The organism is Streptomyces sp. Y7 (assembly GCF_043195415.1).
In the GTDB taxonomy this organism is placed as follows: domain Bacteria; phylum Actinomycetota; class Actinomycetes; order Streptomycetales; family Streptomycetaceae; genus Streptomyces.
In genome coordinates this window covers 113,025-166,021 of the sequence record NZ_JBIDDQ010000020.1, presented here as the reverse complement: position 1 = coordinate 166,021, position 52,997 = coordinate 113,025, and the positions used below count along the sequence as shown (strand labels likewise).

Genomic DNA, 52,997 nt, shown 5'->3' with positions numbered 1-52,997 from the left:
GACTTCATTCCGCTCTTGAGGAGTCAAGGTCCTTCGCGGCCGCCCGTTGGATCATCAGCGGCCCCGGCCAGGCGGCCGCGAAGGACCTTGACTCCTCAAGAGCGGAATGAAGTCCGCGCCGAACGCCCCTGGAAAGCCCCCAGTTCGGACGCGTACGGCGGTTCGGCACCCGCACGGGAGCAGGTGATCGCGGCAGCCCGCGCCGCGAACCGCAGCAGCCGTGTCCAGCCGTCGGCATCGAGTCCCACGAGCGCGTCGGCGGACAGAGCGTCCTGGGCGGCCAGGCCGTGCAGCAGAGCCGCGTTGACAGTGTCGCCCGCACCGATCGTGTCCACGACGTCGACCTCCTCGCCGGGTACGGAGTGCACGGAGCCGTCCCGTATGTAGGCGATCAGCCCGTCACCGCCCCGGGTGATCACCACGGCCGCAGGCCCTGCCTCCAGCCACTCACGCGGCGTGCCACCCAGCCACTCCGCGTCCTCCTCGGAGAGCTTCAGCAGCGACACCGACGGCAGCCAGCTCTTGAACCGGGCCCGGTAGCCATCCGGGTCGGGGATCAGTCCGGCCCGGATGTTCGGGTCGAGCGCGGTGAACACCCCTTGGGCTGCCGCAGTCCGCATCAGCTCCTCATAGGCGCTCGCCCCGGGCTCCAGGACGAGCGAGCAGGTGCCGAACGAGACCGCGCGAGCCTGCGCGGGCAGTTCCGAAGGCGCCGTGAAGAGCCGGTCGGCGGTGCCCTCGACGTAGAAGGAGTAGGCCGCCGACCCCTTCTCGTCGATGGTGGCGACCGCGAGCGTCGTCGGCTCGATCCCGCGCTGCACGGCCGACACGTCCACCCCGGCCTCCCGCAGCCCGTCGAGCAGGGCCTCACCGAACGCGTCGGAGGAGGTCCGGGAACAGAAAGCCGTGGGGGAGCCGAGCCGGCCGAGAGCCACGGCGGTGTTGTACGGGCCACCGCCGAGCGCCGGCTTCAGGCTCGCCAGGGCGCCCGTGCCCTGCGGTACCAGGTCGATCAGGGCCTCACCGGCGACGACGATCACGAGGCGGTTCCTTTCACGGACGTCACGGACGTCAGGGACTGTTCGGGGCAGCCGCACGAGGTGCGGTGGACGAAGGTGCAGGCAAGACGCACGGTCCGGGCAGGCCGGTCCGGCGAGGAGAGACGGTCCAGCAGCGCGCTCACCGCCTGGGCGCCGAGGTCCCTGCTGGGCTGGGCGATCGCGGTCAGCCTGGGTGAGAACAGATCGGCCCAGGCGAAGTCGTCGAAGCAGCACAGCGCGATGTCATCGGGCACGGACAGGCCGTGGTCGCGCAGGCCGCGCAGGGCACCCATGGTCATCGCGTTGTTGGCGGTGACGAGCGCGGTGGGCGGTTCGGTGAGTGCCAGCAGCGCGCTGGTGGCCTGTTCGGCGGCGGCCGACTCGGAGTCCCCGTGCACGACGAGCCCTTCGTCGTACGCGAGCCCGGCGGCTGTCAGGCCGTCCCGGTAGCCGGTGAGCCGCTCGCTGGTGGTGCTGAGCCCCGGGAGTCCGGCGACCAGGCCGATCCGTCGGTGACCGAGCCCCGCGAGGTGGGTGACCAGGCGGGCCATCGGCTCGGCGCTCTCGGCGCAGACCTGGTCGAACCCGGTCCAGGCGTCCGCCGAGGTGTCGACCACGCGGTCGAGGAGAACGGTCGGCACTTTGTGGCGCCCCAGGTAGGCGAGGAGCTCCCTGGGATCGGCGGAGGGCGCGACGATCATGCCGTCCACGCGGCGCTCGTGCAGCAGTTGCACGACCTTGCGTTCATGCTCCGGATCGTCGTGGGGGTCGGCGATGAGCAGGCCGTAGCCGTGCTCCAGGGCCGCGGCCTCGACGCCTTGGAGGATCTCCGTGAAGTACGGGTTGCTGATCGCCGACACCGCGAGCCCGATCGAACGGGTCCGCGAGGTCACCAGGGAGCGGGCGAGGGTGTTCGGCGTGTAGCCGAGCTCCTCCATGGCGTCCAGCACCGCCTGGCGGGTGTGGGGCAGCACGGGCCGGGTCTCGTTCAGCACATGGGAGACGGTCGCCACGGACACACCGGCGCGCCGCGCGACGTCGGTCATGGTCGCCATAGAGGATCCCGGCCTCTCTCGGTCCCTTCCCGGCAGCGCCCCGTCCCTGGGCCGCCGCGGGTCTTTCTGGCCGGGAAGGTATCCCATCCGGTGCCAGACGTAAACGCTTGCGCAATCGCTTACGTCACACGCCGCACGAGTCGAAGGAGCCTTCGGGGCGGAGAGCGCACAGGTGCTCCAAGGCGCCCTGGGATCAAAAACCGACGTCAGAGGCCGACGGGCGGCGAGCGATCAGGTCGTACACCGGCCATGGACCGGCCGTTGACCGGTCGGCGGCCGCCCCGGCCGGGTGCCAGCCGTCGACCAACCGTGGGCAGGCCGTCGACCACCCGTCTACCACCCGCGGGCAGGCCGTCGACCACCCGTCGACCAGCCGTGGGCAGGCCGTGGACCAGCCGTGGGCAGGCCCTCGACCACCCGCGGGCAGGTCGTAGTCACGCCGTAGTCGGGCCTCGGTCAGGCCGTGGCAAGGCCGGCGGGGGCGCTCACTCGGGCGCTCACTCCCACTCCCACCCGATGCCCACGATCCCGGTCCGCACCCGTGGCTCGACGAGGTGGACGGAGCGGTGCAATCCGCTGATGGCCAGCCCCTGTCGGCCACTGCGGGGTGCCGCCGCGGAATGCTGGGCGAACCGGTGACAGCGGGCCGGGAGGGCGTTCTCGGCGAAGCGGACCTGAAGGGCGTACTGGCCGCCCGCGAGAGGGAAGCCGCGGGCGTACTCGCGGGACGCGTCGGCCGTACCGTCCTCGATGCCGTAGCGGAACAGATAGGTGTCCCCGGCCCGCAGGCGCGTGCCGAAGAGCAGTTCGGCGACGAGGACACCGGTGTCGTGGTGCCAACGGACCCGGCCCGTACGGCAGTTCTCCAGCGCGCGCACGGACATGCGCTCCGGCACGCACCCAGGATCGCCGTGGTGGACGGCCACGAAGCGGTCCACGCCGTCCTTGTGGGCCCGCACGATGTGGTGCGACTCGCGTCCCGCCAGTTCGCGGCGCGCCCCGATCCTGACCTGCTCGTGGTGGGCAAGGGTGTGCAGGCCGCCGTCGACCGGACAGTCCAGCTCGGCCAGCAGCCGCTCCAGCATCCCCGAGGCCTCCACCAGGGAGCGGTAGGAGCGAGCGGCGGGCTGCTGGAGCGCGGCGTGGTCGTCGGCCTCGGACAACAGCCTGATCAGGGACTCCTCCGGTAGCTGGAGGATCTCCTCCAGCGCCCTCACCGCACGCAGGGACTCGGGTCGCTGGGGCCGCCTGGCTCCCTGCTGCCAGTAGCTCAGGCTGGTCACGCCGACCTTCACGCCGCGCCGGGACAGATGGTGCTGCACGCGCTGGAGAGGCAGTCCCCGGGCGGCTATCGCTGCGCGCAGGGCGGCGTGGAAGGGACCGCCTCGCAGGGCCGTGTCCAGTTCCGCGGAGGCGACGGCGGCGATGTCCGCGTGCTGAGTGGCGTGCGGCATGCAGGGGCCTTTCTGTGGTTGTTTCACAACGGCTGGTCAGACCGTTCGCGCGGCAGATCGGGGTCACCCCGTCGGGGCGCCGGGGGATGTTCACATCCGTACGCCGCCGTTCAGTTCCCCGAGTTCCCCCGCATTGAAGCGTGTTGACCAAGTCCCGACAACACCTGATGCCCAACAGCAGCCCACTCCTGGCCGAGTCGCTATACGTCCACATCAAGTCGTCGTGTCCGTGCCGGTGCTGCCGAGCAGGTCCCTGACGCCGTACGGCGGCTGCGGCCGACTCCGGCCGGGAAGCCGCGTCGGACTGCCGCGACGGCTCTCGCCGGATTGTGGAGATCGGCCTATGGCTCCGGTCACAGCCCGATGCCCGCAGGTCACCCGGGACACCGCGGACGACCACCTCCGTGCACGTCACCGGAGCACCCCGGACGACCACCTCTGTGCAGGTCACCGGAGCACCCCGGACGACCACCTGCGTGCAGGTCATCCGGAGGGCCCGGGACGACCGCCTCCTGCCACGCCGGGCGCATGGGCCGGCTCCTGCAGGACCGCGACGGCCCCCGCCCTGTGCTGGCCGTTCTCACGTTCCCGGAGCCCCGCCGGAGGTGGCGGAGGTTATCCACAGCCTCGCCGGAGTGTCACCGGGCGCCAGTAGGGTGTGAGACATGGCCGACCCCTCCAGCTACCGCCCCAAGCCGGGACAGATCCCCGACTCTCCCGGGGTGTACAGGTTCCGTGACGAGCACCGCCGGGTGATCTACGTCGGAAAGGCGAAGAGCCTGCGCCAGCGCCTGGCGAACTACTTCCAGGACCTGGCGGGCCTGCACCCGCGCACCCGCACGATGGTGACCACGGCCGCGTCCGTGGAGTGGACGGTGGTGTCCACGGAGGTCGAGGCCCTCCAGCTGGAGTACTCCTGGATCAAGGAGTACGACCCCCGGTTCAACGTCAAATACCGCGACGACAAGAGCTACCCCTATCTCGCGGTGACGATGAACGAGGAGTTCCCCCGCGTGCAGGTGATGCGCGGTCACAAGAAGAAGGGCGTCAGGTATTTCGGGCCGTACGCGCACGCGTGGGCGATCCGGGACACCGTCGACCTCCTGCTGCGCGTCTTCCCGGTCCGCACCTGCTCGGCCGGCGTGTTCAAGAACGCCTCCCGCACCGGCCGCCCCTGCCTCCTCGGCTACATCGGCAAGTGCTCCGCTCCCTGCGTGGGACGCGTCTCGGCCGAGGACCACCGTGAACTCGCGGACGAGTTCTGCGACTTCATGACCGGCCGCACCGGCACCTATCTGCGTCGTCTGGAGACGCAGATGATGGAGGCGGCCGAGGAGATGGAGTACGAGCGGGCCGCCCGCCTGCGCGACGACATCGAGGCCCTGAAGAAGGCCATGGAGAAGAACGCGGTCGTGCTCGCCGACGCGACCGACGCCGACCTCATCGCCGTCGCCGAGGACGAGCTGGAGGCGGCCGTGCAGATCTTCCACGTCCGCGGCGGACGCGTGCGCGGCCAGCGCGGCTGGGTCACCGACAAGGTCGAGGAGATCACCACCGGCGCCCTCGTCGAACACGCGCTGCAGCAGCTCTACGGCGAGGAGACCGGGGACGCGGTGCCCAAGGAGGTCCTCGTCCCGGCCCTGCCCGACCCGCTGGAGCCCGTGCAGGAGTGGCTGTCGGGGCGCCGCGGCTCGAATGTCTCGCTGCGCATCCCCCAGCGCGGCGACAAGCGCGCGCTCATGGAGACGGTGGAGCGCAACGCCCAGCAGGCTCTCGTCCTGCACAAGACCAAGCGCGCCTCCGATCTGACCACCCGCTCCCGGGCGCTGGAGGAGATCGCCGACGCCCTGGACCTGGACAGCGCCCCGCTGCGGATCGAGTGCTACGACATCTCCCACCTCCAGGGCGACGACGTGGTGGCCTCCATGGTCGTCTTCGAGGACGGCCTGGCGCGCAAGAGCGAGTACCGCCGCTTCCAGATCAAGGGCTTCGAGGGCCAGGACGACGTCCGCTCCATGCACGAGGTGATCACCCGCCGCTTCAAGCGCTACCTCGCGGAGAAGGAGCGCACGGGGGAGTGGGCCGACGGTGAGAACACCCTCGCCGGTACGTCGTCCGACTCCCTGGGCGACCCGTCCTCGACACCGGCCGACGACACGCCCACCGAGACTCTCGGCGACCCGCCCTCCACGCCGGTCGGCGACCCGTCGGCCACGCCGGTCGGCGACACCTCCCCCGTCTCCCTCGCCGGCTCGCCCTCCACGTCGCCCGGCGACCCGTCGGCCGCCCCGCTCACCGCCACCGACCCGCTCACCGCGGCGTCCTCCGACCCCCTCACCAACGGCCTCAAGGACGACGACGGCCGTCCGAAGCGCTTCGCCTACCCGCCCCAGCTCGTCGTCGTGGACGGCGGCCAGCCGCAGGTCGCGGCCGCTCAGCGGGCCCTGGACGAGCTGGGGATCGACGACATCGCCGTATGCGGTCTCGCCAAGCGCCTGGAGGAGGTCTGGCTGCCCGGCGACGACGACCCGGTCGTCCTGCCCCGCAGCAGCGAGGGCCTGTATCTGCTCCAGCGCGTCCGTGACGAGGCCCACCGCTTCGCGATCACCTACCAGCGCACCAAGCGCGCCAAGCGCTTCCGGTCGAGCCCGCTGGACGACGTCCCCGGCCTCGGTGAGACCCGCAAGCAGGCGCTGATCAAGCACTTCGGTTCGGTGAAGAAGCTGCGAGCTGCGACCATCGATCAGATCTGCGAGGTCCCGGGCATAGGCCGCAAGACGGCCGAGACGATCGCCGCGGCATTCGCCCAGGCGGCCCCGGCCGCGCCCGCCGTGAACACGGCGACTGGAGAGATCATGGAAGACGAGGGATCCGAGACGACGGCGGAGACCTCGGGGGAGCCCGTGTCCGCGGGCGCCCCGGACGAACGACGGGGGCAGGAGAGATGAGCGAGCACCACACACAGCCCACAGGCGAGCGAGATCAGCAGGCCCAGGAAACGCACAAGAAGACCGGCGAGGATCTCACCCAGCAGGACGCACCCCAGAACGACGGAGCACAGGTGAGTACGGGTAGCGACGCAGCCGGGGCCCCCGAGGCGGCCATCCCCGAGCTGGTGATCATCTCCGGCATGTCCGGGGCCGGCCGCTCGACGGCGGCGAAGTGTCTGGAGGACCTCGGCTGGTTCGTCGTCGACAATCTCCCGCCCGCGCTGATCCCCACCATGGTGGAGCTCGGTGCCCGTTCCCAGGGCAACGTGGCGCGGATCGCGGTGGTCGTCGACGTCCGCGGCCGACGCTTCTTCGACAACCTCCGTGACTCCCTCTCCGACCTCGACACCCGGGGGGTGACCCGCCGGATCGTCTTCCTGGAGTCCTCCGACGACGCCCTGGTGCGCCGCTTCGAGTCGGTGCGCCGCCCGCACCCCCTCCAGGGCGACGGCCGCATCGTCGACGGCATCGCCGCCGAGCGTGAGCTGCTGCGCGAGCTGCGCGGCGACGCCGACCTGGTGATCGACACCTCCAGCCTGAACGTGCACGAGCTGCGGGCCAAGATGGACGCCCAGTTCGCCGGCGAGGAGGAGCCCGAGCTGCGGGCCACGGTCATGTCCTTCGGCTTCAAGTACGGCCTCCCGGTCGACGCCGACCTGGTCGTGGACATGCGCTTCCTGCCCAACCCGCACTGGGTCCCGGAGCTGCGACCGTACACCGGCCTCAACGAGGAGGTGTCGGCGTACGTCTTCAACCAGCCCGGCGCGAAGGAGTTCATCGACCGCTACTCCGAGCTGCTCCAGCTCATCGCGGCCGGATACCGTCGCGAGGGCAAGAGGTACGTGACCATCGCGGTCGGCTGTACCGGTGGCAAGCACCGCTCGGTCGCCACCTCCGAAAAGCTCGCCGCCCGCCTCGCCTCCCAGGGCGTGGAGACGGTGGTCGTACACCGGGACATGGGACGGGAATGACGGGACGTACTCCGCGGCTGAGCAGGTTGCGCCGGGCGATGCCCGAGTCACGCGCAAGCCGGCCCGCCGAGGCCCGGGGCGGCCGACCGCGCCGCCGGGGCACCCAGCCCAAGGTCGTCGCGCTGGGCGGCGGCATGGGGCTGTCGGCCTCGCTCGCCGCGCTGCGCCGGATCACCGGCGACCTCACCGCCGTCGTCACGGTGGCCGACGACGGCGGCTCCAGCGGGCGGCTGCGCGACGAACTGGGCGTGCTGCCGCCCGGCGACCTGCGCAAGGCGCTGGCCGCGCTGTGCGGCGACGACGACTGGGGCCAGACCTGGGCCCGCGTCATCCAGCACCGCTTCCACTCCCAGGGCGACCTGCACGACCACGCGGTCGGCAATCTGCTGATCGTCGCCCTGTGGGAGCAGCTCGGCGACCACGTTCAGGCCCTCGACCTGGTCGGCAAGCTGCTCGGCGCGCACGGGCGGGTGCTTCCCATGTCCGCCGTGCCCCTGGAGCTCCAGGCCCTGGTCAAGGGCCACGACCCGGACCGGCCCGAGGACGTCGACACCGTCCGGGGACAGGCCACCGTCGCCCTCACCCCCGGTGAGGTGCAGTCGGTGCACGTCGTGCCGCACGACCCGCCGGCCGTCCCGGAGGCCGTCGCCGCCGTCCGCGACGCGGACTGGGTGGTGCTCGGCCCCGGGTCCTGGTTCTCCTCGGTCATCCCGCATCTGCTCGTGCCGGAACTCCTGGACGCGCTCACCGAGACGAAGGCGCGCCGGGTACTCTCCCTGAACCTCGCCCCGCAGCCCGGAGAAACCGAGGGCTTCTCCCCGCAGCGTCATTTGGAGGTTTTGGGACGACACGCCCCTAAACTCGCCCTGGACGTGGTGCTGGCCGACGAGGCCGCCGTGCCCGACCGCGATGTGCTCACCGAGGCCGCCAAGCGGCTCGGTGCGGCGGTCGAGCTGGCCCCGGTGGCCCGGACGGACGGGACGCCCCGGCACGACCCGGAGCTCCTCGCCGCCGCGTACGACCGTATTTTTCGGATGCATGGAAGGATCGGCCCATGGCGATGACGGCAGCGGTGAAGGATGAGATCTCCCGACTCCCCGTCACCCGGACCTGCTGCAGGAAGGCGGAGGTCTCCGCCATTCTGCGGTTCGCCGGCGGCCTCCACCTGGTCAGCGGGCGCATCGTGATCGAGGCGGAGCTGGACACCGCCATGGCGGCCCGCCGCCTCAAGCGGGACATCCTGGAGATCTTCGGCCACAGTTCCGAGCTGATCGTGATGGCTCCGGGCGGGCTGCGCCGCGGCTCGCGTTACGTCGTACGGGTGGTTGCGGGCGGTGACCAGCTGGCCCGGCAGACCGGCCTGGTCGACGGGCGGGGCCGCCCGATCCGCGGCCTGCCCCCGCAGGTCGTGTCCGGGGCCACCTGTGACGCCGAGGCCGCCTGGCGCGGCGCCTTCCTCGCGCACGGCTCGCTCACCGAGCCGGGCCGCTCCTCCTCCCTCGAGGTGACCTGCCCGGGCCCCGAGGCCGCGCTCGCCCTGGTCGGCGCAGCCCGCCGCCTGTCGATCGCCGCGAAGGCCCGTGAGGTGCGCGGAGTGGACCGGGTCGTCGTCCGCGACGGTGACGCCATCGGCGCCCTGCTCACCCGTCTGGGCGCACACGAGTCGGTGCTCGCCTGGGAGGAGCGCCGGATGCGCCGCGAGGTCCGCGCCACGGCGAACCGCCTCGCCAACTTCGACGACGCCAACCTGCGCCGTTCCGCCCGCGCGGCCGTCGCCGCCGGTGCCCGTGTCCAGCGCGCCCTGGAGATCCTCGGCGAGGAGGTCCCCGAGCACCTCGCCGCCGCCGGACGTCTGCGCATGGAGCACAAGCAGGCGTCCCTGGAGGAGCTGGGCGCGCTCGCCGACCCGCCGCTGACCAAGGACGCCGTCGCCGGCCGTATCCGCAGGCTGCTGGCCATGGCCGACAAGCGGGCCCAGGACCTCGGCATCCCGGGCACCGAGGCCAACCTCAGCGAGGAGCTGGCGGACAACCTCGTCGGGTGACGTGACTGATCGTCAACATCTGGGTGCCGGCGTCCACTTGGGGCGTCGGCACCAGTATTTGTCGGTCTTTGCGGCACTCTTGACTGGAACATGAAGTGGCATGAGCCTGGCAGTCATTCGTCACTGTGGCGAAACACTGCTAGGGGGGTACATGAGACCCAGAGCGAGATCGATCCTCGCTGTCGGCGCGCTCCTCATAGGTGGAGCGAGTATCGCACCCATCGCCCAGGCACAACCGGGTGGTTCACAAGATTCCGACCCGAGTGAAGTCAAGGTCTTCCGGGCCGAGGTCACCAAGAAGCAGGTACCCCTGCTGCTGGCGGCCGGCCAGGACGGCCACGAACTCAGTGAGCAGGCGCCCGAGAAGGGCACGGCCACCGTCGAGGTCTACCTCACCGACGACCAGGCCGAGAAGCTCCAGAAGCAGGGCGTCGAGCTCACCGAGCACGACCTCTCCGCCAAGGCGGAGGCCCGCACCGAGAAGGCCGCGGAGGGCGTGTTCCGCCCGTACAGCGGGGCCGGGGGGCTCAAGGAGGAGATAGTCAGGACCGGGCAGCAGAACCCGGGCCTGACCAAGGTCGTGTCCATCGGAAAGACGGTGGGCGGCCAGGACATCCTCGCGCTCAAGCTCAGCAAGAACGCCAAGAAGACGAAGGACGGCGCCAAGCCCGCCGTCCTCTACATGTCCAACCAGCACGCGCGTGAGTGGATCACGCCGGAGATGACCCGGCGCCTGATGCACTACTACCTGGACAACTACAAGACGGACAAGCGCGTCAAGAAGATCGTCGACTCGACCGAGCTGTGGTTCGTCCTCTCGGCCAACCCCGACGGGTACGACTACACCCACAAGGACGCCGCCAACCGTCTGTGGCGCAAGAACCTGCGGGACATCAACGCCGACGGCGTGATCAGCACCGGTGACGGCGTCGACCTCAACCGCAACTTCTCCTACAAGTGGGGCTACGACGACGAGGGTTCGTCCCCGAACCCCACCAGCGAGACCTACCGCGGCGCGAGTGCCGGCTCGGAGCCCGAGACCAAGGCGCTGGACGCCTTCCAGAAGCGCATCGGCTTCACCTACGGCATCAACTACCACTCCGCCGCCGAACTCCTCCTCTACGGCGTCGGCTGGCAGGTGGCCACCAACACCCCCGACGACGTGCTGTACAAGGCGCTCGCCGGCACCCCGGACAACTCCGCGATCCCCGGCTACCGGCCGCAGGTCTCCTCGGAGCTGTACACGACCAACGGCGAAGCCGACGGTCACGCCTCGAACGTCAACGGCCTGGCGATGTACACGCCCGAGATGTCGACCTGCCAGACCGCGTCGAACATCGACCCGAACGACCAGTGGAACGCGGCCGACTGCCAGTCGGTGTTCAACTTCCCGGACGACGAGAAGCTGATCCAGGACGAGTTCGCCAAGAACGTGCCGTTCGCGCTGTCCGTCGCGGAGAGCGCCGAGCGTCCCGACCAGCCCGTCTCCTCGCTCGGCCTGAAGGCCGCCGACTTCACCCCGGCGCCGTTCACCACGTCGTACTCCCGCGGCGCCGACCAGGAGGTCTCCGTCGTCGTACGCAAGTCCGTGCGCGACAAGGAGCTCAAGTACCGCGTCAACGGCGGCCGTACGCACGACATGGCGCTGCGGCCCTGGAAGGGCGGCGAGACGTACGGCGGTGAGGACAACCTCTACTTCGACGAGTACCGCGCCAAGGTCGCCGACGGCGATCGGGGCGACAAGGTCGAGGTGTGGTTCACCGGCGAGACCAGGAGCGGGAAGAAGGTCTCCAGCGAGCACTTCACGTACACCGTGGCCGAGCGGCCGCGCGCGGACGTGCTCGTGGTCGCCGAGGAAGGCGCGGGCGCCCCGCACGCGCAGAAGTACGTCGACGCGCTCAAGGCCAACGGCCACCGGGCGCTCGTCTGGGACGTCGCCGCGCAGGGCGCGCCCGACGCGCTCGCCGTGCTGGGCCACTTCGACACCGTCGTCCACTACACGGGCGCGAACGTCCCGGGCAACGCCACCCAGCTCCAGCTGCGCGCCTACCTCAACGAGGGCGGCAAGCTGATGGAGGCGGGCGAGCAGGCCGGCGGCAACGTCGACCTCGGCGACGGCACCCTGTCGAACGACTTCAGCCAGTACTACCTGGGCGCCTACACCCGTACGTCGCTGCCCGGCGCCACCGGCTTCACCGGCTCCGGCAGGCTCGGCGGCTTCACCGGCGCGCTCGGTGACGCCACCGGCAACCCGCTGGACAAGGCCGGGAGTTACAGCGTCACCTCGGACCAGCTGGCGGCCGACAAGTACCCGCAGTTCGCCAGCGCGGGCGCGGGCCAGTTCGCCGGGACGGTCAACCCCTACGGCCCCTACGCGGGTTCGTGGATGGTGGCCGCCGTGCACACCGACGACGCCTACAAGCGGCTCACCAGGACCGTCGACCTCACCGGTGTGACCGCGGCGCAGCAGCCGACCCTGCGCACCCAGTTGCTGTGGGACGTCGAGCCCGGCTACGACAACGTCCTGATCGAGGCCCACGGCACCGGGGCCGAGGACTGGACGACACTCCCGGAGAAGAACGGCGCCACCTCCAACACCGTGCCTGCGGAGTGCGAGGCCGGCTTCTACATGGCCGAACACCCCTGGCTCAAGCACTACCTGACGCAGTCGGCCGCGGGCTGCACCGCGTCCGGCAGCAGCGGCCAGTGGAACGCCCTCACCGGCGCCTCCGCGGGCTGGAAGCAGGTCGAGTTCGACCTGAGCGCGTACGCCGGCAAGTCGGTGGAGATCTCGATCAGCTACGTCTCCGACCCGGGCTTCGGCGGGCGCGGCGTCCTCGCCGACCAGGCCGCACTCGTGGTCGGCGGCACGGCCACCGAGACCGAGGGCTTCGAGACCTCGCTCGGCGCCTGGAGCGTGACCGGACCGCCCGCGGGCAGCCCGGCCGTGCTCAAGGACTGGGCGCGCACCGGAGCGCTGTTCCAGACGTACGGCGCGATCACCACCGACGACACGGTGCTCCTCGGCTTCGGCCTGGAACACCTCTCCGCGGCGGCCGATCGTGCGGCGCTCATCGGAAAGGCCCTTTCCTCACTTGAGAAATGACACGCCGAGGTCAACCGTGCACGACCCACGGTGACCGAAACGAGTGATCCGGGCTTCCCGGCGGGGCGGTCCGTACCCCTACTGGCGGGTACGGGCCGCCGTGCCGTCTATGAGGCATCTGGATGTCACCACGGAGGCCGCAGAGAGGTAGGGTCGTAGGCGGTCGGGGACATCCCAAATAGAGCTCGCCGGCACCGCATGGCCGGCGTACCAACGAGGAGATCGGTTCGTGACGATCCGCGTAGGCATCAACGGCTTCGGTCGTATCGGTCGCAACTACTTCCGCGCGCTGCTGGAGCAGGGTGCAGACATCGAGATCGTGGCTGTCAACGACCTGGGTGACACCGCGACCACCGCCCACCTGCTGAAGTACGACACCATCCTGGGCCGTCTCAAGGCCGAGGTGTCGAACACCGCCGACACGATCACCGTCGACGGCAGGACCATCAAGGTCCTCTCCGAGCGCAACCCCGCCGACATCCCGTGGGGCGAGCTGGGCGTCGACATCGTCATCGAGTCGACCGGCATCTTCACCAAGAAGGAAGACGCCGCCAAGCACATCGCCGGTGGCGCGAAGAAGGTCCTCATCTCGGCTCCGGCCAAGGACGAGGACATCACCATCGTCATGGGTGTCAACCAGGACAAGTACGACCCGGCGAACCACCACGTCATCTCCAACGCCTCCTGCACCACCAACTGTGTGGCGCCGATGGCGAAGGTCCTCGACGAGAACTTCGGCATCGTCAAGGGTCTGATGACCACGGTGCACGCGTACACGAACGACCAGCGCATCCTGGACTTCCCGCACAAGGACCTGCGCCGCGCCCGTGCCGCCGCCGAGAACATCATCCCGACCACCACGGGTGCCGCGAAGGCCACCGCGCTGGTCCTGCCGCAGCTCAAGGGCAAGCTGGACGGCATCGCCATGCGCGTCCCGGTCCCGACCGGCTCGGCCACCGACCTCGTCGTGGAGCTGTCGCGCGAGGTCACCAAGGACGAGGTCAACGCCGCCTTCAAGAAGGCCTCCGAGGGCGAGCTGCAGGGCTACCTGACCTACACCGAGGACGAGATCGTCTCCTCGGACATCGTCAGCGACCCGTCGTCCTGCACCTTCGACTCCTCCCTGACCATGGTCCAGGAGGGCACGTCGGTGAAGATCCTCGGCTGGTACGACAACGAGTGGGGCTACTCCAACCGCCTCGTCGACCTGACGGTCTTCGTCGGCAACCAGCTCTGATCGGCAGAGCAGGCACCTTGATGTGAGGGCAGGGCCCGTGCGGCGCAGGGACGCGCCGCCCGGGCCCTGACTCACGTGCAGACCAGGCCTTTTAGGATCACTGGCGATCCGAGCATACGAACCCTCCTCGGGAGTCCCCTTCCATGAAGACGATCGACGAACTCCTCGCTGAGTCAGTCGCGGGCCGGCGGGTCTTCGTCCGCGCCGACCTGAACGTGCCGCTGGACGGCACCACCATCACCGACGACGGCCGCATCCGCGCCGTGCTGCCCACCGTCAAGGCCCTGGCCGAGGCGGGCGCGCGCGTGGTCGTCGCCTCGCACCTGGGCCGCCCCAAGGGCGCCCCGGACCCCGCGTTCTCCCTCGCGCCCGCCGCCGCCCGCCTCGGTGAACTCCTCGGCGCCGACGTGGCGTTCGCGACCGACACGGTCGGCGAGTCCGCCCGGGCCGTCGTCGCGGGCCTGACCGACGGCCAGGTCGCCGTCGTGGAGAACCTGCGCTTCAACGCCGGCGAGACCAGCAAGGACGACGCCGAGCGCGCCGCCTTCGCCGAGCAGCTCGCCGCCCTCGCCGACGTCTACGTCGGTGACGGCTTCGGCGCGGTGCACCGCAAGCACGCCTCCGTGTACGACCTCCCGGCCAAGCTGCCGCACTACGCCGGCTACCTCATCGCGAACGAGGTCGCCGTCCTCAAGAAGCTCACCGAGGACGTCAAGCGGCCCTACGTCGTCGCGCTCGGCGGCGCCAAGGTGTCCGACAAGCTCGCCGTCATCGACCAGCTGCTCGCCAAGGCGGACCGGCTGCTCATCGGCGGCGGCATGGCGTACACCTTCCTCAAGGCCAAGGGCTACGAGGTCGGCATCTCCCTCCTCCAGGAGGACCAGGTCCCGGTCGTCACCGAGTACATGGAGCGCGCCGAGAAGAGCGGCGTCGAAATCGTCCTGCCGGTCGACGTCCTGGTCTCCACCGAGTTCCCGGACCTGAAGACCAAGGCGCCGGCCAACCCCACGACCGTCGCCGCGGACGCCATCCCGGCCGACCAGGAGGGCCTGGACATCGGTCCGGAGACCCGCAAGCTGTACGCCTCGAAGCTCGCCGACGCCGCCACCGTCTTCTGGAACGGCCCCATGGGCGTCTTCGAGCACCCCGACTACGCCGAGGGCACCAAGGCGGTCGCCCAGGCCCTCGTCGACTCCAAGGGATTCACCGTGGTCGGCGGCGGCGACTCCGCCGCGGCCGTCCGCACCCTGGGCTTCGACGAGAACGCATTCGGCCACATCTCGACCGGTGGCGGCGCCTCCCTCGAATACCTCGAGGGCAAGACGCTCCCCGGCCTCGCCGCACTGGAGGACTGACCTCAATGAGCACGCGCACGCCGCTGATGGCGGGCAACTGGAAGATGAACCTCAACCACCTCGAGGCCATCGCGCACGTCCAGAAGCTCGCCTTCGCCCTGGCCGACAAGGACTACGACGCGGTCGAGGTCGCCGTCCTGCCGCCCTTCACCGACCTGCGCTCCGTGCAGACCCTGGTCGACGGCGACAAGCTGAAGATCAAGTACGGCGCCCAGGACATCTCGGCGCACGACTCCGGTGCCTACACCGGCGAGATCTCCGGCCCGATGCTGGCCAAGCTGAAGTGCACGTACGTGGCGATCGGCCACTCCGAGCGCCGTCAGTACCACGCGGAGACCGACGAGATCGTCAACGCCAAGGTCAAGGCCGCCTACAAGCACGGCCTGACCCCGATCCTGTGCGTCGGTGAGGAGCTGGAGGTCCGCGAGGCGGGCAACCACGTCTCCCACACCCTCGCCCAGGTCGAGGGCGGTCTGAAGGACCTCCCGGCCGAGCAGGCCGAGTCCGTCGTGATCGCCTACGAGCCCGTGTGGGCCATCGGCACCGGCAAGGTCTGCGGCGCCGACGACGCGCAGGAGGTCTGCGCCGCCATCCGCGCCAAGATCGCCGAGCTGTACACGCAGGAGCTGGCCGACCAGGTCCGCATCCAGTACGGCGGCTCCGTGAAGTCGGGCAATGTCGCCGAGATCATGGCAAAGGCCGACATCGACGGCGCCCTGGTCGGCGGTGCCTCGCTGGACGCCGACGAGTTCGTCAAGATCGTGCGCTTCCGCGACCAGTGAGCCGGGCGCCCGCGGGCGCACCGCAAGCAGTGAGTATGCGCTAGCGGCGATCCGTCGTACCCTTGCGGGGGCATGGTAGCCAGCTACCGTGCCCCCGTCGTCCATCCGAGTCCGAGAGAGTTGGTCCAGCCGTGGTTTTGGGGTTCTCGATCGCCCTGATCGTCTTCAGCGGGTTGCTGATGCTGCTGGTGCTGATGCACAAGGGGAAGGGCGGCGGCCTCTCCGACATGTTCGGCGGCGGCATGCAGTCTTCCGTCGGCGGCTCCTCCGTCGCCGAGCGCAACCTCGACCGGATCACTGTTGTGGTCGGTTTGCTGTGGTTCGCGTGCATTGTCGTGCTCGGCATTCTGATGAAGGTCAACAACTGACCGGCACGCACATTCCGTACGTAAGGCCCCATGTTCGGTACGCGCAGCTCAGCGCGGCCTATCATGGGGCTTGCGTCTTTGTGTGAGGGCTCTGTAACTCCAATCACTGGACGCGCGTTGGGCCTTACGTAGACTGAGGCGCTCGCAGCGAAGCGAAACGCCGACTCGCTTTGCGGCACCATCACGCAGGGAGTTACGACCGTGGCAAGTGGCAACGCGATCCGAGGAAGCCGGGTCGGGGCGGGGCCGATGGGCGAGGCCGAGCGGGGCGAGTCCGCGCCCCGGCTGCGCATCTCCTTCTGGTGCTCCAACGGGCATGAAACGCAGCCCAGCTTCGCCAGCGACGCGCAGGTTCCCGAAACCTGGGACTGCCCGCGCTGCGGCTTTCCCGCCGGACAGGACCGGGACAACCCGCCGGACCCGCCGCGCACCGAGCCCTACAAGACGCATCTCGCGTATGTACGGGAGCGGCGCAGCGACGCGGACGGCGAGGCGATCCTCGCCGAGGCGCTCGCCAAACTGCGGGGCGAGATCTAGGAATTGAGGACCGGCCGGGTACCCATGGGTGCTCGGCCGGACCGCTCCGAGTGCTGCCCGGATCCCGCTCCGGGCCGATTGTCAGTGGTGCCCTCTACGGTTTGTGTATCGATCTTTCGCATCGACGGACCGCAGGGGGAGCAGTGGCGTTGGCTGAAGCGGTGGGCGGGCGCACGCCGGCGTGGCGCGGTGGGTTCGGACGGCTGTGGAGCGCCGCCGTGCTCTCCAGCTTCGGAGACTCCCTGCGTACGGCCGCCCTGCCGCTCCTCGCCGTGACGCTGACGGACCGGCCGCTGCTGATCGCCGCGGTCACCGCCTGTGGCTATCTGCCCTGGATCATCCTCGGGCTGCTCGGCGGCGCCGTCGCCGACCGGGTGGACCAGCGGCGCGCGATGTGGACGGTGGACGCGTTACGCGGACTCCTCGTCGCCGCGTTCGCCGTGGCCGTGGCGCTCGGGCACGCCTCGATCGGTCTCCTCATCGCGCTGGCTTTCACCCTGACCGCGCTGCAGACCCTCTTCGACAACGCCTCCACGGCCCTGCTCCCCGCCCTGGTGGACCGTGACGCGCTCGGCAGCGCGAACGCCCGGCTGATGACCGGGCAGCGCATCGCGGGCGGACTCATGGGCGGGCCGCTCGTGCCGCTGCTGCTGACGGCCGGGGCCGCCGTCCCGTTCGCCGCCGACGCCGCCACCTTCCTGGTCGCGGCCGCGCTGGTGGCCTCACTGCGGATCGAGGCGCCCGGGCGGGCGCCGGCCCCGGAGGGCAGCACCCTGCGCCGGGAGATCGCGCAGGGACTGCGGACCCTGTGGCGTGACCGGGCGCTGCGCGGGCTGTGCGCCGCCACCGCCCTGTGCAACATCGGCATGGGCGCCCAGCTCGCCACCCTGGTCGTCCTGGTGACCGGATGGCTCGACGCCGGCGCCGGGGGCTACGCGGCGGCGGGCGCGGCGTTCACGGTCGGCGGTCTGGCCGGGGGAGTGGCGAACGGCTGGATCGTGAAGCGGCTGGGCCGGGTGCGGGCCGTGCTGACCGCGGGCGTCGTGCAGACCGGGGCCCTGGTGGTCATGGGCACCGTGCGCAGCCTGGCCGTGCTGGTGGTGGCGCTGGCCGTCTTCGGGATCATGGGCATGGTGTGGAACGTCAACACGACGACGCTCATGCAGCAGCGCAGCCCTTTCGAGCTGCTCGGCCGAGTGGCCTCGGCCTTCCGGACCCTGGCCTTCGCCGGGGTGCCGCTCGGCGCCCTGCTGGGCGGTGCCGTCGCCACCGCGTGGGGCCTGAACACCCCGCCCCTGCTCACGGCGGTCTTCTTCGTACTGGCCCTCGTCGCGCTGATACCCGCGGGCAAGCAGGACGTACCTGTTGTTGCGCCGGACGACGACGCCAGGACAGCTCACGTCCGGCGCTGATCAATTAGGTTGGGACCGCTCGGACAGGCACGAAAGAAGGCTGAAGTCGGACATGAACGCAGACGGCCGTACCAGGCTCAACCAGACGCCCGAGTGGACCGCGCTGGCCAGGCACCGCGAGGAGCTCGGCGAAGTGCGGCTGCGGGAGCTGTTCGCCGCCGACCCCGAGCGCGGCTCGGGCCTCACGCTCCAGGTCGGCGACCTGCACATCGACTACTCCAAGCACCTGGTCACCGACGAGACGCTGCGGCTGCTGCGCGAGTTGGCCGCCGCGACGGACGTGTTCGGGCTGCGGGACGCCATGTTCCGTGGCGAGAAGATCAACACCACCGAGGACCGCGCCGTGCTGCACACCGCGCTGCGCGCCCCGCGGGACGCGGTGATCGAGGTCGACGGGGAGAACGTCGTCCCGGGCGTGCACGCGGTCCTCGACAAGATGGCCGGCTTCGCCGACCGGGTCCGCTCCGGCGCCTGGACCGGCCACACCGGCAAGCGGATCAAGAACGTCGTCAACGTCGGCATCGGCGGCTCCGACCTCGGCCCGGCGATGGCCTACGAGGTGCTGCGCAGCTTCACCGACCGCGACCTCACCGTCCGCTTCGTCTCGAACGTCGACGGCGCCGACCTGCACGAGGCCACCCGCGACCTGGACGCGGCGGAGACGCTGTTCATCATCGCCTCCAAGACGTTCACCACGATCGAGACGATCACCAACGCCACGTCCGCGCGCGACTGGCTCCTCGCCGAGCTGAAGGCCGGACCGGAAGCCGTCGCCAAGCACTTTGTCGCCTTGTCGACGAACGCCGAGAAGGTCGGCGACTTCGGTATCGACACGGCCAACATGTTCGAGTTCTGGGACTGGGTCGGCGGGCGCTACTCCTACGACTCGGCGATCGGCCTGTCCCTGATGATCGCCATCGGGCCGGACCGCTTCCGCCAGATGCTCGACGGTTTCCGGACCGTCGACGAGCACTTCCGCACCGCCCCCGCCGAGGAGAACGTGCCGCTGCTGCTCGGTCTGCTGGGCATCTGGTACGGCAACTTCCACGACGCCCAGTCGCACGCGGTGCTGCCGTACAGCCACTACCTGTCCAAGTTCACGGCGTATCTCCAGCAGTTGGACATGGAGTCCAACGGCAAGTACGTCGGCCGGGACGGGCGGGAGGTCGACTGGCAGACAGGTCCGGTGGTGTGGGGCACGCCGGGCACCAACGGGCAGCACGCGTACTACCAGCTGATCCATCAGGGCACCAAGTTGATCCCGGCGGACTTCATCGGCTTCGCCGAGCCGGTCGCCGAGATGAGCGACGGGCTCAAGGCGCAGCACGACCTGCTGATGGCGAACTTCTTCGCGCAGACGCAGGCGCTGGCGTTCGGCAAGACGCCGGAGGAGGTGCGCGCGGAGGGGGTGCCGGAGGAGCTGGTGACCCACAAGACGTTCAAGGGCGATCACCCGACGACCACGATCCTCGCGCGAGAGCTGACGCCGTCCGTGCTGGGTCAGTTGATCGCGCTGTACGAGCACAAGGTGTTCGTGCAGGGCGCGGTGTGGAACATCGACTCCTTCGACCAGTGGGGCGTGGAGCTCGGCAAGGTCCTCGCCAAGCGGGTCGAGCCCGCGTTGACGGAGGGTGCCGAGGTTCCGGGTCTGGACGCGTCGACGAAGGCGCTCGTCGCCAAGTACCGGGAGCTGCGCGGCCGGAAGTGACACGGTTACGGAAAGCGGGCGGCGCGTGGCTGTCCGCTTCCCGTAGACTCCCTCGTCGATCATGACAACGATCACTCGGGGGAGTGCAAGTTGACGTACCCACACGGGAGTTGGACCGGCGGCACGCTGACCGCCCGGTCGTTCCTGAAGCCTCATCATGTGGCGCGGGCGGTGTTCCATCCGGCCTGGATCCCTCAGTCGCTGGACCCGTCGGTGGATGCCCTCAAGAAGGTGCGGGTCATCGCCGGCGCGGTCGCGGGGTTCGGTGTCTACACCTTCGTGGAGGGCGGGTTCGCCTTCGACGAGATGCTGGACAACGCGGCGACCGCCTGTCTGGTGCTGCTGTTCATCACGCCGCTCACCGTGGGCGTGATGCTCTACCTCTGGCAGCGCTCCGGCGCCGGCACGGTGGCGCAGCTGAAGGAGCCGCTGATGCGGTCGCTGAAGCTGCTTCTGCTCTTCATCGGTTCGGCGCTCGGCACGGTGCTGATCTTCCAGTTGGGCGGCGCCCTCGGGATCCTCGGGACCATGCTGGTCAGCGTGGTGGGGCTCTGGATGGCGTTCTTCGTGATCGCCGGCGCCTACCGGATCTCGGGGAACTTCTTCGGCACCGCGGTCGTGCACCGCTGTCTGCCGCCGCTGCTGGCCACGGTGACGACATGGCTGATGGCCATCCCGGATCTGGTCACGGGTGATCTGCACGGCCTCAGCCTCGCCATGGGCGTCTTCTTCATCCTGGGCGCCCCCGTGACGGTCACGGCCATCGCCATGCTGGAGATGGGCCGGCTCAGGACCCGCTACGGCATCCGGCTCGCGGACCACCCGGCTGTCCTGTCGCCGATGCCGACACCCACGCCCGGTCCGACGCCGACCCCGCCGCCGCCGTCGTACGCCCCGAACGGTTTCGTGCCGCCGCAGGGCCCCCCGTACACGCCCTCCGGCAACGGCCAGGGCCATCCTCACGGGACGTCCCCGCAGGGCAACCCGTACGCACCGGGCCCGCAGAACCCGTACGCGCCGGGCCGGCAGAATCCGTACGCTCATCAGCCGCCGTACAACCCGCCGGCGCCGCCCCCGTACCACCCCCGGTAGTGCGGCGGACGCCGGTCAGGCGACCGCGCTCAGGGTGTCCGCGAGGCGGCGGCGGGCCGCGCGGTGGGCGGGGAGCGCGGCAAGGGCGGCCGCGCCCGTGACCGCCGCCGTGCCGAGCAGGAGCAGCAGTGCGGGGGAGGGGCCCTGGGCGATCCCGGCGCCGATGCCGCTCGACCGGCCCTGGGTGTCGATCAGCCAGTGCGCGAGGGGGGTGCCCAGGGCCGTGCCGATGACGACCGCGGCCAGCGCGGTGCAGGCGGTGGACATGACAGTGATCGCGGTGATCTGCCGTGGCGAGAGGCCGATCGCCTTCAGGGCCAGCAGGTCGCGCTCGCCCTCGCGGACGGTGCCGCCGATCGCGGTCAGCAGCTCGATGAGCCCGATGAGCGCGAGGACGGCGATCAGGCCCACGACGACGCCGCGCAGCGGCGAGAGCCCGTCGGCGGGGTTCGGCACGGCGTGCACGTCCAGGCGCCCCTGCCCGGCATCGGCCAGCCGGCCGGCGACCTCGGCCGGGTCCGCGCCGGGGCGCAGCCGCAGTTCGTAGAGGGTGGGGCCGAGGCCGGGGTCGTTCTCGCGCAGGGTGTCGAGGGAGGTGGAGATGACGCGGCCGGCGTTCTCCGGTTCGATGCTGCGGCCCACGATGTGCAGGATCTGCGGCTGGTCGCCCACGGTCATCCGCACCCAGTCGCCGACCCGCGCGTTCAGCAGATCCAGCAGTCCCTGACCGGCGACCGCCTCGTCGCGGCCCTGGGCGGCGCGGCCCTCGGCCAGCGCGTAGGGGTAGGGGTCCGCGTGGGTGCCGAGGCCCCGCAGGGCGATCGTGGCCGTCTGACCGGGGACCAGGGCGGCCACCTCGACGCCCGGGTAGGCGGCGGCGACCTGCGGATCGTGTTCCAGCAGGGTGCGGGCGTCACCGTCGGCCAGGCCGGCGTCGGCGTGGACGGTCAGCGCGGTCGGCAGGCCGATCTGCTCGGGCCGGCTGTCGAAGCGGTCGATGGTCGTCCACGCGCTCATCGCCACCACGATCAGCAGCAGCGGCAGCGCCAGCCGCGCGACCGTGGCCAGCGACCGCGGGCGCCGCGCGAACGCCCGGTGCCAGCCCAGTACCAGCGCGGGCGGCAGCCGCAGTCCGAGCGCCTGCCGGGCCGCGCCCGAGAGCCGCCCGCCCAGCGGAGCCGCACGCCGTGGCACCGGCACCGGCGGCACCCGCCCCGCCCGCCACGCCGCGAGGCCCGTGGTCGCGCCGATGAACAGCACCGCGCCCACCGGCACCGCGAACAGCGCCACCGTATGCCCGGGCAGCCCCTGCCACACCCCGACCGCGTCCCCGAGCCGCCCCGGTATACGGCTGCCCAGGGCCTGGATGACGGTCGCGGCGGCCAGGGCGCCCAGCAGCGCGAAGGCGAGGTGCTGGAGCAGGAAGACGCGGACCACCTGGGCCGGGGTGAAACCGATCGCCTTCAGCACCGATATGTCCCGCAGATGGCCCCGGATCCGGGTGCCGATCGCCCCGTGCACGGCGAGCCCGGCGGCGACCAGCGCGCCCAGCCCGAACAGCCCCAGCACCTGCCCGAGCAGCCGGTTGTCGCCCTGCGCCTCGGCGCGGGCCTGCTTCCAGGTGGAGACCTCGCTGACCGCGCCGGCGCCCAGCACCGTCACGGCGCGCTGGACGGCGTAGTCCGTGTCGTCGGGGTCGGTCAGGCGCAGCCCGATCACCTGGCCACCCGGGTTGCGCACGGCCGGCGGCGGTGCCCAGACGAGGCCCGCCTGCTCGCCCGCCCGGTAGCGCGGCTCGGCGCTGTCGGCGATGCCGAGGACGGTCAGCGTCCGGCCGGTGCCGGGCAGGGTGAGGGTGTCACCGGGGGCGGCCAGCAGGGCGCGGGCCAGCCGGCTCTCCAGGACCACGCCGTCGGGGTTCGCCGGGTCCAGCCAGTGGCCGGAGGCCAGCAGCGGCCGGCCGACGGCGGGACGCTCGGGTGTGCCGCGCAGCTCCACGGAGGCCCGGGCGCCGCGGGAGGCGAGCGTGGTGGACGCGGTGGGGTACGGGCCCGCGACGGATTCGACGCCGTCGAGGCCGGACAGCTTCGCGGAGTCGGCCGCGGCACCGGTGTGCAGCCAGACGTGGGCGCCGCGCGCCTGGGTGAAGACGCGCTGCCAGGGGTTGGTGGCGTAGCCGAAGAGGGCTGTGGCCAGCAGCAGCGAGACGACGATCCCGGCCGTCGCGAGGACGAGGAACAGCGCCTCGCCGCGGTGCGTGCGCAGATCGGAGTGCGCCCAGCGCAGGGTGGCTCGCACGGGCCTCAGTCCCTCGGCCCGGAATCAGGGAAGTGCTCGTACGCCCGCATCTCAGTCCCTGAGCTCCAGCTCCAGCACACCGGAGGTGCCGGCGCGGCGCGGCGGCGGGCCGCCGTCCAGCTCGGCGTCGTCGGCTATGCGGCCGTCGAAGAAGCTGATCACCCGGTCCGCGGCGCTGGCCAGCCGGGCGTCATGCGTGACCAGCACGATCGTCTGGCCCCGCTGGTGGAACCGGGACAGCAGCCGCATCACCTCGCGGGTGCCCTTGCTGTCCAGGCTGCCCGCGGGTTCGTCGGCCAGCAGCAGCGGCGGCCGGTTCACCAGGGCCCGGGCCAGCGCGACCCGCTGCTGCTCACCGCCGGACAGCTCGCCCGGCATGCTGCGCTCCTTGCCCGTGAGACCGAGCTCGCCCAGCAGCTCCGTCCGCTCGGCGCGGGCCCGCTTGGGCGGGACGCCGGCCAGCAGGGCGGGAAGCTCGACGTTGTCGGCGACGGACAGATTGGAGACGAGGTTGAAGAACTGGAAGACGATCCCGATGCGCTTCCTGCGCTCGACCGACCAGCGGGCCTCGCTCCACCGGTCCGCGCACTCGCCGTCCAGCCAGATGCCACCGCTGTCCGGCCGCTGCAACCCGCCCAGCAGATGCAGCAGGGTCGACTTGCCGGCACCGGACGGACCGGTGACGGCCACGAACTCCCCGCGCCGGACGGAGAGATCCACACCGCGCACGGCATGCGCCGGAGCGCCCTCGCCGTAATGCGTCTTGACCAGGGCCTCGGCACGCAGCACCGGACGCTCGTCGGCCTTCCCGGCACCGTCGGCGCGCAGCCCAGGAGCGGAATCGTCGCTCACTCCAGCTCCTCCAGCTCTTCCTGGCACCGCTCCAGCCAGTCGAGGTCGGCCTGAAGGTGCAGCATCGCGCCCTCGATCAGCAGATGGGCGATGCGGTTGTCCCGGTCTTCGGCGGCGGCCAGCTTCGACAGTTGACGCATGGTGTTCAGGTACTGACGCCGCTGTTTGTTGATGAGGGCGATCTGGTCGGCGAGACCGGTCTGCGGGGCGACGGCGAGTTTCATGAAGAACTCGTCCCGCACGCGCGGCTCGTCCTCGGTCTCCTCGAACCAGGCGCGCAGCGCCTCACGCCCGGCGTCGGTGAGGTGGTAGACCTTCTTGTTGGGCCGGCTCGACTGCTCGACGTCCTCGCCCTCTATCAGTCCCGATTTCTCGAGACGGCCGAGGGTCACATAGATCTGGCCGACGTTCGGCTGAGGGTACGCGGAGCCCAGCAGTACCTCAAGGTCCTGCTTCAGCTCGTATCCGTGCGCCGGGCCGCGCGCCAGCAGGGCCAGGAGGGGCAGCCGCACTCGTGCTCTCCTCCCGCTCCCGAGTTAATGTGCCGCAGGCCCTAGTATCGCGCATACCTAACAGGTATACATGGCCTCTGTTCCCGGGCAAAGACGCCCGTTGTCAGGTGTACAGGGAGGAACCTATGCGGTGGATCCACGCCGCGGGTAGGGGCCTTCTCGTCCTCGTCGTGATCCTGACCGGCTACGTCGCCTCCGGCGCCCGTGCCGGAGAGGGTCCCGCGGGGGGCAGGGGGCCGATGACCCTCGCCACCGCAGGAGACCTCACCGGCTATCTCGGCTCCGTGCTGGAGGGCTGGAACCGCGCTCACCCCGGCGAGAAGGTCACCCTCGTCGAGCTGCCCGACTCCGCCGACGAGACCCACGCGCAGATGACCACCGATCTGCGCGGCGGCGACCGCAGCCGCTTCGACATCCTCAACATCGACGTCAGCTGGACCTCGGAGTTCGCGGCGCACGGCTGGATCCGCCCGCTCGCGCGCGACCGCTTCCCGCTGGACACCTTCCTGCCACCGGTCGTGGACACGGCGACCTACGACGGACAGCTGTACGCGGTCCCGTACGTCACCAACGCCGGCCTGCTCCTGTACCGCAAGGACGTCCTCGCCAAGGAGGGCCTGGCACCGCCGCGCACCTGGGCCGAACTGGAGAACCAGGCCAAGACCGTCGCGCCGAGGTACGGCCTGGACGGCTACGCGGGCCAGTTCCTGCCGTACGAGGGCCTCACCGTCAACGCCGCCGAGGCCGTCTACTCGGCGGGCGGCTCGATCCTCGGCGACGAGGGCGAGCGCGTCACCGTGAACTCGATGGCGGCCCGTGACGGCATCGACTTCCTCGCCCGTGGCGTGCGCGAGGGCTGGATCCCGAGACAGGCCCTCGCCTACAAGGAGGAGGAATCCAAGCAGGCCTTCCAGGACGGGCGCCTGCTCTTCCTCCGCAACTGGCCGTACGCCTACGTCGGCGCCTCGGCCAAGGGGTCGCCGGTCGCCGGGAAGATCGGCGCCGTGCCGCTGCCGGGGCCGGACGGACCCGGGACCAGCGTGCTCGGCGGCTCCAACCTGGCCGTCAGCAGCCATGCCCGCCACCCCGACTCGGCCGCGCGGCTGCTCGCGTATCTGACCAGCGAGCGCGTGCAGCGGCAGGTCCTCACCCGCGGCGCCCTGCCGCCCGTGCGGGCCGACCTGTACGAGGATCCGGCGCTGGTGCGGGAGTTCCCTTATCTGCCGACCCTGCGCGAGAGCGTGCGCACGGCCGCGCCGCGCCCCAAGAGCCCGCGCTACGACCAGGTGAGCCTGGTGGTCCAGGCGGTCGTGCGCGACGCGATGACCGGACGAGAGACGCCCGAGGCCGCGGTGCGCAGGCTGGCGCGCGAGCTGGACGCTGTCGCGCGCTGAGCAGTCGATCCCTCCTCCCGTAGTTACTTGTTAGGTAACGGCAGCGTCTCATCCCTTCTCGTGGTGCCCGATTATGCCCCGGTTTGCCAGGTCAACTGTTCGGTAGCTTGCGTCCAGTTCATTGACACCCTCCGGAAACGGATACTTAACATGCATGCATGCTGAGTAAGTACCACTGGTGGCGTGACGCGGTGATCTACCAGGTCTACGTCCGCAGCTTCCTCGACAGCACCGGCGACGGTGTCGGCGACCTCGCGGGGGTCCGGGCGGGGCTGCCGTACCTCAAGAAGCTCGGGGTCGACGGGATCTGGCTGAGCCCCTTCTATCCCTCCCCGCAAGCCGACCACGGCTACGACGTGGCCGACTACTGCGACGTCGACCCGCTCTTCGGCGACCTCGCCGAGTTCGACCTGCTGGTCGCCGCGGCCCGGCGGCTCGGGATCAAGGTGCTGCTCGACATCGTCCCCAACCACTGCTCCAGCGAGCACCGTTGGTTCGAGGAGGCGCTGACCGCCGAGCCCGCAAGCGCGGCCCGTGCCCGCTTCCACTTCGCCGACGGCCGGGGCGCCGACGGCGGTGAGCCGCCCAACAACTGGCACGCGATGTTCGGCGGCCCGGCCTGGAGCCGGGTGACCGAGGCGGACGGACAGGCCGGCCAGTGGTACCTGCACATGTTCACGCCCGAGCAGCCCGACTGGAACTGGCGCAACCCGGAGGTCGGCGCCGAGTTCGACCGGGTCCTGCGGTTCTGGCTCGACCGGGGCGTCGACGGCTTCCGCATCGACGTCGCCGCCGGCCTGTACAAGCACCCGGAACTGCCCGACTCCGACGACCCGGAGGCCGACGCCCGCACCCGCGACTCGGTCAACCCGCTCGCCTGGAACCAGCCCGAGGTGCACGCGGTGTGGCGCCAGTGGCGCTCCATATGCGAGGAGTACACCGCCCGCGACGGCCGCGAGCGCCTCCTCGTCGGCGAGGTCTCCGTGCCGACGGCCCGCGAGCACGCCCTGTACGTCCGCTCCGACGAGCTCCACCAGGCGTTCTTCTTCGACCTGCTCAGCGCCCCCTGGGAGGCCGACGCCTTCCGCAAGGTCATCTCCGAGGCTATGCAAGACATCGCCGGCACGGGCTCCACGGTCACCTGGGTCCTCAACAACCACGACCAGGTCCGCACCGTCACCCGCTACGGCGAACCCGCCACCGAGGGCAGCGGCCTCGGCGCCGCCCGCGCCCGCGCCGCCGCGCTGCTGATGCTGGCGCTGCCCGGAGCCGCGTACATCTACCAGGGCGAGGAACTGGGGCTGCCCGAGGTCGTCGACCTGCCCGACGACGTGCTCACCGACCCGATCTTCCGCCGCACTGGAAGCCGGGCGCGGATCCGCGACGGCTGCCGGGTGCCGCTGCCGTGGTCGGGGCAGGCCTCGCCGTTCGGCTTCACCTCCGGCGCCGAGGGCGCCAAGCCGTGGCTGCCGCAGCCGGAGTACTTCGCCGAGTACGCCACCGACCGCGCCCTCGCCGACACCCGCTCCTTCTGGCACCTGTACCGCGACGGCCTCCAACTGCGCGCCGGGCTCCCGCAGTTGGGCGAGGGTTCGCTGCGCTGGCTGGACAGCCCGCCCGGGGTGCTGGCCTTCGAACGCGGTGACGGCGTGGTCTGCGCCGTCAACTTCGGCACGGCGCCCACCCCCGCGCCCGTCTCCGGCACCCCCCTGCTGTCCAGCGGTCCCTGCCCGGCCGGGGTGCTGCCCGGCTCCACCGCCGCCTGGTGGACCAGCGACCGCTGACTTTCCCGACCTCCGTCAACTCCCCATCCCCGAAGGGACATCAACGATGATGCGACGACGTACCACCCTGCTCACCGGCTGCACCGCACTCGTCCTGGCACTCGGCGCGACCGCCTGCGGCGGCGGGCCCGTCTCCGCCGGCGGCGGCGACAAGGCGCTCGACGGCCAGACGGTCACCGTGGCCGGTGTCTGGTCCGGCAGCGAGCAGAAGAACTTCCAGAAGGTGCTGGACGCCTTCACCGAGAAGACCGGCGCCAAGACCCAGTTCACCTCCACCGGCGACAACGTCTCCACCGTCGTCGGCAGCAAGATCGAGGGCGGCAACGCCCCCGACGTGGTGATGGTCCCGCAGGTCGGCGTCCTGAAGCAGTTCGCGCAGAACGGCTGGCTCAAGCCGCTGTCGCCCGCCGCCCAGAAGTCCGTCGACACCAACTTCGCGCCCGTGTGGAAGACCTACGGCAGCGTCGACGACACCCTCTACGGCCTCTACTTCAAGGCAGCCCACAAGTCGACCGTCTGGTACAGCCCCGACGCCCTGGCGCAGGCCGGCGTCGAGGCGCCGAAGACGTACGACGAGATGCTGAAGGCCGGCGGGACCGTCTCCGACTCCGGCCTGGCCGCCTTCTCGGTCGCCGGACAGGACGGCTGGACCCTCACCGACTGGTTCGAGAACGTCTACCTCTCCCAGGCCGGACCGGAGAAGTACGACGCGCTCGCCGCGCACGAGCTGAAGTGGACCGACGCGTCCGTGGTCGAGGCGCTCACCACCCTCGGCAAGCTGTTCAAGGACAAGCAGCTGATAGCGGGCGGCCAGAAGGGCGCCCTCAACACCGACTTCCCGGGCTCGGTGGAGAAGGTGTTCGGGCCGAAGCCCGAGGCGGGCATGGTCTACGAGGGCGACTTCGTCGCGGGCGTCGCCAAGGACCAGTTCGGCAAGAAGATCGGCGAGGACGCGAACTTCTTCCCCTTCCCGGCCGTCGGCGGCGGCAAGGCCCCCGTGGTCAGCGGCGGTGACGCGGCCGTCGTCCTGAAGGACGGCAAGAACCAGAAGGCCGGGATGGCACTCCTGGAGTACCTGGCGACGCCGGAGGCCGCGGCGGTGTGGGCGGAGGCCGGCGGCTTCCTCTCCCCGAACAAGAACGTCGACCTCGCCTCGTACGGCGACGACGTCACCCGCGCGACCGCCAAGTCCCTCGTCTCCGCGGGCGACTCGGTCCGCTTCGACATGTCCGACCAGGCGCCGGCGGCGTTCGGCGGCACCAAGGGCGCGGGCGAGTGGAAGCTGCTGCAGGACTTCCTGCGCGACCCGTCCGACCCGAAGGGGACCGCGGCGAAGCTGGAAGCCGCGGCGGCCAAGGCGTACCAGGGCCAGGGCTGACCCGACATGACCGCCACTCTCGTCAAGGAGGCGAGCCGGGGGGCCGCCGCGAGCCCGGGCAGGGAACGTGCCCGGCGTTCGCGGCGGCGCGCACGGATCGTCGCCCTCCTCTTCGTCTTCCCCGCGCTGCTCCTGCTGGGCGCGCTGGTCGTCTACCCCGTGCTGTTCTCCGTCGGGCGCAGCTTCTTCGACGCCTCCGGCACCCGCTTCGTCGGCGGCGAGAACTACACGGAGATGTTCCGCGACCCGGCCACCCTCAAGGCCATCCGCAACACCACGATCTGGGTCGTGGTGGCCCCGGCCCTGCTCACCGGACTCGGTCTGATCCTGGCCGTGCTGGTGGAGAAGGTCCGCTGGGCGACCGCGTTCAAGCTGCTGCTGTTCATGCCGATGGCCGTGTCCTTCCTCGCGGCCGGCATCATCTTCCGCCTCACCTACGACGAGGACCCCGACAAGGGCGTGCTGAACGCCGCCGCCGTCTCCGTGCACGACGCCTTCCAGGGCACGTCGACCTATCCGACGGCCCGGGCGCGCGACGGGCAGGGACTGACGAAGGACCCGGACGGCTCGTACCGCACCAGCACGAGCGTGTCCCCGGGTGACGCACTCGCCCTCGGCCTGGTCGGTGTCCTCCCCGACGACCTGCCCGGCGGCACCGAACCGGCGTTCACGGCGGCGGGGCAGCAGGCGGGACCCGGTGAGCTGCGCGGTGTCGTGTACCTCGACTTCACGCCCGGCGGGGGAGGCGAGCAGGGCAAGGTCGACCGGCGCGAGAACGGGCTCCCGGAGATGACGGTCGAGGCGTCGCGCGCAGGGAAGACCGTCGCCACCGCGACCACCGCCTCCGACGGCTCCTTCCGCTTCGAGGGGCTGGACGACGGCTCGTACACGGTGAAGCTGCCGGCGTCGAACTTCGCCGCCCCGTACGAGGGCATCTCCTGGCTCGGACCCACGCTCGTCACGCCGGCGATCATCGGGGCCTACCTGTGGATCTGGACCGGTTTCGCGATGGTCCTCATCGGCGCGGGCCTGTCGACGCTGCCCCGGGACGCGCTGGAGGCGGCGCGGATGGACGGCGCGAACGAGTGGCAGATCTTCCGTCGGATCACGGTGCCGCTGCTGGCCCCGGTCCTCACGGTCGTCTTCGTCACCCTCGTCATCAACGTGATGAAGGTGTTCGACCTCGTCTACATCATCGCGCCCGGTCCGGTGCAGGAGGACGCGACCGTGCTCGCGACCCAGATGTGGCTGGTGTCGTTCGGCGGCGGCAACAACCAGGGCCTGGGCAGCGCACTGGGCGTCCTGCTTCTGCTGCTGGTCGTCCCGGCGATGGTCTTCAACGTCCGCCGCTTCCGAAGGAGTCAGCGATGAACGCGGTCAGGCGGGGCCTGGGCAACTCACTGGTCCAGGCGTTCCTCGTGGTGATCGGGCTGGTGTGGCTGACGCCGCTGGCCGGGTTGTTCCTGTCCTCCCTGCGGTCCGCCGAGGAGACGGCGAGCGGCGGCTGGTGGACGGTGTTCACCAGCCCCGGCCAGCTGTCCTTCGACAACTACTCGGCGCTGCTGGGCAACGCCGGGATCAGCCAGGCGTTCTGGAACACCGTGCTGATCTCGGTGCCGGCGACCCTGCTCGTGGTCGTCCTCGCGGCCCTCGCCGGATACGCCTTCGCCTGGCTGGACTTCCCCGGCCGCGAGGCGCTCTTCCTGGTCGTGGTGGCGCTGCTCGTGGTGCCCGTGCAGATCGGACTGCTCCCGGTCGCCAAACTCTTCGGCCAGCTGGGGCTGTTCGGCACGATTCCCGGCGTCGTCCTCTTCCACGTGGCCTACGGACTGCCGTTCGCGGTGTTCCTGCTGCGGAACTACTTCGCCGAGATGCCGAAGGAGATGCTGGAGGCCGCGCGGATGGACGGCGGCAGCGAGTGGCGGATCTTCACCCGCCTGGTGCTGCCCGTCGGACGCCCGGCGATCGCCTCGCTGGCCATCTTCCAGTTCCTGTGGGTGTGGAACGACATGCTGGTGGCCCTGCTCTTCGCCGACAGCTCCGCACAGCCGCTGACCGTGGAACTCCAGTCCCAGATACGGCAGTTCGGCAGCAACATCGACGTGCTCGCGCCCGGCGCGTTCGTGTCCCTGGTGGTGCCCGTCGTGGTGTTCTTCGCCTTCCAGCGGCACTTCGTGCAGGGCGTGATGGCGGGGTCGGTGAAGTAGCCCACGCGTTCGGGCCCCCGCCTCCTGACGAAGCGGGGGCCCGAAGAGGCGTCTACGCGGACGCCGGTGGATACAGCGACCGCGGCAGCTGTGACGCCGCCGCCGCGTCCAGGAGCCACAGGGTCCTGGCCCGGCCGCGCGCGCCCGCCGCCGGGGCCTGGATCTCGCCCGCGCCCGACAGCGCGATCGCCGCGGCCTGGGCCTTGTCCTCGCCCGCCGCCAGCAGCCACACCTCACGCGCCGCCCGGATCGCGGGGAGCGTCAGGGTGACCCGGGTCGGCGGGGGCTTCGGCGCGCCGTGCACCCCGACGACCGTGCGCTGGGTCTCCCGTACCGCGGGCAGTTCCGGGAACAGGGAGGCGACGTGGGTGTCCGGGCCCACGCCCAGCATCAGGACGTCGAACGTGGGGACCGCCCCGTGGTTCTCCGGGCCGGCCGCCCGGGCCAGTTCCTCCGCGTACGCCGAGGCCGCGGCCTCCACGTCCGAGCCGAACGGGCCGTCCGAGGCAGGCATGGCGTGCACCCGCTTCGGATCCAGCGGCACCGCGTCCAGCAGGGCCTCGCGGGCCTGCGTGACATTGCGGTCGGGGTCGCCCTCGGGCAGGAACCGCTCGTCGCCCCACCACAGGTCGAGACGGCCCCAGTCGATCGCGTCCCGCGCCGGCGCGGCGGCCAGCGCGGCCAGCAGACCGTTGCCGTTGCGACCGCCGGTGAGGACCACGGACGCCGAGCCCCGGGAGGCCTGCGCGTCCACGATCTTCGTGATCAGGCGGGCCGCCGCGGCCTGGGCCATCAGCTCCTTGTCGTGGTGCACGACGAGCTGCGGAGTACTCACTTCGCCGCCGCCTTCTTCGCGTCCTGCGCCGTCATTTCCTGCGCCGGCGTTTCTTTCCCGGATGCTTGCGCAGCTGCCTGGGCGGGTGCTCCTGCCGGTTCTCCTTTGGCCGGTGACACCCCCTCGGCCTGCGCCTGCTCCGCCGCCGGCTCCCCGGCCCGGGCCACCGCGGCCTGGGCCAGTGCCACGGCCTGCTCCGCCTTGGCCACGGCCGCCTCCGCGCCCTTGACCGAGACGGCCGGCCCGGAGCTCAGCCGGTCCACGCCGAACCGCAGCGCCGACGCGTAGGTGTCGTCCGGGTCGAGCCGGCGCAGCTCCTCCGCGATCAGCTCGGCCGTCTCGCGCCGCTTCAGCGCCACCGCGCGGTCCGGCTGGCCCTGGATGGAGAGGGTGGCCAGGGAGCCGTCCGCCCGGTCGAGCGTGATCGCGCCGCAGTCGGTGTCCATGCGCACCGCCGTCAGACCGGGGCCCGACGACAGCGACCGCTTCACGGGGACGTCCAGCCGGTCCGCGAGCCACATCGCCAGCAGCTCACAGCTCGGGTTGAACTCCTCGCCCTCCACCTCGACGGTCTTCACCTCGCAGACCACCTGGTCCAGAGCGGCCGCGAGCATCGAACGCCACGGCGTGATCCGGGTCCAGGACAGGTCGGTGTCGCCCGGCGTGTAGGCGTCGGCGCGGGACGACAGCTCCCGCACCGGCTGCTCCGAGGCATAGGTGTCGGTCACCCGGCGCTGGGCCAGCGCCCCCAGCGGGTCGTTGGCCGGGTCGAGCGGCGCGTTCACCGGCCACCAGACCACCACCGGGGCGTCCGGCAGCAGCAGCGGGAGGACGACGGACTGGGCGTGCTCGGACACCTCGCCGTACAGCCGCAGCACCACCGTCTCACCGGTGCCCGCGTCCGCGCCCACCCGTACTTCGGCGTCCAGCCGGGACGTCGTGCGGTCCCGGGGCGAACGCGAGACCCGCTTGATGACCACCAGCGTGCGCGAGGGGTGCTCGCGCGAGGCGTCGCTGGCGGCCTTGAGCGCGTCGTACGCGTTCTCCTCGTCCGTGACGATGACCAGCGTGAGCACCATGCCGACGGCCGGCGTGCCGATGGCCCGCCGCCCCTGCACCAGCGCCTTGTTGATCTTGCTGGCCGTGGTGTCCGTGAGGTCTATCTTCATGGCCGGCGCCAGCTCCGTCCCTCTCGTGCGAGCATTTCGTCCGCCTCGACGGGCCCCCAGGTACCGGACGGGTACTGGGCGGGCTTGCCGTGCGTGTCCCAGTACTGCTCGATCGGGTCGAGGATCTTCCAGGACAGCTCGACCTCCTCGGTGCGCGGGAAGAGGTTGGAGTCACCGAGCAGGACGTCGAGGATCAGTCGCTCGTACGCCTCGGGCGAGGACTCCGTGAAGGACTCGCCGTAGGCGAAGTCCATCGACACGTCCCGGATCTCCATCGAGGTGCCGGGCACCTTGGAGCCGAAGCGGACCGTGACGCCCTCGTCGGGCTGGACGCGGATCACGATCGCGTTCTGGCCCAGCTCCTCGGTGGCCGTCGTGTCGAACGGGGAGTGCGGCGCCCGCTGGAAGACGACCGCGATCTCGGTGACGCGCCGGCCGAGCCGCTTGCCGGTGCGCAGATAGAAGGGGACACCCGCCCAGCGGCGGTTGTCGATCGACAGCTTGACCGCGGCGTAGGTGTCGGTCTTCGACTTGGGGTCGATGCCCTCCTCCTGGAGGTAGCCGACCGCCTTCTCGCCGCCCTGCCAGCCGGCCGCGTACTGCCCGAACACCGTGTCGCGGCCCAGGTCCTTCGGCAGCCGTACGGCGCCGAGCACCTTGGTCTTCTCCGCGGCCAGCGCGTCCGCGTCGAAGGAGGCGGGCTCCTCCATGGCCGTCAGGGCCATCAGCTGCAGCAGGTGGTTCTGGATGACGTCACGGGCGGCGCCGATGCCGTCGTAGTACCCGGCCCGGCCGCCGATGCCGATGTCCTCGGCCATGGTGATCTGTACATGGTCCACGAAGGACCGGTTCCAGATCGGCTCGAACATCGTGTTGGCGAACCTGAGCGCCAGGATGTTCTGGACGGTCTCCTTGCCCAGGTAGTGGTCGATGCGGAAGACCTGGTCCGGGGCGAAGACCTCGTGCACGACCTTGTTGAGCTCCTCGGCGGAGGCCAGGTCGTGTCCGAACGGCTTCTCGATGACCGCACGGCGCCAGGAGCCGGACGACTGGTCGGCGAGGCCGTGCTTCTTCAGCTGCTGGATGACCACCGGGAAGGAGCGCGGCGGCACCGAGAGGTAGAAGGCGAAGTTGCCGCCCGTGCCCTGTGCCTTGTCCAGCTCCTCGATGGTGCCGCGCAGCCGCTCGAAGGCCTCGTCGTCGTCGAAGGTGCCCTGCACGAAGCGCATCCCCTGGATGAGCTGCTGCCAGACCTCCTCGCGGAAGGGCGTGCGGGCGTGTGCCTTGACCGCGTCGTGGACCTCCTGCGCGAAGTCCTCGTTCGCCCACTCGCGGCGGGCAAAACCGACCAGCGAGAAGCCTGGCGGCAGCAGACCCCGGTTGGCGAGGTCGTACACGGCAGGCATGAGCTTTTTCCGTGACAAATCGCCCGTAACGCCGAAGATCACCAGGCCCGACGGCCCCGCGATACGCGGGAGCCGTCGGTCGGCGGCGTCACGAAGCGGGTTCGCTTCAGTGACGGTAAAGGGTGGCAAAGGGATCAGCCCTCCGAGGGGGCGAGGCGCTCCAGCTCCGCCTCGGTCGACTTGAGCAGGTCGTTCCAGGACGCCTCGAACTTCTCGACGCCCTCGTCCTCCAGCAGCTGCACCACGTCGTCGTACGAGATGCCGAGACGCTCGACGGCGTCCAGGTCCGCACGGGCCTGCTCGTAGGTGCCGGCGACGGTGTTGCCGGTGATCTCGCCCTTCTCCTCCGTGGCCTGCAGGGTGGCCTCGGGCATGGTGTTGACCGTGTTCGGGGCGACCAGGTCGTCGACGTAGAGGGTCGGCTTGTAGGCCGGGTCCTTCACGCCGGTCGACGCCCACAGCGGACGCTGCTTGTTGGCGCCCGCGTTCTCCAGCGCGCTCCAGCGGTCCGAGGAGAAGACCTCCTCGTACGCCTGGTAGGCGAGCCGGGCGTTGGCGACGGCGGCCTTGCCGCGCGCGGCCTTGGCCTCGTCGGTGCCGAGCGCGTCCAGCCGCTTGTCGATCTCGGTGTCCACCCGGGACACGAAGAAGGACGCCACCGAACGGATGAGCGACAGGTCGAGGCCGCGCTCCTTGGCCTTCTCCAGACCGGCCAGGTAGGCGTCCATGACCTCGCGGTAGCGCTCCAGCGAGAAGATCAGCGTGACATTGACGCTGATGCCGAGGCCGATGACCTCGGTGATCGCCGGGAGGCCCGCCTTGGTGGCCGGGATCTTGATCAGGGTGTTCGGACGGTCGACCAGCCAGGCCAGCTGCTTGGCCTCGGCGACGGTCGCGCGGGTGTGGTGCGCGAGCCGCGGGTCGACCTCGATGGAGACCCGGCCGTCCTGGCCGCCGGTGGCGTCGAAGACCGGGCGCAGGATGTCGGCGGCGTCGCGGACGTCCGCCGTGGTGATCATGCGGATCGCCTCTTCGACGGTGACCTTGCGGGCGGCGAGGTCGGCGACCTGCTGCTCGTAGCCGTCACCCCCGCTGATCGCCTTCTGGAAGATCGACGGGTTGGTCGTGACACCCACGACGTGCTGCTGGTCGATCAGCTCGGCGAGGTTGCCGGACGTGATGCGCTGGCGCGACAGGTCGTCCAGCCAGATCGCGACGCCCTCCTCGGAGAGGCGCTTCAGTGCGTCTGTCATGGAAAATCAAACTCCTACGTCTCGTATGTGAGCGTCAGCGCTGGGCCGCGGCGAGGGATTCCCGCGCGACGGCCGCCACGTTCTCGGCAGTGAAGCCGTACTCCCGGAAAAGGACCTTGCCGTCGGCCGAAGCACCGAAGTGCTCCAGGGAAACGATGCGGCCCGCGTCCCCGACGTACTTGTGCCAGGTCAGACCGATACCGGCCTCGACCGCCACACGCGCCTTGACGGCCGGCGGCAGGATGCTGTCCCGGTACCCCTGGTCCTGCTCCTCGAACCACTCCACCGAGGGCATGGACACGACTCGCGTCGGCACGCCGTCGGCCTGCAGCTGCTCGCGCGCCTCGACGGCCACGTGCACCTCGGAACCGGTCGCGATCAGGATGACCTGCGGCTCACCGCCCTCGGCCTCGAACAGCACGTAACCGCCACGCGCGGTGTCCTCGTTGGCCTCGTACACCGGTACGCCCTGACGGGTCAGTGCGAGCCCGTGCGGGGCGCCCTTGCCGAACTCCTTCGTGTAGCGCTTGAGGATCTCGCGCCAGGCGATCGCGGTCTCGTTGGCGTCCGCCGGGCGGACCACGTTGAGACCGGGGATGGCGCGCAGGGACGCCAGGTGCTCGACCGGCTGGTGCGTGGGGCCGTCCTCGCCCAGGCCGATGGAGTCGTGCGTCCAGACGTACGTCACCGGCAGGTGCATCAGCGCCGACAGCCGGACGGCGTTGCGCATGTAGTCGGAGAAGACGAGGAACGTACCGCCGTAGACACGGGTGTTGCCGTGCAGGGTGATGCCGTTCATCTCCGCGGCCATGGAGTGCTCGCGGATGCCGAAGTGGATCGTGCGGCCGTACGGGTCGGCCTCCGGCAGCGGGTTGTCCGCCGGCAGGAAGGACGACGTCTTGTCGATCGTCGTGTTGTTGGAGCCGGCCAGGTCGGCCGAGCCGCCCCACAGCTCCGGGACGACCGCGCCGAGAGCCTGGAGCACCTTGCCGGACGCGGCGCGGGTGGCGACGCCCTTGCCGGGCTCGAAGACCGGGAGCTTCTCCTCCCAGCCGGTGGGCAGCTCGCCCGCGGCGATGCGGTCGAACTCGGCGGCGCGCTCGGGGTTGTTGTCCCGCCACTGCTGGAAGGACTTCTCCCACACGGCACGGGCCGCCTGGCCGCGCTCCAGGGCACCCCGGGTGTGGGCGATGACCTCGTCGGCGACCTCGAAGGACTGCTCCGGGTCGAAGCCGAGGACGCGCTTGGTGGCCGCCACCTCCTCGTCGCCGAGCGCCGAGCCGTGCGCGGCCTCGGTGTTCTGCGCGTTCGGGGCCGGCCAGGCGATGATCGAGCGCATCGCGATGAACGACGGCTTGTCCGTCACCTGCTTCGCGGCTTCGATCGCGTCGTAGAGGGCGTGCGGGTCCAGGTCGCCGTCCGGCTTCGGGGCGACGCGCTGGACGTGCCAGCCGTACGCCTCGTACCGCTTGACGGTGTCCTCGGAGACGGCCGTCTCGGTGTCGCCCTCGATCGAGATGTGGTTGTCGTCCCACAGCAGGATCAGGTTGCCGAGCTGCTGGTGGCCGGCCATCGAGGACGCCTCGGCGGAGATGCCCTCCTGGAGGCAGCCGTCACCGGCGATGCAGTAGATGAAGTGGTCGAAGGGGGAGGTGCCCTCGGCGGCCTCCGGGTCGAACAGACCGCGCTCGTAGCGAGCGGCCATCGCCATGCCGACCGCGTTGGCGACACCCTGGCCCAGCGGGCCGGTCGTCGTCTCGACGCCCGTGGTGTGGCCGTACTCCGGGTGGCCCGGGGTCTTCGAACCCCACGTCCGGAACGCCTTCAGGTCGTCCAGCTCCAGACCGAAGCCGGCCAGGTACAGCTGGGTGTAGAGGGTCAGGGACGAGTGGCCCGCGGACAGCACGAAGCGGTCGCGACCGACCCACTCGGCGTCCGCGGGGTCGTGCCGCATCACCTTCTGGAAGAGGGTGTAGGCGGCGGGTGCCAGGCTCATCGCCGTACCCGGATGGCCGTTTCCGACCTTCTGTACGGCGTCGGCGGCCAGGACGCGGGCGGTGTCGACGGCCCGCTGGTCCAGCTCGGTCCACTCGAGGTCTGTGGTGGTCGGCTTGGTGCTCACCCTGGGTCAGGGCTCCTCTCCACATGTCGGTTGCCGGTGTCACGGGCACACAGCCCACCGGCTGCCGGCGTACTCGGCGTCGGCCGGCCGTTGTCGAGCCTACCCCCGGAAGTACGTGCGTTTTTTCGACTCATTCCAGACTGCCGGGAGTCGTCGGGATGTGCCTCCCGACTGGGACGTTCCGCATTCGGCAAGTGAATACGGAGCCGCTCATCCGGGTGCTCAATCGAGCTTCGGCGCGCCCTTCGGACGGCCCCCTCCAACACGACCCCACCCCCGCGAATGTCCGGGTCTGGGCAACGTCTACAGTGGCGTGGTACGCGCGAGCCTTTACCGGGACTTCACACGGGGAGGCTTGCTGGGATGTCTCTGTCAGGGGTGTGCGTGACGGCCGTTGAATCCCGTCCAGCGGGGATTATCGGGACGAGCCAGAGCCCGAGCCGGCGGCCGATCGGGGCCCGGGTCAAGGGGTTCGTGGCGCTGACCAAGCCGCGGATCATCGAGCTGCTGCTCATCACCACGGTTCCGGTGATGTTCCTGGCCGAGCAGGGTGTGCCCGACCTCGGTCTGGTGCTGCTCACCTGCGTCGGCGGCTACCTGTCCGCGGGCGGCGCCAACGCGCTGAACATGTACATCGACCGTGACATCGACGCGCTCATGGACCGCACGTCGCAGCGACCGCTGGTCACCGGGCTGGTCAGCCCGCGCGAGTGCCTGGCCTTCGGTATCACCCTCGCGGTCGTCTCCACCCTGCTGTTCGGCCTGACCGTCAACTGGCTGAGCGCCTGGCTGTCCCTCGGCGCGCTCCTCTTCTACGTCGTCGTCTACACGATGATCCTCAAGCGCCGTACGTCGCAGAACATCGTGTGGGGCGGCATCGCGGGCTGCATGCCCGTCCTGATCGGCTGGTCCGCGGTCACGAACTCGCTGTCCTGGGCCCCGCTCATCCTCTTCCTGGTGATCTTCTTCTGGACGCCGCCGCACTACTGGCCGCTGTCCATGAAGGTGAAGGACGACTACGCGCGCGTGGGCGTCCCCATGCTTCCCGTCATCGCCTCGAACAAGGTCGTCGCCCAGCAGATCGTCATCTACAGCTGGGTGATGGTGGCGGTGTCGCTGCTGTTGACGCCGCTCGGCTACACGGGCTGGTTCTACACCGCGGTCGCGCTGGTCGCGGGCGGCTGGTGGCTGTGGGAGGCGCACGCCCTGCAGAACCGCGCGAAGGCGGAGGTGACGGGCGGCAAGCTCAAGGAGATGCGCCTGTTCCACTGGTCCATCACCTATGTCTCGCTGCTCTTCGTCGCGGTCGCGGTGGACCCCTTCCTGCGCTGACGCACGTCACAGTGCCCTGCCCTCGCCAGCTGATCTACTCGTGAGTAGCATCCTGGCCATGGCAGACACGCAGCAGGTTGACCAGAAGGCCGAGCGCAGGGTGGCCAAGCTGGCCAGGCAGATCAGCTCCTTCGCGAAGTCCCACGGCGGCGCCGAGGGCCAGGTGGCCTACATCGGCGAGCGGGGCGCGCGGATCGTGCTCGTGGGCGAGGACGGCGGCTGGGGAGACCTGGTGGCGCCCTCGTACGAGATCGCCGAGAAGGCGGTCGAGAAGGCCGGGATCACCCGCCACGAGTCCTTCGACGGCGAGTTCGCGGCCAAGGTCACGACGGGCCCGTACGAGTGGAAGAGGATGGCCGGCATCCAGATCGGCGGCTGAGGAACCCCTTTTCCGGAGTCACCCGCCTCTTCCGCAACACCAAGTCACCGGTTCACCCGTTAGGACCTGTAGCAAGCGCGGTCCACCCACGGGGAGCCCGGATGATCGACACGCCGTCCCTCGTGGACCAGTACTGCCACGGCGTACTGCGCACCGAGCTGGGCCTCGGCACCTTCGAGGCCCAGCTGGCCCGCACCGAGGGCCCGCCGGCGCCCGGGACCACTCTCTTCGACACCCAGACGGGCTTCGCCGTACGACGCTGGTGTCCGCCGCTCCTGGGCCTGGAACCGCACTGCCCACCCGCCCGCTATCTGGCCCGGCGTCGTGAACTCGGCGTACTGGAAGCGGGCCGGCGTCTGCTGCGGGGCAGCGGCATCACCACCTATCTGGTCGACACCGGACTGCCGGGCGACCTCACCGGCCCGCCCGAGATGGCGTCCGCCGCCTCCGCCCGGGCGCACGAGATCGTCCGCCTGGAACTCCTCGCCGAACAGGTCGCCGACACCTCCGGCACCGTCGAGTCGTTCCTGGCCAACCTCGCCGAGTCGGTGCACGGCGCGGCCGTGAACGCGGTGGCCTTCACCTCGGTCGCGGGCGTACGGCACGGTCTCGCGCTCGCCCCCGAACCGCCGGGGCCGGGGGAGGTGCGCGGCGCGGCGGGGCGCTGGCTCGCAGGACGCAGGGTCGGCGGCGAGCTGAGCGACCCCGTGCTGCTGCGGCACCTGCTGTGGATCGCGGTCGCCTCGGGGCTGCCGCTCCAACTGCACGCGGGGCTGGGCGAGCCGGGCCTGCGCATCGACCGCACCGACCCGGTGCTGCTCACCGACTTCGTCCGAGCCACGGCGGGCCTGGGCACCGACCTGGTCCTGCTGCACGGCTATCCGTACCACCGCCACGCCGCCCATCTCGCCGGCGTCTTCCCGCACGTCTACGCCGACTCCGGCGCCGCCCTCGTCCGCACCGGCGCCCGCGCCGCCACGATCCTCGCCGAGATCCTGGAACTCGCCCCCTTCGGCAAGATCCTCTTCTCCAGCGGCGCCCAGGGCCTGCCCGAACTGCACGTGGTGGGCGCCCGGCTCTTCCGCGAGGCTCTCGCCCGGGTGCTCGGCGGCTGGGTCTCCGAGGACGCGTGGTCGCTCGCGGACGCGCAGCGGGTGGCGGGCATGGTGGCGGCGGGCAACGCCAGGCGGGTGTACGGGCTGGACTGAGCGTCCCCGTACGCCCAGGGCGCGGGCCGGGCGGGGGTGCCGTCCGCGGCCTCGGCGGCCGCGGTGACGACGGCTACGCGCGCGTGCCGACCGGCGCCTCGGCAGCCGGTCCCGGGATGCCGATCTCGTCGTGCGGCCGCTCCCGCAGGGCGAGCAGCACCCGCAGGGTCGCGATCCAGACCAGGGCCGAGCCGAGCATGTGCAGGCCGACCAGCAGCTCCGGCAGGTCCGTGAAGTACTGGACGTAGCCGATGACGCCCTGCGCGAGCAGGATCAGGAAGAGGTCGCGGGTGCGGTTCAGGGGGCCCTTCGGGGCGTCGACCGCCTTGAGGACGAACCAGAGCGCGAAGGTCAGGGTGACCACGATCCACGCCAGCACGGCGTGCAGCTTGGTGACGTTCTCCCAGTCGACCGGCATCCGCTCGACCTCACTGGAGTCACCCGCGTGCGGACCCGCGCCGGTGACCACCGTGCCGACCAGGATCAGCAGCGCCGAGGCCACGACCAGCACCCACACCAGCTGCTGGACCGCCTTGCCCGCCAGGGGGCGCGGCGCGCCGTCGCCCTCCCGGGTGCGCTGCCACATCACCGTGGCGACGGCGATGAGCGCGGACGTCGCCACGAAGTGGGCCGCGACCGTGTACGGGTTGAGGCCGACGAGGACGACGATGCCGCCGAGCACGGCGTTGCTCATCACGATCCAGAACTGCGCCCACCCCAGCCGGGTCAGGTCCCGCCGGTACGGCTTCGTGGCCCGCGCGGCGATGATCGCCCAGCCGACCGCGGCGCACAGCACGTACGTCAGCATGCGGTTGCCGAACTCGATGGCGCCGTGCAGGCCCATCTCACTGGTGGCGGTGAGCGAGTCGTCGGTGCACTTGGGCCAGGTCGGGCAGCCGAGCCCGGATCCGGTCAGGCGCACGGCACCGCCGGTGACCACGATGAGCACCGACATCACGAGCGCGGCGAGCGCCGCCCGTCGGACCGTCCTCGGAGTGGGGGTCCAGCGTGCGGCGATGAAGGCGAGCGGGTTGCGCACGGCCGCTACGGCGTCGGCGCGGGTCACGTTTGGCACGCGCCCTATCGTAGGCGGCCGCTTGTGCACGCTTTCACGAGGGTCCGCCCGAGACTCGGTGGCCCTACTCCCAGCGGAAGAACTTCCCCGCGGCCGCCAGCCCGACGACCGCCCACACGGCCAGGATCCCCAGGTCGCCCCACGGCATCCCGGCCCCGTGCTGGAGGACGTCCCGCAGCCCGTCGGAGAGCGCGGAGATGGGCAGCAGACCGAGCACGTCCTGGGCGGCGGCCGGGAACTTCTCCAGCGGCACGATCACCCCGCCGCCGACGAGCAGCAGCAGGAACACCAGGTTGGCGGCGGCCAGCGTGGCCTCGGCCTTGAGCGTGCCGGCCATCAGCAGGCCGAGCCCGGAGAAGGCCGCCGTGCCGAGGACCAGCAGGAGCAGGACGGCCAGCGGGTTGCCGTGCGGCGACCAGCCCAGCGCGAACGCGATCACCGTCAGCAGGACGATCTGCAGCACCTCGGTGACCAGCACCGACACCGTCTTCGCCGTCATCAGGCCCCAGCGCGGCAGAGGCGAGGAGGCCAGCCGCTTCAGCACGCCGTACCGGCGCTCGAAGCCCGTGGCGATGGCCTGTCCCGTGAACGCCGTCGACATCACGGCCAGCGCGAGGATGCCGGGGGCGAGGAAGTCGACGGCCTCGCCGGTGCCCGTGTCGACGATGTCCACCGAGCTGAACAGGACCAGCAGCAGGGTGGGGATCACCACCGTCAGCAGCAGCTGCTCGCCGTTGCGCAGCAGCATCCTCGTCTCCAGGGCCGCCTGCGCCCCGATCATGCGGGGGAGCGGGGCGGCGCCCGGCTTCGGGGTGTACGTACCCGGACCTGTACCGACGGCGGTCACGCGCGCAGCTCCTTACCGGTGAGCTCCAAGAAGACGTCCTCCAGGGTGTGCCGCTCGACCGAGATCCGGTCCGGCATCACCCCGTGCTGTGCGCACCACGACGTCACCGTCGCGAGCAGTTGCGGGTCGACCTTGCCGACGACGCGGTACGAGCCCGGCGTCAGCTCCGCGGCCGTGCAGTCGGCGGGCAGCGCCTTGAGCAGGGACCCCACGTCGAGGCCGGGCCGGCCGGTGAAGCGGAGGGTGTTCTCGGCGCCGCCGCGGCACAGGTCCTCGGGGGAGCCGTGCGCGATGACACGGCCGGCGTCGATGATCGCGACGTCGTCGGCGAGCTGTTCGGCCTCGTCCATGTAGTGCGTGGTGAGGATCACCGAGACGCCGTCGGCGCGCAGGTCGCGGATCAGGTCCCAGGTCGCCCGGCGGGCCTGCGGGTCGAGACCCGCGGTCGGCTCGTCCAGGAACACCAGCTCCGGGCGCCCGACCACGGCCATGGCGAGCGCGAGCCGCTGCTGCTGGCCGCCCGAGAGCCGGCGGTAGCCGGTCCGCCCGCAGCCGCCGAGACCGAGCCGCTCGATGAGGGCGTCCACGTCCAGTGGATGCGCGTGCAGCTTCGCGACGTGGCGCAGCATCTCGTGGGCCCGCGCGCCCGAGTAGACGCCGCCGGACTGGAGCATCACGCCGATGCGGGGGCGCAGCGCCGCGGACTGTCCGACCGGGTCGAGCCCCAGGACGCGCACCGTGCCGGAGTCCGGCTTCCGGTATCCCTCGCAGGTCTCGACGGTCGTGGTCTTGCCCGCGCCATTGGGTCCGAGGACGGCGGTGACACCGGCCCGGGCCACCAGGTCGAGGCCGTTCACCGCGGTTTTGTCGCCGTACCGCTTCACCAGGGCCTGGACTTGGACCACGGGCTCAGTTCGCATGGCTCCAGAGTCTAGGTAGCGGCCCGGTCCCCCGGACGGCCGGGTTCACATCTCCCCGACGGCCCCCTTCATATCTCCTCCGCGCGGGAGCGGTGAATGCCCAGCCACCGCTGTGCGTAGGCCACCGCGTCGGCCACCGGGAACAGCCGTACGTCGGCCGCGCCCACCTTCCCGCGCACGACCGGGCGGTCCCGCTCGAAGTCGTGTCCGAGTTCGTCGAACCGGTCCGAGGTGATCGACACCTCGGTCACCACCTCCCAGCCCGTGGGCCCCGGCCGCCCCACCTTCACCAGCGGTGACGGGATCCGGTACTCGGCCAGGTGGAAGCTGGTGCAGGTGTCGTAGCCGGCGCCGAGCAGCAGCACGCGCGCGTGCAGGGCCTCCAGCCGGGCCAGCGGGCTGCGCTCGCCCAGCCGGCAGTCCAGGGCGTGGCCGGTGACGATCTCGGCCGCGCGCGGGCCGACCGCCGCGAAGGACGTCTGGGGGTGCGCGCTGCGCAGGGCACCCGGCCAGGTCCGAACGGTCTCCGGGATCACGCCGACCCCGCGCGTGGGGGTCACGGCCGGGTCGTAGGCGGGCATCGTCGCCCGAATGGTCTCCCACCACTCCTCGGGAACGGGCGGACTGCTCCACACCGCCGGATCCGAGAGGTCGCCGGTCTGGGTGGGCACCACCAGCGTGCCCTCGGGACCCAGCGCGTCGAGCAGTCCCTGGACGACCGCGACCGGGCCTCCGCAGACCCAGCCGAGGGAGCTGAGGGAGGAGTGCGCGAGAAGCGTGTCACCGGATCGGACGCCGAGGTCGCGCAAATGTGCGGCGAGGGTGTCCCGAGTGACAAGAGGGCCGGTCGGAGGGGGTGTGGGCATGCTTCCGGAGTGTTCCGGAAGGGGGCTCGCGGCGCCAGCGATTTGATCGATCAAAGATCGTTTCCGCAGGTCAGATTAGGTATACCTAAGTGACGCAGGGCACCGTCACGGGGTGCGGACGCGGCTTGCCTGGCTTTGAGGAATTACGCAACAATGGCGTTGTGAAAAACGTCGGCGAGGCTCGGGAGACCCCCACCGGGGCCCCTCAGGAGGAACTCGCGACCGGTGAGCGTTCGACACGCAACCGCGTCGCGCGATCCATCCTGGACCACGGCCCGTCGACCGTCGCCGAGCTGGCCGGACGGCTGGGGCTGACCCAGGCCGCCGTTCGCAGGCATCTGGACGCGCTGGTCGCCGATGACGTCGTGGAGCCCCGCGAACAGCGGGTGTACGGCACGCGCACGCGTGGCCGTCCCGCCAAGGTCTTCGCGCTCACCGACTGCGGCCGCGACGCCTTCGACCAGTCGTACGACAAGCTCGCCGCGGACGCCCTGAAGTGGATCGCCGAGCGTGAGGGCGGGGACGAGGCGGTCGCCGCCTTCGCCCGCGCCCGGATCGCCGCCCAGGCCCGGGCCTACCGCAAGGCCATCGAGTCCGTCAGCCCCGATGAGCGGACCGAAGCCCTGGCCAAGGCCTTGAGCGTCGACGGGTACGCTGCTACGGCGCGCAGCGCACCCCTCCCTCAAAAAGGCGAGCAGCTCTGCCAGCACCACTGCCCGGTCGCCCATGTCGCGGAGCAGTTCCCCCAGCTGTGCGAGGCGGAGACGGAGATCTTCGCCGAGCTGCTCGGAACGCACGTCCAGAGACTGGCCACGATCGCGCACGGCGACGGCGTCTGCACGACGTTCATCCCGAAGATTTCCCAGAACACCGATAACGCATCCGCAAGCACGGCCGGGAGGAACCCCGCATGACTCTCCCCATCGAGGAGACTGCCCACCCTGAGCTCGAAGGCCTGGGCAAGTACGAATACGGCTGGGCCGACTCCGACGAAGCCGGCGCCTCTGCGAAGCGCGGTCTGAGCGAGGACGTCGTCCGTGACATCTCCGCGAAGAAGAACGAGCCGGAGTGGATGACCAAGCTCCGCCTCAAGGGTCTGCGGCTGTTCGACAAGAAGCCCATGCCGAACTGGGGCTCGGACCTCTCCGGCATCGACTTCGACAACATCAAGTACTTCGTGCGCTCCACGGAGAAGCAGGCGGAGTCCTGGGAGGACCTGCCCGAGGACATCAAGAACACGTACGACAAGCTCGGCATCCCCGAGGCGGAGAAGCAGCGCCTCGTGGCCGGTGTCGCGGCCCAGTACGAGTCCGAGGTCGTCTACCACCAGATCCGCGAGGACCTGGAGGAGCAGGGCGTCATCTTCCTGGACACCGACACGGCCCTGAAGGAGCACCCGGAGCTCTTCAAGGAGTACTTCGGCACCGTCATCCCGGTCGGCGACAACAAGTTCGCGTCGCTGAACACCGCGGTGTGGTCCGGCGGCTCCTTCATCTACGTGCCGAAGGGCGTGCACGTGGAGATCCCGCTCCAGGCCTACTTCCGGATCAACACCGAGAACATGGGCCAGTTCGAGCGGACGCTGATCATCGTCGACGAGGACGCCTACGTCCACTACGTCGAGGGCTGCACCGCGCCGATCTACAAGTCGGACTCCCTGCACTCCGCGGTCGTCGAGATCATCGTGAAGAAGGGCGCCCGCTGCCGCTACACGACGATCCAGAACTGGTCGAACAACGTCTACAACCTGGTCACCAAGCGCGCCGTCGCCTACGAGGGCGCGACCATGGAGTGGATCGACGGCAACATCGGCTCCAAGGTGACGATGAAGTACCCGGCCGTCTACCTGATGGGCGAGCACGCCAAGGGCGAGACCCTGTCCATCGCCTTCGCGGGCGAGGGGCAGCACCAGGACGCCGGCTCCAAGATGGTCCACATGGCGCCGAACACCTCCTCCAACATCGTGTCGAAGTCCGTGGCACGTGGTGGCGGCCGTACCTCGTACCGCGGTCTGGTCGAGATCGGCGAGGGCGCCCACGGCTCGAAGTCCAACGTGCTGTGCGACGCGCTGCTCGTCGACACCATCTCCCGCTCCGACACGTACCCCTACGTGGACGTCCGCGAGGACGACGTGTCCATGGGCCACGAGGCGACCGTCTCCAAGGTCTCCGAGGACCAGCTCTTCTACCTGATGAGCCGCGGTCTGAGCGAGTTCGAGGCGATGGCGATGATCGTGCGCGGCTTCGTCGAGCCGATCGCCAAGGAACTGCCCATGGAGTACGCCCTCGAGCTCAACCGGCTGATCGAGCTGCAGATGGAAGGCGCGGTCGGTTAAGACCGGGTCCTCGGTAAAGCAGCTAGCGAAACCTGACGTAGGAAGAGAGCAGACCGACAGCCATGGCTGAGGCTCAGAACATCCCGGTGGGGTCCACCACCGCCGGCGCGGTGGCCGTTGCCGCCGAGTCGACCGTCGCCACGCGCATGAGCGCGCCCCCGTCCTTCGACGTGGCGGACTTCCCGGTGCCGCACGGCCGCGAGGAGGAGTGGCGGTTCACCCCGCTGGAGCGCCTGCGCGGGCTGCACGACGGCACCGCCGTGGCGACCGGCGACGGCCTCCAGGTCACCGTCGGGGCGCCCGAGGGCGTCACCGTCGAGACCGTCGGCCGCGACGACGCCCGTCTCGGCAAGGCGGGCACGCCCGTGGACCGCGTCGCCGCCCAGGCGTTCTCGGCGTTCGAGAAGGCCGGCGTGATCACCGTCCCCAAGGAGACGGTCCTCACCGAGCCGATCCGCATCGCCGTGCACGGCGAGGGCGGGGTCGCCTACGGCCACCAGGTCGTGGAGCTCAAAGCCTTCGCCGAGGCCGTCGTCGTCATCGACCACACCGGTGACGCGGTGCTCGCCGCCAACGTCGACTACATCCTGGGCGACGGCGCCAAGCTCACCGTCGTCTCCGTCCAGGACTGGGACGACAAGGCCGTGCACGTCGGCCAGCACAACGCGCTGATCGGCCGGGACGCCTCCTTCAAGTCGTTCGTGGTCACCTTCGGCGGCGACCTCGTACGCCTCCACCCGCGCGTCGCCTACGCCGGCACCGGCGGCGAGGCCGAGCTCTTCGGCCTCTACTTCACGGACGCCGGCCAGCACCAGGAGCACCGCCTCCTGGTCGACCACAACACCCCGCACTGCAAGTCCAACGTCGCCTACAAGGGCGCGCTCCAGGGCGACGACGCGCACGCGGTGTGGATCGGCGACGTGCTGATCGAGGCCAAGGCCGAGGGCACGGACACGTACGAGATGAACCGCAACCTGGTTCTGACCGACGGCGCCCGCGTCGACTCCGTGCCGAACCTGGAGATCGAGACCGGCGAGATCGTCGGTGCGGGCCACGCCTCGGCGACCGGCCGCTTCGACGACGAGCAGCTCTTCTACCTGATGGCCCGCGGCATCCCGGCCGACGAGGCCCGTCGCCTGGTCGTGCGCGGCTTCTTCGCCGAGCTCGTCCAGCAGATCGGCGTCGACGACATCGAAGAGCGGCTCCTCGTGAAGATCGACGAGGAGCTGGAGGCCACGGTCTGATGGCTTTCGTACGCGCCTGCGGGCTGAGCGAGCTGGAGGAGGACACCCCGAAGCGGGTGGAACTCGACGGCACGCCGGTCTCGGTCGTGCAGACCGAGGGTGAGGTGTTCGCGATCCACGACATCTGCTCCCACGCGAACGTCTCGCTCTCCGAGGGCGAGGTGGAGGACTGCCAGATCGAGTGCTGGCTGCACGGCTCCAGCTTCGACCTCCGCACCGGCAAGCCGTCCGGCCTTCCCGCGACGCGCCCCGTCCCCGTATACCCCGTAAAGATCGAAGGGGACGACGTGCTCGTCTCCCTCACCCAGGAGTCCTGAGGCACCCATGGCAACGCTTGAAATCCGAGACCTGCACGTCACCGTCGAGGCCGACAACGCCACGAAGGAGATCCTCAAGGGCGTCGACCTCACCGTGAAGCAGGGCGAGACGCACGCCATCATGGGCCCCAACGGCTCCGGCAAGTCGACTCTCGCCTACTCCCTCGCGGGTCACCCGAAGTACACGATCACCAGCGGCTCCGTCACCCTCGACGGCGAGGACGTCCTGGAGATGTCCGTCGACGAGCGCGCCCGCGCCGGCCTGTTCCTGGCGATGCAGTACCCGGTCGAGGTCCCCGGCGTCTCGGTCTCCAACTTCCTGCGCACCTCCGCCACCGCCATCCGCGGCGAGGCCCCCAAGCTGCGCACCTGGGTGAAGGAGGTCAAGGAGGCCATGGAGCGCCTCAACATGGACCCCTCCTTCGCCGAGCGCAACGTCAACGAGGGCTTCTCCGGCGGTGAGAAGAAGCGCCACGAGATCCTTCAGCTGGAGCTGCTCAAGCCGAAGGTCGCGATCCTCGACGAGACCGACTCCGGCCTGGACGTCGACGCCCTGCGCGTCGTCTCCGAGGGCGTGAACCGGGTCCGTGAGAGCGGCGAGGTCGGCACCCTGCTGATCACCCACTACACGCGCATCCTGCGCTACATCAAGCCCGACCACGTGCACGTGTTCGCGAACGGCCGTATCGCGGAGTCCGGCGGAGCCGAGCTCGCGGACCAGCTCGAGGCCGAGGGCTACGACAAGTACGTGAAGGGTGGCGCATCCGCGTGACACAGCTGCCGGGCCTCCTCGACACCGAGGCGCTCCGCAAGGACTTCCCGATCCTGGACCGCGTCGTCCACGACGGCAAGAAGCTCGTGTACCTGGACAACGCGGCGACCTCGCAGACGCCGCGCCAGGTGCTCGACGTGCTCTCCGAGTACTACGAGCAGCACAACGCCAACGTCCACCGTGGCGTGCACGTCCTCGCCGAGGAGGCCACGGCGCTGTACGAGGGCGCGCGCGACAAGGTCGCGGAGTTCATCAACGCACCCTCGCGCGACGAGGTGATCTTCACCAAGAACGCCTCCGAGTCGCTGAACCTCGTGGCCAACATGCTCGGCTGGGCCGACGAGCCCTACCGGGTGGACCACGAGACCGAGATCGTCATCACGGAGATGGAGCACCACTCCAACATCGTGCCGTGGCAGCTGCTCGCGCAGCGCACGGGCGCGAAGCTGAAGTGGTTCGGCCTCACCGACGACGGCCGTCTCGACCTGTCCAACATCGACGAGGTCATCACGGAGAAGACGAAGATCGTCTCCTTCGTGCTGGTGTCGAACATCCTGGGCACGGTCAACCCGGTCGAGGCGATAGTGCGCCGCGCGCAGGAGGTCGGCGCGCTGGTCTGCATCGACGCCTCGCAGGCCGCACCGCACATGCCGCTGGACGTGCAGTCCCTCCAGGCCGACTTCGTGGCCTTCACCGGCCACAAGATGTGCGGCCCGACCGGCATCGGCGTGCTCTGGGGCCGCCAGGAGCTCCTTGAGGACCTGCCTCCGTTCCTCGGCGGCGGCGAGATGATCGAGACCGTGTCGATGCACTCGTCGACGTACGCTCCCGCGCCGCACAAGTTCGAGGCGGGCACGCCCCCGATCTCGCAGGCCATCGGCCTGGGCGCGGCGATCGACTACCTCAACTCGATCGGCATGGACAAGATCCTCGCCCATGAGCACGCCCTCACCGAGTACGCGGTGAAGCGGCTGGCGGAGGTCCCCGACCTCAGGATCATCGGCCCCACCACGGCCGAGGACCGGGGCGCCGCGATCTCCTTCACCCTCGGCGACATCCACCCGCACGACGTGGGCCAGGTCCTCGACGAGCAGGGCATCGCCGTCCGGGTCGGCCACCACTGCGCCCGTCCGGTGTGCCTGCGGTACGGAATTCCTGCGACCACGCGAGCGTCGTTCTATCTGTACTCCACGCCGGCCGAGATCGACGCTCTGGTGGACGGCCTGGAGCACGTCCGGAACTTCTTCGGCTGACGGGACGAGCGATCGCATGAAGCTGGATTCGATGTACCAGGAAGTCATCCTGGACCACTACAAGAACCCGCACGGGCGGGGCTTGCGGGATGGCGACGCCGAGGTGCACCACGTCAACCCGACGTGCGGCGATGAGATCACCCTGCGCGTGAAGTACGACGGCACGAAGATCGAGGACGTCTCGTACGAGGGCCAGGGCTGTTCCATCAGCCAGGCGAGCGCGTCCGTACTGAACGAACTCCTCGTCGGCAAGAGCCTCTCCGACGCGCAGAAGATCCAGGAGACCTTCCTGGAGCTGATGCAGTCCAAGGGAAAGATCGAGCCGGACGACGCGATGGAGGACGTGCTGGAGGACGCGGTGGCGTTCGCCGGCGTCTCCAAGTACCCGGCCCGGGTGAAGTGCGCCCTCCTCAGCTGGATGGCGTGGAAGGACGCGACGGCCCAGGCCCTGGGCGGAGCCGACGCCGAAAGGAAGACGGCATGAGCGAGACCGTTGAGATGAAGCCGGCCTCGGAGGAAGAGGTCCGTGAGGCGCTGTACGACGTCGTCGACCCCGAGCTGGGTATCGACGTCGTCAACCTCGGCCTGATCTACGGCATCCACATCGACGACGCGAACAACGCGACGCTCGACATGACCCTGACCTCGGCGGCCTGCCCGCTGACCGACGTCATCGAGGACCAGGCCAAGTCCGCCACGGACGGTCTCGTCAACGAACTGCGCATCAACTGGGTCTGGATGCCGCCGTGGGGCCCGGACAAGATCACGGACGACGGCCGAGAGCAGCTTCGGGCGCTCGGGTTCAACGTCTGAGTTCCACCGTTCACGGCAAAGCGGCGGCACCTTCCGGGTGCCGCCGCTTTCCCGTGCGGGCCGGTCCGGCTCAGACCGGTCCGTCCACCAGCCGGAACGAGGCGTCCGCCAGATACAGGGAGCTGTGGTCGTAGCGTTCGAGGCGGACGACGAAGTTCTTGTGGCGCAGGAAGTAGCCCGGATAGTTCACCGACTCCAGCATGGTCGCGCCGGAGTGGGTGACCGAGCCGCGCGGGCAGAAGGTGGCGTCCCGGCCGAACAGGCCGGAGCCGTCGTTGCGTTCGGCTCGCAGGACGAAGTCGCGGTGGCGCAGGTACTGCCCGTCGCGGGTGGCGAAGGAGGAGCAGGCGGGGTCGGCCAGACCACTGACCTGCTGGAAGGTGGCGTCCTCACGGGACTCGGAGCCGCGCACCGCGTCGAGGCCGACACGGCCGTCGTCGACGTGCCAGTAGCGGTCGGGGTAGTTGACCGAGCGGACGGAGCGCCAAGTGGTGTCGGCAGCCGGGGGGTTCGGTGCCTTCGTGGGTGAACCGGCCCCGCCGGAAGGTGGCGTGGAGTGCTCCGGTGCCGGTTCGGGTGTGCCGGCGTTCTGCTGATGGGGCGCCTCGGTCGTCGGCCTCTCCGTCGACAGACCGCTCTTGCCCTTCGGGGGAGCCGTCCCCGAAGGCGTGGCGAAGGAGATCAGGCCGGGGACCGTGGAGTCCGCCGCGGGAGCCGACGCCGCGGCTGAATCACCGTCAGGTTCCTTTTCCGATAGGGCTATTGCCGTGACGCAGGCGATGATCGTCGCCATCGCCATCCCGCCCGCGAGCCACAGACGGCGCGTACCCGGCGCCCGTGCGGTGTCCGGGGCCCAGCCGTCCTCCCAGGGCTGACCCTGGGACGGCCGGGACTTGTTTTCAGGCATGCGGTGTTCCTCCAGCGGCGTCACGAGACGACAGCCGCGGCTGCGAAGGACCGGTATGTGAACGGTAAAACACTAGTGGACCCGGTGGTTCGGGAGCAGCTGTTTGGAACGAGCCGTATCCACATCGACCGCGCGGCCCGCGCCCGGTGTGAAGACGGGCGCGGCGTCCGGCCGCGTCAGCCGCGGTACGCGGCCGTCGCCATCCCGGCCAGCGATCCGATCAGCGGGTTGCTGTCGCCCTCCTGCCACACCATCAGCACGCGGCTCGGTGCCATGTCGGCGACGGGTACGACGGCCAGTTCCTCGGGCATCTCGTGCCCGAGCGGCGCCATCCCGACGGTGCCGTTCCAGAGCACGGCCTGCACGCA

Annotated in this window: 46 protein-coding genes (1 of these 46 only partly in view); 29 read left to right on the top strand and 17 right to left on the bottom strand. The window is 70.3% G+C overall.

All coding sequences use genetic code 11. The features are described 5' to 3' along the window. Positions 1-95 precede the first annotated feature (95 nt). From ACGFW6_RS34275 to ACGFW6_RS34265, 3 genes are all read right to left on the bottom strand, one after another. Positions 96-1,040, bottom strand: a complete 945-nt coding sequence (locus ACGFW6_RS34275) for a carbohydrate kinase (protein ID WP_393518847.1) — start codon at positions 1,038-1,040, stop codon at positions 96-98. After that, positions 1,037-2,095: a LacI family DNA-binding transcriptional regulator gene (locus tag ACGFW6_RS34270; protein ID WP_393518845.1), complete on the bottom strand. Its 1,059-nt coding sequence runs from the start codon at positions 2,093-2,095 to the stop codon at positions 1,037-1,039. The genes ACGFW6_RS34275 and ACGFW6_RS34270 overlap by 4 nt, the downstream gene beginning before the upstream one ends. Positions 2,096-2,592: 497 nt before the next feature. After that, on the bottom strand, positions 2,593-3,549 hold the full coding sequence (locus ACGFW6_RS34265) for a hypothetical protein (RefSeq protein WP_393518842.1): 957 nt from the start codon (positions 3,547-3,549) through the stop codon (positions 2,593-2,595). Between the two features lie 665 nt (positions 3,550-4,214). Between ACGFW6_RS34265 and uvrC the strand changes: the two genes are divergently transcribed. From uvrC to ACGFW6_RS34200, 13 genes are all read left to right on the top strand, one after another. Beyond that, a complete protein-coding gene (gene uvrC / locus ACGFW6_RS34260; protein WP_393518839.1) occupies positions 4,215-6,497 on the top strand; it encodes an excinuclease ABC subunit UvrC in 2,283 nt (760 codons plus the stop codon). After that, the gene (gene rapZ, locus ACGFW6_RS34255; RefSeq protein WP_393518836.1) at positions 6,494-7,510 is read left to right on the top strand and encodes an RNase adapter RapZ; all 1,017 of its coding nucleotides are present in this window, start codon (positions 6,494-6,496) and stop codon (positions 7,508-7,510) included. Before uvrC ends, rapZ begins: the two co-directional genes overlap by 4 nt. Then, positions 7,507-8,574 carry a uridine diphosphate-N-acetylglucosamine-binding protein YvcK gene (yvcK, locus tag ACGFW6_RS34250; protein WP_393518833.1) on the top strand — a complete coding sequence of 356 codons (1,068 nt, stop codon included), beginning with the start codon at positions 7,507-7,509 and terminating at the stop codon, positions 8,572-8,574. Before rapZ ends, yvcK begins: the two co-directional genes overlap by 4 nt. After that, positions 8,565-9,554 carry a DNA-binding protein WhiA gene (gene whiA, locus ACGFW6_RS34245; RefSeq protein WP_062719176.1) on the top strand — a complete coding sequence of 330 codons (990 nt, stop codon included), beginning with the start codon at positions 8,565-8,567 and terminating at the stop codon, positions 9,552-9,554. The genes yvcK and whiA overlap by 10 nt, the downstream gene beginning before the upstream one ends. Positions 9,555-9,705: 151 nt before the next feature. Further along, positions 9,706-12,660, top strand: coding sequence for a M14 family zinc carboxypeptidase (locus ACGFW6_RS34240; RefSeq protein ID WP_393518830.1), 2,955 nt, complete (start codon positions 9,706-9,708; stop codon positions 12,658-12,660). Positions 12,661-12,889: 229 nt separating this feature from the next. Continuing rightward, the gene (gap, locus tag ACGFW6_RS34235; RefSeq protein ID WP_393518827.1) at positions 12,890-13,897 is read left to right on the top strand and encodes a type I glyceraldehyde-3-phosphate dehydrogenase; all 1,008 of its coding nucleotides are present in this window, start codon (positions 12,890-12,892) and stop codon (positions 13,895-13,897) included. 143 nt (positions 13,898-14,040) lie between these two features. Continuing rightward, positions 14,041-15,252: a phosphoglycerate kinase gene (locus ACGFW6_RS34230; protein WP_393518824.1), complete on the top strand. Its 1,212-nt coding sequence runs from the start codon at positions 14,041-14,043 to the stop codon at positions 15,250-15,252. A 5-nt stretch (positions 15,253-15,257) separates the two neighbouring features. After that, entirely contained in the window at positions 15,258-16,034 is a 777-nt protein-coding gene (tpiA, locus tag ACGFW6_RS34225) for a triose-phosphate isomerase (RefSeq protein WP_393518822.1), read from the top strand. 137 nt (positions 16,035-16,171) lie between these two features. Next, positions 16,172-16,402 (top strand): preprotein translocase subunit SecG, encoded by a 231-nt coding sequence (gene secG, locus ACGFW6_RS34220; protein WP_055514354.1) that lies wholly within the window; start codon positions 16,172-16,174, stop codon positions 16,400-16,402. A 201-nt stretch (positions 16,403-16,603) separates the two neighbouring features. Further along, entirely contained in the window at positions 16,604-16,939 is a 336-nt protein-coding gene (locus ACGFW6_RS34215; RefSeq protein WP_003976875.1) for an RNA polymerase-binding protein RbpA, read from the top strand. Between the two features lie 143 nt (positions 16,940-17,082). After that, positions 17,083-18,351 carry an MFS transporter gene (locus ACGFW6_RS34210; protein ID WP_393518819.1) on the top strand — a complete coding sequence of 423 codons (1,269 nt, stop codon included), beginning with the start codon at positions 17,083-17,085 and terminating at the stop codon, positions 18,349-18,351. A gap of 52 nt (positions 18,352-18,403) precedes the next feature. After that, positions 18,404-20,059: a glucose-6-phosphate isomerase gene (pgi, locus tag ACGFW6_RS34205; protein WP_393518816.1), complete on the top strand. Its 1,656-nt coding sequence runs from the start codon at positions 18,404-18,406 to the stop codon at positions 20,057-20,059. Positions 20,060-20,149: 90 nt separating this feature from the next. Beyond that, a complete protein-coding gene (locus ACGFW6_RS34200) occupies positions 20,150-21,151 on the top strand; it encodes a hypothetical protein (protein WP_393518813.1) in 1,002 nt (333 codons plus the stop codon). Positions 21,152-21,166: 15 nt separating this feature from the next. Here ACGFW6_RS34200 and ACGFW6_RS34195 read toward each other — a convergent pair whose 3' ends face one another. From ACGFW6_RS34195 to ACGFW6_RS34185, 3 genes are read right to left on the bottom strand one after another with little or no spacing between them, the layout of a single operon-like run. Next, positions 21,167-23,449, bottom strand: coding sequence for an ABC transporter permease (locus tag ACGFW6_RS34195; protein ID WP_393518810.1), 2,283 nt, complete (start codon positions 23,447-23,449; stop codon positions 21,167-21,169). A gap of 51 nt (positions 23,450-23,500) precedes the next feature. Further along, positions 23,501-24,301, bottom strand: coding sequence for an ABC transporter ATP-binding protein (locus ACGFW6_RS34190; protein ID WP_393518807.1), 801 nt, complete (start codon positions 24,299-24,301; stop codon positions 23,501-23,503). Next, on the bottom strand, positions 24,298-24,813 hold the full coding sequence (locus ACGFW6_RS34185; RefSeq protein ID WP_107907177.1) for a PadR family transcriptional regulator: 516 nt from the start codon (positions 24,811-24,813) through the stop codon (positions 24,298-24,300). The genes ACGFW6_RS34190 and ACGFW6_RS34185 overlap by 4 nt, the downstream gene beginning before the upstream one ends. Positions 24,814-24,938: 125 nt before the next feature. Between ACGFW6_RS34185 and ACGFW6_RS34180 the strand changes: the two genes are divergently transcribed. The 5 genes from ACGFW6_RS34180 (at position 24,939) to ACGFW6_RS34160 (ending at position 31,576) form a co-directional block, all read left to right on the top strand. Continuing rightward, positions 24,939-26,207 (top strand): ABC transporter substrate-binding protein, encoded by a 1,269-nt coding sequence (locus tag ACGFW6_RS34180; RefSeq protein WP_393518804.1) that lies wholly within the window; start codon positions 24,939-24,941, stop codon positions 26,205-26,207. Positions 26,208-26,365: 158 nt separating this feature from the next. Beyond that, positions 26,366-27,991: a glycoside hydrolase family 13 protein gene (locus ACGFW6_RS34175; RefSeq protein ID WP_393518802.1), complete on the top strand. Its 1,626-nt coding sequence runs from the start codon at positions 26,366-26,368 to the stop codon at positions 27,989-27,991. A 46-nt stretch (positions 27,992-28,037) separates the two neighbouring features. Then, positions 28,038-29,369 (top strand): ABC transporter substrate-binding protein, encoded by a 1,332-nt coding sequence (locus ACGFW6_RS34170; RefSeq protein ID WP_393518800.1) that lies wholly within the window; start codon positions 28,038-28,040, stop codon positions 29,367-29,369. A gap of 6 nt (positions 29,370-29,375) precedes the next feature. After that, complete coding sequence (locus tag ACGFW6_RS34165; protein ID WP_393518797.1) at positions 29,376-30,740, top strand: ABC transporter permease subunit; 1,365 nt, start codon at positions 29,376-29,378, stop codon at positions 30,738-30,740. Further along, entirely contained in the window at positions 30,737-31,576 is an 840-nt protein-coding gene (locus ACGFW6_RS34160) for a carbohydrate ABC transporter permease (RefSeq protein WP_393518795.1), read from the top strand. Before ACGFW6_RS34165 ends, ACGFW6_RS34160 begins: the two co-directional genes overlap by 4 nt. Positions 31,577-31,628: 52 nt before the next feature. On the opposite strand, the gene pgl is transcribed toward ACGFW6_RS34160, so the two are convergent. Genes pgl through tkt form a run of 5 tightly spaced genes read right to left on the bottom strand, consistent with a single transcriptional unit; the run spans position 31,629 to position 38,361 of the window. Continuing rightward, positions 31,629-32,411 (bottom strand): 6-phosphogluconolactonase, encoded by a 783-nt coding sequence (gene pgl / locus ACGFW6_RS34155; RefSeq protein WP_393518793.1) that lies wholly within the window; start codon positions 32,409-32,411, stop codon positions 31,629-31,631. Beyond that, entirely contained in the window at positions 32,408-33,580 is a 1,173-nt protein-coding gene (gene opcA / locus ACGFW6_RS34150; protein WP_393518790.1) for a glucose-6-phosphate dehydrogenase assembly protein OpcA, read from the bottom strand. Before opcA ends, pgl begins: the two co-directional genes overlap by 4 nt. Continuing rightward, a complete protein-coding gene (gene zwf, locus ACGFW6_RS34145; RefSeq protein ID WP_393518787.1) occupies positions 33,577-35,115 on the bottom strand; it encodes a glucose-6-phosphate dehydrogenase in 1,539 nt (512 codons plus the stop codon). The genes opcA and zwf overlap by 4 nt, the downstream gene beginning before the upstream one ends. Positions 35,116-35,120: 5 nt before the next feature. Continuing rightward, complete coding sequence (gene tal / locus ACGFW6_RS34140; RefSeq protein ID WP_393518784.1) at positions 35,121-36,239, bottom strand: transaldolase; 1,119 nt, start codon at positions 36,237-36,239, stop codon at positions 35,121-35,123. 34 nt (positions 36,240-36,273) lie between these two features. Continuing rightward, the gene (tkt, locus tag ACGFW6_RS34135; protein WP_393518781.1) at positions 36,274-38,361 is read right to left on the bottom strand and encodes a transketolase; all 2,088 of its coding nucleotides are present in this window, start codon (positions 38,359-38,361) and stop codon (positions 36,274-36,276) included. 378 nt (positions 38,362-38,739) lie between these two features. Between tkt and ACGFW6_RS34130 the strand changes: the two genes are divergently transcribed. The 3 genes from ACGFW6_RS34130 (at position 38,740) to ACGFW6_RS34120 (ending at position 41,280) form a co-directional block, all read left to right on the top strand. Beyond that, positions 38,740-39,693: a heme o synthase gene (locus ACGFW6_RS34130; RefSeq protein WP_393518859.1), complete on the top strand. Its 954-nt coding sequence runs from the start codon at positions 38,740-38,742 to the stop codon at positions 39,691-39,693. A 58-nt stretch (positions 39,694-39,751) separates the two neighbouring features. Next, a complete protein-coding gene (locus ACGFW6_RS34125) occupies positions 39,752-40,072 on the top strand; it encodes a hypothetical protein (protein WP_393518778.1) in 321 nt (106 codons plus the stop codon). 101 nt (positions 40,073-40,173) lie between these two features. Then, entirely contained in the window at positions 40,174-41,280 is a 1,107-nt protein-coding gene (locus ACGFW6_RS34120) for an amidohydrolase family protein (protein ID WP_393518775.1), read from the top strand. 73 nt (positions 41,281-41,353) lie between these two features. Here ACGFW6_RS34120 and ACGFW6_RS34115 read toward each other — a convergent pair whose 3' ends face one another. The 4 genes from ACGFW6_RS34115 to ACGFW6_RS34100 all read right to left on the bottom strand — a co-directional run bounded on the left by ACGFW6_RS34115 (position 41,354) and on the right by ACGFW6_RS34100 (position 44,988). Next, the gene (locus ACGFW6_RS34115) at positions 41,354-42,346 is read right to left on the bottom strand and encodes a heme A synthase (RefSeq protein ID WP_393518856.1); all 993 of its coding nucleotides are present in this window, start codon (positions 42,344-42,346) and stop codon (positions 41,354-41,356) included. 73 nt (positions 42,347-42,419) lie between these two features. Continuing rightward, positions 42,420-43,136, bottom strand: coding sequence for an ABC transporter permease (locus ACGFW6_RS34110; RefSeq protein WP_393518853.1), 717 nt, complete (start codon positions 43,134-43,136; stop codon positions 42,420-42,422). A gap of 62 nt (positions 43,137-43,198) precedes the next feature. Next, positions 43,199-44,122 carry an ABC transporter ATP-binding protein gene (locus tag ACGFW6_RS34105; protein WP_393518772.1) on the bottom strand — a complete coding sequence of 308 codons (924 nt, stop codon included), beginning with the start codon at positions 44,120-44,122 and terminating at the stop codon, positions 43,199-43,201. 68 nt (positions 44,123-44,190) lie between these two features. Continuing rightward, positions 44,191-44,988, bottom strand: a complete 798-nt coding sequence (locus ACGFW6_RS34100; protein ID WP_393518769.1) for an aminoglycoside N(3)-acetyltransferase — start codon at positions 44,986-44,988, stop codon at positions 44,191-44,193. A 161-nt stretch (positions 44,989-45,149) separates the two neighbouring features. Between ACGFW6_RS34100 and ACGFW6_RS34095 the strand changes: the two genes are divergently transcribed. The 8 genes from ACGFW6_RS34095 to ACGFW6_RS34060 all read left to right on the top strand — a co-directional run bounded on the left by ACGFW6_RS34095 (position 45,150) and on the right by ACGFW6_RS34060 (position 51,722). After that, positions 45,150-45,902, top strand: a complete 753-nt coding sequence (locus tag ACGFW6_RS34095; RefSeq protein ID WP_393518766.1) for a helix-turn-helix transcriptional regulator — start codon at positions 45,150-45,152, stop codon at positions 45,900-45,902. Then, positions 45,899-47,323, top strand: coding sequence for a Fe-S cluster assembly protein SufB (gene sufB, locus ACGFW6_RS34090; RefSeq protein WP_381453788.1), 1,425 nt, complete (start codon positions 45,899-45,901; stop codon positions 47,321-47,323). The genes ACGFW6_RS34095 and sufB overlap by 4 nt, the downstream gene beginning before the upstream one ends. Positions 47,324-47,385: 62 nt before the next feature. Further along, complete coding sequence (gene sufD / locus ACGFW6_RS34085) at positions 47,386-48,567, top strand: Fe-S cluster assembly protein SufD (RefSeq protein WP_393518762.1); 1,182 nt, start codon at positions 47,386-47,388, stop codon at positions 48,565-48,567. Next, a complete protein-coding gene (locus tag ACGFW6_RS34080; RefSeq protein WP_031057580.1) occupies positions 48,567-48,884 on the top strand; it encodes a non-heme iron oxygenase ferredoxin subunit in 318 nt (105 codons plus the stop codon). Before sufD ends, ACGFW6_RS34080 begins: the two co-directional genes overlap by 1 nt. Before the next feature lie 7 nt (positions 48,885-48,891). Further along, on the top strand, positions 48,892-49,656 hold the full coding sequence (gene sufC / locus ACGFW6_RS34075; RefSeq protein ID WP_393518759.1) for a Fe-S cluster assembly ATPase SufC: 765 nt from the start codon (positions 48,892-48,894) through the stop codon (positions 49,654-49,656). Then, positions 49,653-50,909 carry a cysteine desulfurase gene (locus ACGFW6_RS34070; protein ID WP_393518756.1) on the top strand — a complete coding sequence of 419 codons (1,257 nt, stop codon included), beginning with the start codon at positions 49,653-49,655 and terminating at the stop codon, positions 50,907-50,909. The genes sufC and ACGFW6_RS34070 overlap by 4 nt, the downstream gene beginning before the upstream one ends. A 16-nt stretch (positions 50,910-50,925) precedes the next feature. Next, positions 50,926-51,393: a Fe-S cluster assembly sulfur transfer protein SufU gene (gene sufU, locus ACGFW6_RS34065; RefSeq protein ID WP_271663173.1), complete on the top strand. Its 468-nt coding sequence runs from the start codon at positions 50,926-50,928 to the stop codon at positions 51,391-51,393. Next, positions 51,390-51,722, top strand: a complete 333-nt coding sequence (locus ACGFW6_RS34060) for a metal-sulfur cluster assembly factor (RefSeq protein ID WP_380851885.1) — start codon at positions 51,390-51,392, stop codon at positions 51,720-51,722. The genes sufU and ACGFW6_RS34060 overlap by 4 nt, the downstream gene beginning before the upstream one ends. A gap of 70 nt (positions 51,723-51,792) precedes the next feature. Here ACGFW6_RS34060 and ACGFW6_RS34055 read toward each other — a convergent pair whose 3' ends face one another. Both ACGFW6_RS34055 and ACGFW6_RS34050 read right to left on the bottom strand, forming a co-directional pair. Next, the gene (locus tag ACGFW6_RS34055) at positions 51,793-52,629 is read right to left on the bottom strand and encodes an AbfB domain-containing protein (RefSeq protein ID WP_393518752.1); all 837 of its coding nucleotides are present in this window, start codon (positions 52,627-52,629) and stop codon (positions 51,793-51,795) included. Between the two features lie 176 nt (positions 52,630-52,805). Then, positions 52,806-52,997: the 3' portion of a LysR substrate-binding domain-containing protein gene (locus ACGFW6_RS34050; RefSeq protein WP_393518749.1), read on the bottom strand. Its footprint extends 660 nt past the window's final position; 192 of the gene's 852 nt are visible here — the last part of the coding sequence; its start codon lies beyond the right edge, outside the window; its stop codon occupies positions 52,806-52,808.

What these genes read in the sequence shown, in the direction of transcription:
- sufD (WP_393518762.1), top strand. Translation starts at nt 47,386, where the DNA reads ATGGCTGAGGCTCAGAACATCCCGGTGGGGTCCACCACCGCCGGCGCG.
- whiA (WP_062719176.1), top strand. Translation starts at nt 8,565, where the DNA reads ATGGCGATGACGGCAGCGGTGAAGGATGAGATCTCCCGACTCCCCGTC.
- ACGFW6_RS34160 (WP_393518795.1), top strand. Translation starts at nt 30,737, where the DNA reads ATGAACGCGGTCAGGCGGGGCCTGGGCAACTCACTGGTCCAGGCGTTC.
- ACGFW6_RS34175 (WP_393518802.1), top strand. Translation starts at nt 26,366, where the DNA reads ATGCTGAGTAAGTACCACTGGTGGCGTGACGCGGTGATCTACCAGGTC.
- rapZ (WP_393518836.1), top strand. Translation starts at nt 6,494, where the DNA reads ATGAGCGAGCACCACACACAGCCCACAGGCGAGCGAGATCAGCAGGCC.
- ACGFW6_RS34170 (WP_393518800.1), top strand. Translation starts at nt 28,038, where the DNA reads ATGATGCGACGACGTACCACCCTGCTCACCGGCTGCACCGCACTCGTC.
- ACGFW6_RS34105 (WP_393518772.1), bottom strand. Translation starts at nt 44,122, where the DNA reads ATGCGAACTGAGCCCGTGGTCCAAGTCCAGGCCCTGGTGAAGCGGTAC.
- ACGFW6_RS34165 (WP_393518797.1), top strand. Translation starts at nt 29,376, where the DNA reads ATGACCGCCACTCTCGTCAAGGAGGCGAGCCGGGGGGCCGCCGCGAGC.
- ACGFW6_RS34060 (WP_380851885.1), top strand. Translation starts at nt 51,390, where the DNA reads ATGAGCGAGACCGTTGAGATGAAGCCGGCCTCGGAGGAAGAGGTCCGT.
- sufC (WP_393518759.1), top strand. Translation starts at nt 48,892, where the DNA reads ATGGCAACGCTTGAAATCCGAGACCTGCACGTCACCGTCGAGGCCGAC.
- tpiA (WP_393518822.1), top strand. Translation starts at nt 15,258, where the DNA reads ATGAGCACGCGCACGCCGCTGATGGCGGGCAACTGGAAGATGAACCTC.
- ACGFW6_RS34120 (WP_393518775.1), top strand. Translation starts at nt 40,174, where the DNA reads ATGATCGACACGCCGTCCCTCGTGGACCAGTACTGCCACGGCGTACTG.
- ACGFW6_RS34080 (WP_031057580.1), top strand. Translation starts at nt 48,567, where the DNA reads ATGGCTTTCGTACGCGCCTGCGGGCTGAGCGAGCTGGAGGAGGACACC.
- ACGFW6_RS34240 (WP_393518830.1), top strand. Translation starts at nt 9,706, where the DNA reads ATGAGACCCAGAGCGAGATCGATCCTCGCTGTCGGCGCGCTCCTCATA.
- ACGFW6_RS34100 (WP_393518769.1), bottom strand. Translation starts at nt 44,988, where the DNA reads ATGCCCACACCCCCTCCGACCGGCCCTCTTGTCACTCGGGACACCCTC.
- uvrC (WP_393518839.1), top strand. Translation starts at nt 4,215, where the DNA reads ATGGCCGACCCCTCCAGCTACCGCCCCAAGCCGGGACAGATCCCCGAC.
- pgi (WP_393518816.1), top strand. Translation starts at nt 18,404, where the DNA reads ATGAACGCAGACGGCCGTACCAGGCTCAACCAGACGCCCGAGTGGACC.
- ACGFW6_RS34265 (WP_393518842.1), bottom strand. Translation starts at nt 3,549, where the DNA reads ATGCCGCACGCCACTCAGCACGCGGACATCGCCGCCGTCGCCTCCGCG.
- ACGFW6_RS34125 (WP_393518778.1), top strand. Translation starts at nt 39,752, where the DNA reads ATGGCAGACACGCAGCAGGTTGACCAGAAGGCCGAGCGCAGGGTGGCC.
- opcA (WP_393518790.1), bottom strand. Translation starts at nt 33,580, where the DNA reads ATGAAGATAGACCTCACGGACACCACGGCCAGCAAGATCAACAAGGCG.
- sufB (WP_381453788.1), top strand. Translation starts at nt 45,899, where the DNA reads ATGACTCTCCCCATCGAGGAGACTGCCCACCCTGAGCTCGAAGGCCTG.
- tal (WP_393518784.1), bottom strand. Translation starts at nt 36,239, where the DNA reads ATGACAGACGCACTGAAGCGCCTCTCCGAGGAGGGCGTCGCGATCTGG.
- sufU (WP_271663173.1), top strand. Translation starts at nt 50,926, where the DNA reads ATGAAGCTGGATTCGATGTACCAGGAAGTCATCCTGGACCACTACAAG.
- ACGFW6_RS34230 (WP_393518824.1), top strand. Translation starts at nt 14,041, where the DNA reads ATGAAGACGATCGACGAACTCCTCGCTGAGTCAGTCGCGGGCCGGCGG.
- ACGFW6_RS34180 (WP_393518804.1), top strand. Translation starts at nt 24,939, where the DNA reads ATGCGGTGGATCCACGCCGCGGGTAGGGGCCTTCTCGTCCTCGTCGTG.
- yvcK (WP_393518833.1), top strand. Translation starts at nt 7,507, where the DNA reads ATGACGGGACGTACTCCGCGGCTGAGCAGGTTGCGCCGGGCGATGCCC.
- ACGFW6_RS34055 (WP_393518752.1), bottom strand. Translation starts at nt 52,629, where the DNA reads ATGCCTGAAAACAAGTCCCGGCCGTCCCAGGGTCAGCCCTGGGAGGAC.
- ACGFW6_RS34110 (WP_393518853.1), bottom strand. Translation starts at nt 43,136, where the DNA reads ATGATCGGGGCGCAGGCGGCCCTGGAGACGAGGATGCTGCTGCGCAAC.
- ACGFW6_RS34270 (WP_393518845.1), bottom strand. Translation starts at nt 2,095, where the DNA reads ATGGCGACCATGACCGACGTCGCGCGGCGCGCCGGTGTGTCCGTGGCG.